This window comes from Vibrio ruber DSM 16370 (assembly GCF_900163965.1).
Lineage (GTDB): Bacteria > Pseudomonadota > Gammaproteobacteria > Enterobacterales > Vibrionaceae > Vibrio > Vibrio ruber.
In genome coordinates this window covers 115,343-156,464 of sequence record NZ_FULE01000050.1, presented here as the reverse complement: position 1 = coordinate 156,464, position 41,122 = coordinate 115,343, and the positions used below count along the sequence as shown (strand labels likewise).

Here is a 41,122-nt window from a genome sequence, read left to right as displayed (position 1 = left end):
AAAGTGGTACGCGAGCTGGGTTTAGAACGTCGTGAGACAGTTCGGTCCCTATCTGCCGTGGGCGTTGGAGAATTGAAAGGGGCTGCTCCTAGTACGAGAGGACCGGAGTGGACGAACCTCTGGTGTTCGGGTTGTGATGCCAATCGCATTGCCCGGTAGCTAAGTTCGGAATCGATAACCGCTGAAAGCATCTAAGCGGGAAGCGAGCCTTGAGATGAGTTCTCCCTGGCGCTTGAAGCGTCCTGAAGGGTTGTTCGAGACTAGAACGTTGATAGGCAGGGTGTGTAAGCGCTGTGAGGCGTTGAGCTAACCTGTACTAATTGCCCGTGAGACTTAACCATACAACACCGAAGGGGTTTTGTGGCTCATTAAGAACAATTTGATTGTGTAGAGAACAAAGAAAACAGCTTTCCGAATTAAAGAATTTGCTTGGCGACCATAGCGTTTTGGACCCACCTGACTCCATGCCGAACTCAGTCGTGAAACGAAACAGCGCCGATGGTAGTGTGGGGTCTCCTCATGTGAGAGTAGGACATCGCCAGGCTTTAATTTACAGTTTGTCTACTGAAGCTTGATGCTTTTGATAGCTGCGATGCTCATGTGCGTTTGCACACTGCGCTTCTCGCTTCAAAGTCCTCATCGCACAGCGACAAACTTCTAAATAAAGCAGTTATTGGTAAGACTTTATTTAGAGCGCTATACCAGTGGAGCGGTAGTTCAGTTGGTTAGAATACCGGCCTGTCACGCCGGGGGTCGCGGGTTCGAGTCCCGTCCGCTCCGCCACTGATTTGAAGACCTCAGCAGCAATGCTGGGGTTTTTTCGTATCTGACGGTGAGATAAATGCCTGTCAGTTTCACCGGCAGCTGAAAGTGGTGCGGTCGGTTCAGTCGGTTCGCCTTTCTTTTTTAAACCCCGCGGCCTGTCACGCTGCCGTGAGGTAATCGCGGGCTCGACTCCCGTCCGCTTATCCGTATAAAGAATGGCCACTGATTTGAAGATCTCAGCAGTAATGCTGGGTTTTTTCGTATCTGGCGGAGAGATTCATTCCTGTCATTTTAGCGGTTGGCGAAAGTGGCGCGGTCGTTCAGTGGGTTAGCCTTTCTTTTTTAAACCAAAACCCGCGGATTGTTATGCAGATGTTTCTTCAGCTTTTGAAAACGCATTGAGATTGGCGGTATTGTTTTATTGTTAAATAATGTTAGTTTATTTGTTGATTTGGCTGGAGAGATAATAATTTATGACAAGAATGTATGGGTATTTTAAATATTTATTTCTGATGTCTTTAGGGCTTGGTGGTTATTGTCACGCCCTTCAAGCTGCGGAAGAGCAAGATAATGTGAGTGATGAGTCTTTAATCGAGCAAAGGGTAGCTGAAGAAAAATCCGTAGAGAATAAAGAGTTTGTCATTATTCCACATAAAGAGAATTACATACTCCCTATCACATATAACCCACATCCGAATAGTGCCCCTTTTTCAGATGTCGATACCTTTAATCATCAGCCTCTGGATAAATATGAGGCTAAATTTCAGATTAGTTTTAAGATGCCTATATCCAGTCACTTGATCGGTGATACGGGAGACCTTTATTTTGCCTATACCAATCAATCTTGGTGGCAAGTCTACAATCGAGGCAGTTCATCACCATTTCGTGAGATTGTTCATGAGCCTGAACTATTTATGCAGTTTGATAATGACTGGAAGATTGGTGATTTGACTAACTCTTTATGGCTATTCGGGATTAACCATCAATCGAATGGGCAATCAGGATCATTATCCAGAAGTTGGAATCGGGTTTATGGCCAGATGGTGTTTGATAATGGCGGCCCTCTAGCTTTGAGCTTGAAAGCGTGGTGGCGAATTCCTGAGCGAGATAAAACATCTCCAATGGACACATCAGGCGACGATAACCCTGATATCCGACATTATATGGGGAACTTTGAGTTTGTTTCTCTGTATGGTGTTGGTCAGCATCGGTTTACCTTACTCCTACGAGATAACTTGGAGAAAAATAACCGCGGGGCATTACGTTTGAGCTGGAGCTATCCAATATTAAAAGAAGCGAATAATTTAAGATTTTATATGCAATATTTTAATGGTTATGGTGAAAGTTTAGTCGATTATAATGTCCATACTCAGAGAATCGGGATTGGTATTGCACTTAATGATTTGTTGTGATGAATCGTACTTATCAATATCTACTTTATGTTTAGATGGTTCACGAGAGTGAACCATCTTTTTATATCGATTAAGCCTGATTCTCTTTGGCTTGAGCGGCTTCTTCTATTTCTTTATCGAGTTCTGCCTTTTTGGCTTTCTCAACCATTGGGGTGATGGTAGAGCCTTGGACTAAAATTGAGAATACAACGACTGCATAGGTCATTACCAGAATGATCTCTTTCACATCAATCAGCTTTTCTGGAATGATAAGTACGCCGGATGGAATGGATAGTGCCATAGCCAGCGCTAATCCACCGCGGAGTCCGCCCCAAGTTAATATTCTGATCGACCATTGATTGTATTGGCGATAGCGTTTGAATCCGATATAGGACACATAAACACTCAAATAGCGTGCTAGCAGTACCAATGGGACGGCAATCGCCATCATGATCCAATCTTCCTCGTGGAATTCGAACAGTAGCATCGACATCCCGATTAAAAGGAAAAGCACACCATTGAGGAATTCGTCGACGAGTTCCCAGAAATGATCCAAATGCTCTTCACTTTCTTTGGAAAAGCCGATGAACCGTGTCCAGTTACCAATCATAATTCCGGAAACAACCATTGCCAGAGGGCCGGAAACATGAATAATTTCAGCAAATGCGTAGCCGGCCGTTGGAATACCTATCGTGAGTAATAACTCCATCGAATGGTCATCCGTTGCGCTAATAAGATAGTGAAATATCATCCCCAAAACGAAACCATAGGCAATCCCGCCAATTGCTTCTTGGATAAACAGTTGAGAAACACTGATGACAGTTGGTGGTTCTGAACCGAAAGCAATTGTAAATATGGTGACGAAAATTACTAAGCCAAAGCCATCATTGAAGAGAGATTCCCCCTCGATTTGAGTCGATATTCTTTTGGGAGCATTCAGTTTTTTCACAATTGCGAGAACAGCGATTGGGTCAGTCGGAGAAATCAGTGCCCCGAATAATAAGCAGTACACGAGATCAAATTGAATCCCGATTAGTTGACAGATGCCATATAGAGAAAAACCGATAAAGAAAGTCGAGAAAAGCGTAGCACCAAGAGCAAGTACCGTGATCTCCCACTTTTGATCTCTTAAGTTAGGTAATTTGATCCCAAGGCCACCGGCAAAAAGAAGAAAGCCTAAAATTCCTTTGAGGAGAAAATTTTCAAAGTTGATACTACTCATGGTTGTGGCTGCAATTTGTGTCAAATGAAACCAATTATTCTGACCGGCAATTAAGATCAGTAAAGAAAGCATCATTGAACCAGCGGTAATTGCTATAGTGGTTTGCATCTTGCTTATTTTACTGTTTAAAAAAGCAATGAGCATTGCAGCAGCAGCAAGAAAGCATAGTGTGTGGTAGACCGACATTTTTTTTATCTTCACATCTTGAAAACGGAGGTTGAAATTTTCCTTTGATGTCGGATAAATAGCAATCACTTTTTCTGGTGGTGAGAGGATCTCCTTTCGTGTTAAATTGATCTATTATATAACCGTATAGACGTCTAGATTTCTAGTGTTTGTGTGGTAGGATGGACAAAAAGCAATGGATAGGGCGATAAAGTGAGTCGTGTAAAGCATCAGATAGCAGAGCAGCTTCAAAAACGTATTTTATTGATTGATGGTGGCATGGGCACCATGATTCAGGGATACAACTTACAAGAAGATGATTATCGCGGAGAACGTTTTGCTGACTGGCACTGCGATGTAAAGGGTAATAATGATCTGCTTGTGTTGACTCAACCCGATTTAATCAAAGAAATTCATTCGAGTTATCTTGAAGCGGGTGCTGATATTCTTGAGACCAATACATTCAATGCAACTGCTATTGCCATGGCTGACTATGATATGCAGTCATACAGCGAAGAGATAAACTTTGCTGCTGCTCAGTTGGCCCGGGAAGTGGCGGATCAGTGGACTGCTAAAACACCGGATCGACCTCGCTATGTTGCCGGTGTACTGGGGCCGACCAATCGAACATGTTCTATTTCTCCCGATGTGAATGATCCGGGCTTTCGTAACGTGACCTTTGATGGCTTGGTTAAAGCTTATTCTGAATCAACACGCGCATTGATTAAAGGCGGTGTTGATCTGATTATGCTAGAGACGATCTTTGATACCTTAAATGCTAAAGCTTGTGCTTTTGCTGTTGATAGCGTGTTTGAAGAATTAAATGTGACATTGCCTGTCATGATTTCAGGAACTATCACCGATGCGTCCGGACGAACCTTATCCGGCCAGACAACGGAGGCATTTTATAACTCACTACGCCATGTTCAGCCCATATCGTTTGGATTAAATTGTGCACTAGGCCCTGATGAATTGCGTCCTTACGTTGAAGAACTATCCCGAATTTCTGAATCTTTTGTCTCTGCTCACCCCAACGCCGGATTACCGAATGCTTTCGGTGAATATGACTTGTCTCCTGAAGAAATGGCGGAGCATATTGGTGAGTGGGCCAGAGCCGGTTTTCTCAATTTAGTCGGTGGATGTTGTGGAACGACGCCTGAGCATATCCGTCAAATCGCTTTAGCCGTTGAAGGTGTGCAGCCCCGTTCCTTACCGAAGATTCCCGTGGCATGTCGGTTATCCGGACTAGAGCCCCTCCTGATTGAGAAAGAAACGCTGTTTGTCAACGTGGGGGAGCGAACCAACGTTACGGGGTCTGCCCGGTTTAAACGTCTCATCAAAGAAGAGTTGTACGATGAAGCTTTAGATGTTGCCAGACAACAAGTCGAGAATGGTGCTCAGATTATCGATATCAACATGGATGAAGGGATGCTCGATGCAGAAGCCTGCATGGTTCGTTTCTTAAATTTGTGTGCATCTGAGCCAGAAATTTCCAAAGTTCCGGTAATGGTGGACTCCTCTAAATGGGAAGTTATCGAAGCCGGATTAAAATGTATTCAGGGCAAAGGAATTGTCAATTCAATCTCTTTGAAAGAAGGCAAAGAGAAATTTGTTCATCAGGCTAAATTGATCCGTCGTTATGGCGCTGCCGTTGTGGTCATGGCATTTGATGAAGTCGGACAAGCCGATACCCGTGAACGGAAAATAGAAATTTGTACCCAAGCTTATCGCATACTGGTCGATGAAGTTGGTTTCCCTCCGGAAGATATTATTTTCGATCCCAATATTTTTGCTGTCGCCACGGGGATAGATGAGCATAACAATTATGCCCTCGATTTTATTAATGCTGTCGGTGATATTAAAAGAGATTTGCCTTATGCGATGGTCTCGGGGGGCGTGTCGAATGTCTCTTTCTCATTCCGCGGTAACAACTATGTGCGGGAAGCGATTCATGCTGTATTCCTTTACCACTGTTTTAAGAATGGGATGGATATGGGGATCGTTAATGCCGGGCAGCTTGAGATCTATGATAATGTTCCTGAAAAGCTGAGGAATGCCGTTGAAGATGTCATTCTCAACCGTCGCGATGATGGCACCGAGCGTTTGCTGGAAATTGCAGATGAGTATCGTGAAAATGCGGTGGGCAAAGCGGATGATACAGCGGCATTGGAATGGCGGACATGGCCGGTGTCTAAGCGTCTTGAACATGCATTAGTCAAAGGAATTACCGAATTCATTACTGAAGATACTGAAGAAGCGAGACAGCAGGCAGCGAAACCATTAGAAGTGATCGAAGGCCCGCTCATGGATGGGATGAATGTGGTCGGTGATTTATTTGGTGAGGGCAAAATGTTTCTTCCCCAGGTGGTTAAATCGGCTCGGGTGATGAAACAGGCGGTTGCCTATCTTGAACCGTACATTAATGCAGAAAAACAGGGTGGAAGGACCAACGGCAAAATTTTACTGGCGACAGTGAAGGGTGACGTACACGATATCGGCAAGAATATTGTCGGGGTTGTGCTGCAATGTAATAACTACGAGATCATTGATCTTGGGGTGATGGTTCCTTGTGAACAGATACTTAAAGTTGCCAAAGAAAAACAGGTCGATATTATCGGTTTATCGGGATTAATTACCCCGTCTTTAGATGAAATGGTTCATGTCGCCAAAGAGATGGAACGTCAGGGATTTGAACTGCCGTTGCTGATTGGCGGTGCAACGACATCGAAGGCGCATACTGCGGTGAAGATTGAGCAAAACTACCATCAGCCGGTGGTTTATGTAAACAATGCATCCCGGGCGGTTGGTGTTTGTTCCTCTCTGCTTTCAGATGACTTGCGGCCGGCATTTGTTGACAAGCTGAATATTGATTATGAACGGACCCGGGAACAACATGCACGGAAAACGCCCCGGACTCGACCAATTACATTAGAAGAAGCGCAAGCAAACCGTGTTGCGATTGATTGGGATAATTACACCCCGCCTGTTCCCCTGCAAAGTGGGGTTCATGTCTTTGATGATTTTGATATTTCTACATTGCGTCGATATATCGACTGGACACCATTTTTTATGACTTGGTCACTGATGGGGAAATACCCAGCGATTTTGGATCATGAAGAGGTAGGTGAAGAAGCGCGTCGTCTGTTTAAAGATGCCAATGAATTTTTAGACCGTGTTGAGAGTGAAGGTCTGATGAAAGCACGAGGGATTTGTGCGTTGTTTCCTGCGGCAAGTGTCGGTGATGATATTGAAGTTTATCGGGATGAATCTCGTCAGGAAGTTATCCATCGATTACACCACTTACGACAGCAAACACAGAAGCCGAAAGGATATAACTATTGTCTGTCTGACTACATTGCCCCAAAAAGTAGTGGTAAAAAAGATTGGATCGGTGCTTTTGCTGTCACTGGTGGTATTGGTGAACGAGAACTTGCCGATGCGTATAAAGCGCAAGGGGATGATTACAATGCCATTATGGTTCAGGCTGTTGCCGACCGACTGGCTGAAGCCTTTGCTGAATATTTGCATGAACGGGTTCGTAAAGAGATCTGGGGATATGCAGCCGATGAGTGTTTAACGAATGATGAACTTATTCGGGAAAAATATCAGGGAATCAGACCGGCACCCGGTTATCCGGCTTGTCCGGAGCATACGGAAAAAGCCACCATCTGGGAAATGCTTCAGGTTGAAGAGAAGATCGGGATGTCTTTGACAACCAGCTATGCCATGTGGCCCGGTGCATCTGTGTCCGGCTGGTATTTCTCTCATCCGGATTCCCGTTATTTTGCTGTCGCGGGTATTCAGGAAGATCAATTGCTGAGCTATGCTGAACGAAAAGGCTGGGGGCGGGAAGAAGCCGAAAAATGGCTGGCTCCGAATATGGATTAATCCGTTTATTGTTTCATCGAGTTGTAATTTTTTGTCTTACTGAGTTGCAATAAAGCCCCGTTTTACGGGGCTTTATTGCAATATAACGTACCCGATGAATCAGGTATCAACAGTAGCCTAGAACGGAATGTCGTCGTCAAAATCCATTGGTGGCTCATTGTATTGTGGTTGCGGTGCAGATTGTTGCTGTGGTTGCTGATGAGCCGCTTGGGACTGAGGCTGTTGCGGTTGTCCCCAACCACTATTTTGTTGTTGAGACTGCATCCCGGACTGAGCTTGGCCACCAGACCCTGCTCCCTGACGTCCACCCAGCATTTGCATCACACCGTTAAACCCTTGAACAACCACTTCAGTTGTATAACGCTCCTGACCGCTTTGATCTTGCCATTTCCGTGTTTGCAGTTGCCCTTCAATATATACCTGAGAACCTTTACGCAGATATTCTCCGGCGACTTCTGCCAATTTTCCGAACAGGGCAACACGATGCCATTCGGTTTTTTCTCTTTGCTCACCCGTCGTTTTATCGCGCCATGTTTCTGATGTCGCAATCGTGATGTTCGCAACTGCACCGCCACTTGGCATGTAACGGACTTCAGGATCACTTCCCAGGTTCCCAACTAATATAACTTTGTTTACTCCACGGCTTGCCATGCTTTGCTCCGTCATCTCATGATGTATCTATTCAGCGCATAGGATACCACGCTTGATAAAGGTCTCAACTACCTTACTTAATTCTGATCGCAATTCATTTAAAAGTCTTGGAAATCACATCACTTTTTTAATGCCACTCGATTTTTTTAAAACTGATAGACTTCATATTTTCAATGGTATAAGACGCTGCACGATAAACAATTGATTGAATTAGAAGAGTTTTTTCTGTTCTGGCATGTTGAATGATATTCCATCAGCACACCGACAAGGCCATGAAAAGATCAAATTACAGCAGAATGCTTTATATCCTTTATCCCGATAATCAAGAACCTCCAACGCTCTATCGTCAAATCGAGGTGGCGCTGGGACAGATACTCCCGAAAATTCAACCTCGGCAATTTATGCTGTCTCATCAAACCGATCGGCACAAAATACTCCTGTTTGATTATCAACATAAGGAGGTATTGCTATCCCGTTTGAACATGTATAACGCACTGGATTTATGCCTCGAAACGGTTGTCATCAATGTTGATAAACGCCCGAGAACAGAAGAACTTCTCCAGTTAGGCAACCTGAAAGGACTCTTCTATCGTAGTGATCCGATTGAACTGATTATTGCTGCACTCCATGAGATCCGAGAGGGGCGTATTTATTTACCACGACATATTTGTGGGCAGCTCCTTCATTACTATCGCCATTTATTTAACAATAAACATATCAGTGCAGCGATATCTCTGACTTCCAGAGAGTTGGAAATTCTGCGTTGTCTGAAAACAGGGGCAACAAATACACAAATCGCAGATAACCTGTTCATCAGTGAGTTCACGGTTAAATCACATCTGTATCAAATTTTTAAGAAAATATCGGTAAAAAACCGAACTCAAGCGACAACATGGGCAAAACAAAATCTAGTCTCATAAATGAGTCAGTAGTATGATTTGACCGGATCTTTTCAATCCCCAATCACCTTGCAGTATAAGTCGTGGTAGAGTGAATAAAGTTGATGGAAACCTGAATACAACAAGGTAAGGATAATATGATTAAAAAATGTCTCTTCCCAGCAGCTGGCTATGGAACTCGTTTTTTACCTGCAACCAAATCAATGCCGAAAGAAATGATGCCGGTCGTCAACAAGCCTTTGATCGAATACGGTGTTGATGAGGCGATTCAGGCAGGTATGAATGGGATGTGTATTGTAACTGGGCGAGGAAAGCACTCGATCATGGATCATTTTGATATGAACTATGAGCTGGAGCACCAGATCAAAGGAACCAACAAAGAAAAATTGCTTGTCGATATTCGTAAAATTATTGAAACCACAAATTTTACTTATATTCGTCAGCGTGAAATGAAAGGGTTGGGTCATGCGATCCTTACCGGCCGTGAACTTGTCGGGGATGAACCGTTCGCCGTTGTCCTTGCTGATGACTTGTGTGTCAGTGACGGGGATGGTGTTCTTGCCCAGATGGTGGCGCTATTTAAACAATTCCGTTGTTCAATCGTCGCGGTACAGGAAGTACCAGAAGATGAGACGCACAAATACGGTGTGATTGCCGGTGAAATGATCAAAGATGATCTGTTCCGGGTGGATGATATGGTCGAAAAACCAGAGGCTGGTACAGCCCCAAGTAATTTGGCTATTATTGGTCGCTATATTCTGACGCCTGACATTTTTGATTTAATTGAACAGACTGAGCCGGGGAAAGGCGGGGAAATTCAAATTACCGATGCCCTGTTAAAACAGGCAAAAGCCGGATGTGTTCTGGCGTATAAATTTAAAGGTCACCGTTTCGATTGCGGTAGTGTTGAGGGCTATATTGAAGCTACGAATTACTGCTTCGAACATCTCTATCAGAAGAACTCTGATAAAGTCGAACTCAATAAACATTCAACGCAAAAAGGTGAACCAGCAGCGCAGAAAGGTGAACAAGCTGTTTCTGCTTGAGTCGATGGTTTGTCGGAATGAGCGGCAGATGTCGCTCATTATTTTATCAGAACACTGTTTTTTTATACAGTAAGACTTTGCTCATATCTGACTCTATGTAATACTAGGTTATTGCCACATGTTACCAGAGCATAGAAGATGGATAGTATTGACGTTCGGGGTGCTCGTACCCACAATTTAAAAAATATCAGTCTGACACTTCCGCGTGACAAACTTATCGTCGTCACAGGGTTATCCGGTTCAGGAAAGTCTTCCCTCGCTTTTGACACGCTGTACGCGGAGGGGCAAAGACGGTATGTTGAGTCTCTGTCGGCTTATGCACGACAGTTTCTGTCTTTGATGGAAAAACCGGATGTTGATCATATTGAAGGTTTGTCTCCAGCCATATCGATTGAACAAAAATCAACCTCACATAACCCGCGTTCGACCGTCGGTACTATCACCGAAATCTACGATTACCTGCGCTTACTTTATGCCCGGGTCGGGGAACCTCGCTGTCCTGAACATCATACTCCGCTGGCTGCACAGACAATTAGTCAGATGGTTGATAAAGTCCTGGAGCTTCCTGAAGGGACAAGAATGATGTTGCTTTCGCCAATTGTTAAAGAGCGGAAGGGTGAACATGTCAAAACGCTGGCAAATCTTGCAGCTCAAGGGTTTATTCGTGCCCGGATTGATGGGGAAATCAGCGATCTTTCTGATCCACCGACATTAGAGCTACATAAAAAACATACTATAGAAGTGATTGTTGATCGCTTTAAAGTCCGGTCAGATTTGCAGCAGCGTTTGGCTGAGTCTTTTGAAACCGCGTTAGAACTGTCTGGTGGTATTGTGCTTGTCACTTCGATGGATGAAGCGGGAGATGAAATCGTATTCTCATCTAATTTTGCCTGTTCACATTGTGGCTATAGTATGCAGGAACTGGAGCCGCGACTGTTTTCGTTTAATAATCCGGCCGGGGCTTGTCACACTTGTGATGGCTTAGGCGTCCAGCAGTATTTTGACCCGTCCCGGGTTGTTCAGGATAAAAGTCTCAGTTTGGCAAATGGCGCGATTCGTGGCTGGGATAAAAAGAACTTCTATTATTTTCAAATGCTGACATCTCTCGCTGAGCATTATGATTTTGATTTGACGACACCTTTCGAAAAACTACCGAAGAAAATCCAAAATGTCATTCTGCAAGGATCAGGGACCCAGTCGATTGAGTTTAAATACGTCAATGATCGCGGTGATACTCGGATAAAATCTCATCCTTTTGAAGGCATTCTGAGTAATCTGGAAAGACGCTATCGCGAAACTGAATCGAATTCAGTTCGGGATGATCTGATTAAATTTATTTCGACCAAACCTTGTGCCAGTTGTCACGGAACCCGGCTTCGGGAAGAAGCTCGTCACGTGTTTGTCAATGAAACCTCTCTTCCTGAAGTCGTTGAGCTGAGTATTGCTGAGGCACTGACTTTCTTTGAGTCGTTACAGCTTACCGGACAGAAAGCACAAATCGCTGAAAAGGTTATGAAAGAGATCAATGATCGGCTTCAGTTTTTGGTGAATGTCGGTCTGAACTATCTCAACCTTTCACGAAGTGCTGAGACACTATCCGGCGGGGAGGCACAAAGAATCCGCTTGGCGAGTCAAATCGGAGCCGGTTTAGTCGGGGTGATGTACGTGCTTGATGAGCCCTCGATTGGATTGCATCAGCGCGATAATGAAAGATTACTGCAAACGCTGACACATCTGCGTGACTTAGGGAATACCGTGATTGTCGTTGAACATGATGAGGATGCCATTCGGATGGCTGACTACATTGTCGACATTGGTCCGGGAGCGGGGGTACATGGCGGACACATTGTTGCTCAGGGCAATGTTGAAGAAGTGATTGCGACACCAGATTCGTTAACCGGCCAATATTTGAGTGGAGCCAAGTCAATTGCTATTCCGACGCAAAGAACCCCCTTTGATGCGAAGAAGGTGGTCGAACTCTCCGGGGCTTGCGGTAATAATCTCAAAGATGTGGCTCTGACTATTCCGGTTGGACTATTGACCTGTGTCACTGGGGTATCGGGGTCAGGTAAATCGACCTTAATCAATGACACGTTTTATAAAATTGCCCATATCGAGCTGAACGGCGCCAGTGCTGAAGAACCGGCGCCTTATAAAAAGATCAAAGGACTTGAACTACTCGATAAAGTCATTGATATCGACCAAAGTCCGATTGGCCGGACACCGCGTTCTAATCCTGCGACATATACCGGTATTTTTACACCGATTCGTGAGTTATTTGCCGGCACACAAGAGTCTCGCTCCCGGGGGTATAAACCGGGTCGGTTCAGTTTTAATGTTCGTGGTGGGCGTTGTGAAGCGTGTCAGGGCGACGGGGTTATTAAAGTGGAAATGCACTTCTTGCCAGATGTTTATGTGCCATGTGATATCTGTAAGGGGAAACGCTATAACCGAGAGACATTGGAAGTTAAATATAAAGGCAAGACCATTGATGAAGTGCTGGAAATGACGGTGGAAGATGCGAGAACTTTCTTTGACCCTGTCCCTGCGATTGCCAGAAAATTACAGACATTGATGGATGTCGGGTTGTCTTACATTCGTTTAGGTCAGGCAGCGACGACACTTTCCGGCGGTGAAGCTCAGCGAGTTAAACTTTCCAGAGAGCTTTCTAAACGAGATACGGGAAAAACCTTGTATATTCTTGATGAGCCAACAACCGGGTTGCATTTTCACGATATTCAGCAACTGCTGACGGTGCTTCACCGCTTGAGGGATCATGGTAATACGGTCGTGGTGATTGAGCATAATCTGGATGTTATTAAAACGGCTGACTGGATTGTAGATCTGGGACCTGAAGGCGGGCAAGGCGGCGGAGAAATCATTGCACAGGGGACACCGGAGGATGTGTCTAAAGTGGCTGGTTCTCATACCGCACGTTTTTTGAAACCTATGTTAGAATAACGGTCATAATATTTTCTGCTGGGAGGCGAGAAACATAGCATTACTATGTTTTACATGGCAACGTCGTCTCCCCACAATTATGAATGAGACTATGGCGACACTGATCGTGCGGGGAACGAGGCTCGAGCCATCTCCGGTAAAACTGCCTTTAAATCGACCTTTTTTATTTGTTCTCGGGATGCTGTACCTCATTTTCCTGCATTTTCCGAGTGACCTAGATATAGGCGTAGGGCTGACACTGCTATTTAATCTTGCGACTTGGTTTTGGGTCAGTATTGCGATTGCTGTCGGTTTATTTCAGGTGATCAGAGCCGGGAAAATCAGGTATTCAAAACTGACGATTGGTCTCTTTGTCTGTTGTTTACTGCTGACGTTGCCCCTGTTTTATGATCATGCCTCTGTCTCGCTTGCTGCATATCGTGTTATCGCTTTATGGGGTGGTTTTGCTCTCTTTGTTGTGTTGCAGCAGTTTCGTTTCAGTAACAAGCATAAACACCGACTGATCTGGTTGATCGTATTGTCGACATTGATTGAAAGCGTTCTGGCCTACTATCAACTGATTATCGATCCGGCTCAAGTGCCGTTGGGCGTGTTTCCGACGAGCAACATATTCGCGACGTATATTGCTACGGGGCTTTTGGCATCCGGATATTTACTGTCTCGATATTTGAAGAAATATCAGACACAATTTAGTTTTGCCAGTTTGCTCTATATCACGCCATTACTCTGCATTCCTCTATTGATATTGCTTCGCTCCGTCACGGGGTGGAGTGTGACCTTGATCGGAATCGTGATGATTTTTCCCTATCTGTACCGATTCGCCAGTCGGAAAAGGCTTTGGGGATGGAGTATTTCAATCATGTTGGGCTTGCTGACCGGCTTTATTCTGATTCAGGCGCTTTATACAACACCATTTAATACTCAGTCGTTCAAAGGTTTATCACCGTTATCTGACAGCCTTGCCCAAACCATTGATATGTTTATCGAAAAACCGTTTACAGGGTACGGCTACGGACATTTTGAAGAAGAGTATGTGCTTTACAGCGCCCGGCAACACCAATTGAACCCAAATTATTCATCCCCTTTGGCCGGATTGTCTCACCCACATAATGAAGTGCTTTATTGGGGGATTGAAGGCGGGCTTTTACCCATTGTTGCGATTACACTGGCTGCTGTATTTGTTCTGGGACGTATCTATGGTGCCAAGACCAAAACCCGTCTTGCAACATTGTCGCTACTGTTTCCGATTGCAATGGCGAGTCAGGTAGATGATGTGTTCAGCCAGTCTACGATTCACTGGATCACATTTATCATGCTGTTGTTTTGGGTGGATCAACGGGTCGCAAAATATAGAAGTCTGCCGCTCCATACGTTGACGACCCGTGTTTTAAAAGGGGCGGGAATAATGATACCAGTTGTGGCGCTCATTTATTGTGGTGCATTTCTGCGCGCGAAAAATATATTTATGCAATACCAACAAGGGAAGGTGATTGCACGACAGGCACCAAAATATATGCCGTTAGTATGGCAAGATCAATTGATGCAAGCACAACTCATTGACCAACTGAAGCATCAGGATATACAACATCAACAGCAGTTGAGCACTTATGTCCCTTGGCTGCTTGAGTTGATCCAGCGGCAGCCAAGACCGGCATACTATCAATTGCTCATGGCGTTATATCAGCATATCGGAGATATGAATCGCGCAGAACAATCAAGGATAGAGGCTGAGTTTTTATTTCCTCAATATCCTTTCGTGCTTCCGGACAAAGAGAACATCGTACTGTCTGATCCTAAGTGATTTTATCTCTTACATTGTGTGAGCGCATCTTCCAGAGCTTTCAGGCAGAGCGCGATATTTTCGGTGCGGGCACTATATCCCATCAGCCCGATACGCCACGCATTACCGGCAAATTGACCTAATCCTGCGCCAATTTCCAGATTATACTGACGCAGTAGATAATTTCGTACCCATTCATCGTCAATACCCTCAGGAATACGCACGGTATTCAATTGTGGTAATCGTTCTTCTTCTTTAACCACAAAAGTCAGCCCCAGCTGTTCCAGCCCTTGTTTCAGTTGCTGATGCATCTGCTGGTGGCGTTGCCATGAGGCGGTCAGAGACTCTTCCTGCAGTAGCACCAATGATTCATGCAGTGCGTATAAAGTATTGACGGGAGCGGTATGGTGATAACTGCGCTTTTGTTGCCCGCTCCAGTAGCCCATGACTAAGGTTTGATCGAGAAACCAGCTTTGAACCGGTGTTTTGCGTGCCTTAATCGTCTCAATTGCTGCCGGAGAAAAGGTCAGGGGAGAGAGGCCGGGAACACAGGAAAGGCATTTCTGGCTGCCTGAGTAAACGGCATCCAACTGCCATTCATCCACGGCTAAAGGCACGCCACCTAATGAAGTGACCGTATCGGCGATGGTTAACAAACCGTATTGCTTTGCCAGATGGCCTAATGCTTTGGCGTCACTGAGCGCACCGGTTGAAGTCTCTGCATGGACAAATGCTAACACTTTGGCATCCGGATGCTCTTGGATTGCCTGTTCGACTTTTTCGACCGAGACACTTTCTCCCCACGCATTATCCACTAATATCGGGTGGGCACCGCACCGAACGACATTTTCCCGCATCCGTTCGCCAAAAACACCGTTGCGACAGACGATAACCTTGTCTCCCGGCTCCAGTAAATTGACGAAACAAGCCTCCATTCCGGCACTTCCGGGAGCAGAAATGGCAATCGTAAATTCATTTTCGGTCTGAAATGCATATTGTAACAGAGACTTTAATTCATCCATCATTTGAATAAATAATGGGTCAAGGTGACCGATTGTCGGTCGGCTTAAAGCCTGTAACACCCGGGGATGAATATCAGACGGGCCAGGGCCCATGAGCGTTCTTTGTGGTGGAAAAAAACTTTGTACAGTCACAAGCTGACTCCTTTCATTGACACTGATTGGCAAGTATTCAGGCTAACGCTTATCCGTCAGGAAAGCTATCCGACACAAGTCTAGTCGGGGATTTTTTTGCAACCTGAGTTTTTGCGTAAAATTTAACCATTTTGCTTCAATTTGTCATTGACATTGATAGGACAAAAACGTTCAATACCTAGGCTGTTAAGCAGAAGAGGAGCACTGCCCAGGCAGGTATTTTGTGGAGCCTCAACTCCAAGACAAAATATTCAGGGGGAGTAGTGCCGAGACGATCCATAGTTGTGGATTTGGATTGTCGGGTGAATGGGCTGAATCCCGTCAACTGTCATCAGTGCTAGCTGGTGAAGAGCTTCTGAGGTCTACTTTCAACGAATTACCTCTATTTTTGCTCTAGAAATACGCTCTTCGAACATTGGACGTTGGTTACCCAACACAACATTTTTTATTTTAGGAAGTCGTGGGAGAAATGCCGTGAGTGCATTCAATGTCGCCAAGTTTGGCGGAACAAGCGTGGCAAACTTCGAAGCAATGAGTCGTTGTGCTGCCGTCATCGAAAGTAATCCGGACACCAAGCTTGTTGTCAGCAGTGCCTGCTCTGGCGTGACAAATCTGCTGGTTGAACTGGCCAACGGTGTACAGGATGCCGAAAGACGTACATCGATCTTAGAACAATTGTCTGACATCCATTTTTCAATCATTGAGTCGTTGCAAGAGCAAGACCCAGTCAAAGAGGCGGTTCAGGCCATCCTTGATACGGTAACCAGTCTCGCGGACGCCGCATCTTTTCAGACCAGCAGTAAACTGACAGATCATCTGGTTGCTTGTGGTGAATTAATCTCGACACACATTTTGACTCAGGTTCTCAAAGAACGGGGTATCGATGCGGTCAGATTTGATATTCGCGATGTGTTACGCACGGATGATTACTATGGCCGCGCTGAACCACAGATCGAAGTCACGGCGATGCAAGCGAAAGACAAACTGGCACCGTTGTGTAAAAAACATCTGGTGGTAACGCAAGGATTTATCGGCTCTGACGAGCAAGGTAATACCACCACTCTGGGGCGCGGCGGAAGTGATTATTCAGCAGCACTGATTGCCGAAGCGGTTCAGGCATCAGGTCTGGAAATCTGGACAGATGTTCCCGGGATTTATACTACTGACCCACGTATTGTGCCTAAAGCCGCGCCGATTCCCGAAATTAGCTTCAATGAAGCCTCAGAAATGGCGAATTTTGGTGCAAAAATCCTGCATCCCTCAACATTGCTTCCTGCGCTGCGGCACGGTATTCCTGTCTTTGTCGGTTCATCGAAAGAGCCGGAGAAAGGCGGTACCTGGATTCGTAAACGTGTAGAAAACTCGCCTTATTTCCGGGCGCTGGCATTGCGAGCCAATCAAACGATGGTGACGATTCGCAGTGCTAAAATGTTCCACGCGTATGGCTTTTTGGCTAAGGTGTTTGAAATTCTGGCCAAGCATAAAATCTCTGTTGATTTGATTACCACATCCGAGATTAGTGTTTCGATCACACTTGATAAGACCGATACTTCCGGTGGTGCGCCTGAGCTGCCTGCAGCTGCCCGGGCTGAGTTGGAAGAACTGGCACATATTGAAGTCGAACGAAATCTGAGTCTGGTCGCTTTGATTGGTAACCATATGGAGACCAAAGGCTATGCCAAAGAGGTTTTCAGTACCCTCGGTGATTATAATATGCGCATGATTTGTTATGGTGCCAGTGATCATAATCTATGTTTTCTTGTTGATGCCGACGATGCAAAAGGTGTGATTCAAAAACTGCATCAGGATCTGTTTGAGCCGCAAGACAACGGATAAAACCATCGAGAAATAAGCAAAAACATTCGAAAAGAGGTTGGCATCGCCAACCTCTTTTTTTTATGACTTTTTTTGTAGAATCCTGAACTTACCTTTGTTTCGTCAATAGTGTCGACACCCAGTGTCGAGAGTGATTGATTTTGTGATGCACTACTTGCGAGAATGATGAATTTTAAAGTAAGTAATTTTTTAAGTTATTGATTTTTATAAAATAAAAATAAAGTCATACAAATGGCATGGTTATTGCCCCTGAGTTGATTATTTAGCTGTCAGGGAATGCTATGAAAAAATTTGTAGTTGCCGATCCTAAGAAGTGTATCGGATGTCAGACATGCATGGCTGCCTGTTCTGATGTTCACCAGAAAGTCGGATTGCAAAGTCACCCGCGTTTGACTGTTGTGAAAAATAACGAGACAACGGTTCCGGTCATGTGCCGTCATTGTGAAGATGCGCCGTGTGCAACGGTCTGCCCGGTTCAGGCGATCACCAAAGAAGCTGACCGGATATTTCTCAATGAATCAATTTGTGTCGGATGCACATTGTGTGCTGTAGCTTGTCCGTTTGGTGCGATTGCTCTCGATGGCAGTCGCCCGATTGCTCATGCCAACAGTTATGACACTTATATACCGTCAACACCACGTTCCAGTAACCCATCTACGTCCGTGCCGCGAACGTTTGGTCATGATCTCTTGGCTTGGGAACCGGGGGTGAAAAGTATTGCGGTGAAATGTGACTTGTGTGAGTTCAGAGAGGAAGGCCCTGCCTGTATGGAAGTCTGTCCGACCGGAGCCATCGTGTTGGTGAGTGACGAAGCAACGGAACGTGCCCGCAAGCTCAAGAGAGAAGTGACTGCCAACGGCTCACTGACTGTGGATATGGAGAAATAACATGATGAGTCCTTTATCGCTGTTGGCTTTATCGGTGGGGTGTTATCTCATCGCCTGCGTTGTGGCCTTGTTTGGCAATTCCCGGCAGGAATCTTTGGCTGTGTCTCTTGCGAGTCTGTGTTCTACGATTGGCGGTGTCACCGGTGTGATCAGTGCAGGGTATGCCCTCGTCAGCCATCAAGTGTGGCAAACGCAGCTTTTCAGCCCTTTCCCTTTTGCGCAATTGCTCGTTCGTTTTGACGGATTAGCAGCATTTATGGTGATGGTGATTTCGCTGATTGTCATTGCTGCCTCTATATACGGTTTCCACTATATGAAGGAATATCAAGGCAAAGGGGGATGGGGGATCAGCCTGTTTCTCAACCTTTTTGTTGCTTCGATGGTTGCGTTAGTTGTGGCAGATAATGCATTTTACTTCATCGTGTTCTTTGAAATGATGTCACTGGCATCCTATTTTCTGGTGTTGGTGGAACAGAGTGAAAAAAGTATTCGTGCCGGGCTACAGTATTTTCTGATTGCCCATGCCGGCTCCGTGCTTATCATGATCGCCTTCTTTATGCTGTACCGCGCGGCCGGCACTCTGAATTTCACCGACTTTTCCCATCTGTCTTTGCCCGCATGGGAGTCATCAGTCATCTTCTTACTGGCGTTCTTTGGTTTTGGGGCGAAAGCCGGCATGATTACGCTACATAGCTGGTTACCGCAAGCTCACCCCGCCGCACCTTCTCACGCATCCGCACTGATGTCCGGTGTGATGGTCAAAATTGGGGTATTTGGCATTATTAAAGTCGGGCTCGTTTTTCTCGGTGGTGCCGAAATTTGGTGGGGATATCTGGTGCTTGCCTTTGGCGCTTTCTCCTCGGTACTGGGGGTGATGTACGCACTGGCAGAACACGATATCAAACGCCTACTCGCCTACCACACTGTGGAGAATATCGGCATTATCTTAATGGGTGTCGGTGTGGCGATGATTGGGACGGCATCCGGTCATCCGATTCTTGCTGCTTTAGGTTTGTTGGGCGGGCTTTATCACCTGCTTAACCACGCTGTATTCAAAGGGTTACTCTTCCTTGGTGCCGGTTCAGTGATCTCGCAAGTTCATACCAAGGATATGGAAAGTATGGGTGGATTAGGTAAGCTGATGCCTTATACCGCGCTCGCCTTTTTGATTGGTACGATGGCGATTTCTGCATTGCCGCCACTCAATGGTTTTGTCAGTGAATGGTTCATTTATCAGTCTCTGTTCCAGATGAGCCAGCAAAATCATATCTTCATGGTGACGGCAGGGCTCGGTGCTGTCGTGATGCTGGCGATAACCGGGGCTTTGGCATGTATGTGTTTTGTGAAAGTCTACGGTATCTGTTTTACCGGTGCTCCGCGAACCCAAATCGGCAGTCAGGCCCGTGAAGTCGGGTGGTCGATGCTTGTCGGCACAGGGTTTCTGGCATTGCTATGCCTTATTCTTGGTATCGGTTCGCCTTGGATTGCGCCTTACATCTCTGATGTTGCCACCAATATTCTGGCAATGCCACCGGTCGATGTGCAGCAGGGCATCGCGCTGCATCCGGTCTCAACTACGCAGGCGATTCTTTCGACGCCGGTGATTACCATCAGTTTAATTGTGCTGTTGATTGTTCCGTTGCTGGTTTTGTCGCTGTTTAAAAAACACCGCCTCGAACGGCGTCATCAAGGCGACCCGTGGGCGTGCGGATATGCTTATGAACAACGCATGACGGTCTCAGCGAGCGGGTTTACGCAACCTCTGCGTTATATGTTCTCACCGATCTATCGGATGCGGATCTTGCTCGACCCATCCGGATGGATGAAACGAAGCTATCAGCAAGCCACGATTTCAGCAGCAGCGATTGAGCCTGTATTTGATCGGTTTTTGGTTCGACCTTGTTGTGATGCGGTGCTGAAGCTCGGGGACTGGGGGAGAAAGCTACAGGGCGGGGATTTCCGCATCTACTGTCTCTACATTGTGATAGCACTGATTGTGTTACTTATTCTTCCGTTTGAATCAGGAGTGAAATGATGCCTGAACTACATATGCCAGAGATGAGCTGGATGGTGCTTGCGTTTGGTCAGGCTTTATTCATGCTGCTTTTGACACCGTTAGCCACCGGATTTTCACGGGTACTCAGAGCCAGAATTCATTCCCGGCGTGGGCCGGGATTGCTTCAGGATTATCGGGACATCGCCAAGTTACTGCGTCGTCAGTCAGTTGCACCGGAGAATGCCGGTGGCATTTTCTGGGCAATGCCGTGGATTCTGATTGTCACCATGTTATTGATTGCAATGGCTTTACCGACGTTGACACAGGTGTCGCCGTTTCCGATTTCAGGGGATGTGATCACCGATATTTATCTACTGGCAATTTTTCGATTCTTTTTTGCCCTAGCTGGCATTGATGCGAACAGCATGTTTGGCGGGATCGGCAGTAGTCGTGAGCTGACGTTGGGTGTTTTGGTCGAGCCGGTGTTAATGCTGGCGATTTTTCTGATGGCTTTAATGGTCGGATCGACCGATTTGGGTTACATCAGTCAGGGCATGTTAACCGCCAGTCTCAATCAGCCGATTCCGGTAATTTTGGCCGGTGTTGCTTGTGCGTTTGCTGTGTTTATCGAAATGGGAAAACTGCCGTTTGATGCTGCTGAAGCTGAGCAAGAGCTGCAAGAGGGGCCGGTTACTGAATACTCCGGTTCGGGGCTCGCGATGGTGAAGCTGGGATTGGGGCTGAAGCAACTGGTCGTTGCTCAGTTATTCTTGGCGATTTTCTTCCCGTGGGGAAAAGCGGCTGAGTTGACGGTAACGGCTTTGGGGATTGCGAGCGCGATTCTGTTGCTCAAGCTCATTGTCGTGTTCTTTTTGGCGGCATTGGTTGAAAACAGCATGGCTCGTGTCCGTTTCCTGAATTCTCACCGGCTGACTTGGTCTGCCTTTGCTTGTGCTGTTTTAGCACTCGCATTTTACATCATTCGATTGTGAGGGATTAAACGATGGAAATCATTGGATTACTCACTATTGGGCTTCCTTTTTTAGGGGCAATATTCATCCTGTTGGCCTCTGAGCAGTCTGCAAAGTGGATTTGTCAGTTTTTTGCCGTGTTGGCAACATTAGGGACGTGGGGATTATCTTATCTCTTTTTCTCCGCCGGTGGCGAATCAGCTTCAGTACCCCTGTTGCATGTCGGGCATGTTCTTATTTTTGGTCTGGTTTTCGATAAAGTCAGTACTCTGATCGCTGTGGCGGTTGTCGGATTAGGCCTGATTGTGGCGATTTATTCTCTGGGGTATATGAGTTCAGGGAACAAAGAACACGCGCAGCATGGTGCAAAACGATATTATGCGTTTCTGCTGATCTTTATCGGAGCCATGGCCGGTCTGGTTTTCTCTTCCACTATTTTGGGACAGTTACTGTTTTTTGAAATTACCGGTGCTTGTTCCTGGTCTCTGATCGGTTATTACCAAACCCCACTGGCGTTTCGTTCAGCACTGAAAGCGTTGCTTGTTACTCATATTGCCTCATTGGGCTTATTTATCGCAGCGGCGACCCTGTTTGTCCAAGCCGGGACGTTTGAACTCACTGCCATTGCAGGTTTAGCCCCTACGGCTAAATTGGTGGTGCTGTTCGGTATTATGTTTGCCGCGTGGGGGAAATCGGCGCAACTACCGATGCATATGTGGCTTCCCGATGCGATGAATGCACCGACACCGATTAGTGCTTACTTACATGCTGCTTCGATGGTGAAAGTAGGCGTTTACATTTTTGCCCGTAGTATTCTGTCTGCCGGAGATATTCCTGAAATCGTCGGGATTGTCGGGATTGTCGCGGCGATGATCACCATGATCTACGGGTTCTTAATGTATCTGCCGCAAAAAGATATGAAGCGCTTGCTGGCTTATTCAACCATCACTCAGCTGGCGTATATTTTTCTGGCGCTCTCGATGGCCGCGATGGGGTCATCTCTGGCGCTGGAAAGTGGCGTTGCTTATATCTTCAACCATGCCTTTGCCAAATGTTTATTCTTCTTCGTTGCTGGCTCATTCAGCTATGCCTGCGGCACCCGAATGTTGCCTCAACTGAAGGGGGTCATTCGCAAATCACCGCTTTTGGCTGTCGGGTTCTGTATCGCGGCAATGGCAATCGCCGGTGTTCCGCCATTGAATGGGTTTTTCAGTAAGTTCCCGTTGTTCGAGGCCGGATTCCATCTGTCTGCAACCCATGCTTGGCTGACGCCACTTCTGGTTCTGGCACTGATTGAGTCCGTCGCGACATTCGGTTGGCTGCTGTACTGGTTTGGGCGAACCATTATCGGTGAACCTTCTGAAGCGGTTGAGCGGATGTCCCCTTTACCCGGTTCAATGAAAATAACCTTAGTTGTATTAATCACAATGTCGGTGCTATCGAGTGTGATTGCTGCAACATGGCTTCAATAGGAGATGCATAATGAATGATCTCATGATGAATAATCTTGCCGGATTGTTAGTCATCACGTCTTATTTTGTGGTGATTGCCCGTCAGGCCAGAACTGCATCTTGGCTGTATGCCTGTCAGTCTTTCGTGTTGGTCCTGCTCTTTGTGGTCATCGCCGACCACTACGACGCGAGTGATTTGTACCTTTGGTCGATGACTGCTTTTATTTCGAAAGTGGTTTTGTTACCGACGATTTTATATATCCAACTGGGAAAAATGCGCGATGCAGCAGCGGAAAAGCCTGTTTTTCACCCTGCGTTGATTGCGGTTTTCGTCGCGGTGATCAGTCTGACCTGTCTCTATATTATTCAACCCGTAGCGTTACCGATGGTTGCAACGCTGAAACCTGTCCTCGCGGTATCGCTGGCGCACTTCTTTATCGGGCTGCTGTGTATCATCACTCAAAGAAACATTCTGAAGCAGTTATTCGGCTATTGCCTGATGGAGAATGGTTCATCTCTGATGTTAGCGCTGGTTGCACATCGCGCACCTCATTTGTTGGAAATCGGGATTACGATTGACGCGATCTTTGCGGTGATTGTGATGGTGATTCTGGCCCGGTTAATTTTTCGCAGACTCAATACGCTGGATGTGAAACAACTGACTGTACTGAAAGGGTAATTGTATGATGTCTATGAATAATCTGTTTCCGTACTTGCTTGGCATTCCCTTAACCGCAGCGATGATTGCCTTGATTTGCATTGCGCTGCGTGACCAGTTCCGCCACTTATCCACGGTGATTCACCTCGTCAGTATCGTGACAACTTGGGGCATCAGTTGGGGGATGGCCATTGAAGTGTTCAGGCATGGCACAATCTTTTCTGCCGGTCATTGGTTGATGCTTGATGGACTATCGGCACTGTTCCTTGCGGTACTCGGGCTGGTGGCCTTGTGTACGGGAATTCACTCGATTGGTTATATCGGGCACGAGCATCAGCACGGTGAATTGTCAGGCAAGCAAGTCTCATTGTTTTACGGACTCTTCAATCTGTTTCTGGCGACGATGCTGATTGCCTTAACCGCCAATAATATCCTGATGATGTGGGTGGCGATTGAAGCGACGACCATCAGTTCGGTGTTTTTAGTCGGGCTGTATTATCAGCGTTCATCACTGGAAGCCGCCTGGAAATACATTATGCTGTGCAGCGTCGGGGTCGCATTTGGCCTGTTTGGGACGGTGATGACCTATGCCAATGCCGTCGCAGTATTCGATGCACCGGAGCAGGCATTGCTATGGACAACACTGCGGGATCATGCGCATTTGCTTGATCCGCGGCTGATGCAAATTGCCTTTATCTTTATCGTGATTGGTTTCGGGACCAAAACCGGTTTATTTCCGATGCATACATGGTTACCGGATGCGCACTCAGAAGCTCCCAGCCCGGTTTCCGGATTACTTTCGGCAGGGCTATTAAACTGTGCGCTGCTGATCATTATGCGTCATTTCACGCTTAGTTCGATTGTACTCGGCAGTGACTTTGCCCGCTCTCTGATGCTCGGATTCGGGCTGCTTTCGGTTGGTGTCGCTGCGCTATTTATTCTGATTCAGAAGGATATTAAGCGGTTATTAGCCTATTCCAGTGTTGAAAACATGGGATTAATCGCATTCGCGATTGGTCTTGGTCCGCTGGGCATTTTTGCTGCGCTGCTTCACATGATGAACCACAGTCTTGGTAAAACACTGATGTTTTGCGGAGCCGGTAATATCATGCTCAAGTATGGCACCCGGGACATGAATATTATTAAAGGTGTGGTTCGGATAGCCCCGTGGACCGGTATTCTGTTTGGTGCCGGTGCGCTGGCGCTGGCCGGTGTGCCGCCATTTAATCTGTTTGTCAGTGAGTTTCTGATTATCTGTTCCGGGCTGTATGCGCAACATCCGGTGTTGATCATTGTTTTACTCCTGCTGTTGACACTGGTACTGGCCGGATTCGCCCGGTTAGTTGCAGGTTGTGTGATGGGCGCGGCTCCTGAGCATGTTGAAAAAGGAGAAGTGAATTACCTGACAGTGTGTCCGCTGGTGGCACTGATTGTACTGATGGTCGTGATGGGGACTCATATTCCGAACACGATTCTTCATGGTGTCGAACAAGCGACACAAATTGTCATTAATCAACCCAATGAATCTCTCCTTGAAACATTAAATCTCCCTTGGCAACAAGGTGTTGAACCCATTTCTTCAAGCAGTGACAGTTTATCGGCTGTATCTCTGACTGAATCGATCAACTAGAGGCCTTATGACATGGATCAATTGAATAGAAACACGCAACAGCAGATCGGGAAGCTCTATGTCGATGGGGTGCGTCAACATTTTCCTGCGGCAATAGAAGATGAAACCTGGCAGGCCGACAATCAGGTGACGTTGACCGTAAAAATGACCTCGTTGGTTGAGGTGATGAAATGGCTCTACTACGACCAAGGAGGATGGTTATCCGTTTCTTTTGGTAATGATGAACGGACATTAAACGGCTGTTTCGGCGTTTATCATGCTTTATCGATGGAAGGCGAAGTGAAAAGTTGGGTGATCGTCAAAGTTTTGGTGAATGCAAACGATCAGGAATTTATTTCGATCACACCTGAGATCCCGGCAGCCGTGTGGGGAGAGCGCGAGATCCGCGATATGTTCGGTCTGCGCCCGATTGGTTTGCCGGACGAGCGTCGTCTGGTGCTGCCCGATGACTGGCCGGAAGATTTGCACCCATTGCGTAAAGATGCGATGGATTATCGTCAACGTCCGCAACCGACAACAGAGACGGAAACTTATCCGTTTATCAATGAACTGGGAAGCGATTCCGATCGGATCGTGCCCGTCGGGCCTTTGCATATCACCAGTGACGAACCCGGCCATTTCCGCTTATTTGTTGATGGTGAAGATATTGTCGATGCCGATTATCGGATGTTTTATGTTCACCGCGGCATGGAAAAGTTAGCTGAAACGCGGATGGGCTATCATGAAGTCGGGTTTCTTGCAGATCGCGTGTGCGGCATCTGTGGATTTACCCATAGCGTCGGTTATAACAATTCTATCGAAACCGCACTGAACATCGAAGTCCCGGAACGCGGCAAGATGATTCGGACCGTGTTACTGGAAGTCGAGCGCTTACACAGTCATTTACTCAATATCGGCCTGTCCAGCCACTTTGTCGGATTTGATTCCGGTTTCATGCAATTTTTCCGCGTGCGTGAGAAAACCATGGAACTTGCGGAGTTACTGACCGGTGCCAGAAAAACCTACGGCATGAACTTGATTGGCGGGGTGCGGCGTGACTTCCTTAAAGAACAGCGAACCAAAGGCATTGCCATGATTCGTGAAGTTCGCCAGTCATTTACCGAGTTGGTCGATGTACTGCTTTCGACGCCGAATATTGACAGCCGGATCTCCGGTGTCGGTGTACTTGCAAAAGACATTGCCCGAGACTTTAGCCCGGTAGGCCCTTTGGTGCGTGGCAGTGGATTTGCCCGCGATGCCCGGGTGGTACATGGTCAGTCGCTGGAATCTTACGGGCAGGTTCCGCTCGGGTTACACCATTTTGACAGTGGCGATGTACAGGCGCGCCTGCTGATTCGAATCCGCGAAGTGTTCGATTCACTCAATATCGCTGAGTTCGGATTAGATCATCTCCCCGAGGGAGCAATCTTGACTGAAGACTTTCAGTATGTCCCACATCGGTTTGCTTTGGGATTTACCGAGGCACCACGCGGTGAAAATATCCACTGGAGTATGACGGGGGATAACCAGAAGCTGTTCCGCTGGCGCTGTCGGGCTGCCACTTATGCCAACTGGCCGACGCTGCGTTATATGCTGCGGGGGAATACGGTTGCCGATGCGCCCCTGATTATCGGTAGTCTTGATCCTTGTTATTCCTGTACGGATCGCGTGACCATCATTGATACCAAGAAAAAACGGTCTCAAACCGTGCCGTACAAAACGATTGAGCAGTACAGCATCAATCGGAAAAACTCACCCCTGAAATCAATGTGAGGTTGTGATGTTAAAACTATTCAAAACAGTTTTAAAAACCGGCGATGCCACGGCCAGGTATCCTTTTGCGCCGTATGAAGTCAGCACGGATTTTCGGGGCAAGCCAGAACTGGACGCAACACAGTGTATTGCTTGTGGTGCCTGCATGAGAGCCTGTCCTGCCAACGCGTTAGTGATGGAGACTGATGAACAGAAGGGCACCCGTCGCTGGGAGCTTTCTCTGGCGCGTTGTATCTACTGCGGACGTTGTGAAGAAGTGTGTCCGACGCATGCATTGGTCTTGTCACAACAGTTCGAACTGGCTGTGACCAACAAAGCAGATTTGTATGAACAGGCTGAGTTTGAGTTGGTCAATTGCCGGGAATGTGATCGTCCTTTCATCGCTAAAAAATTATTCCATTATGTTATGGAAATACTTCAGCACGCGGGGTTGAGTGGTGAGTCGTTAGACATGCGTCGTCACCAGCTGGAAAGCTGTCCGGAATGTCGTCGGCAGGCCAATATGCTGGATGGGCAAAATTTGGCATGTAACCGCTACGTGACTGCCGAGCAGATACCGGTCAACACTATCGATACTACAGGTATCTCTGCCATTCATCCTGATTCCGGTATGTCAGAGAATGTTCATTCTGCGAGCCATATGCCCACTATCAATGGCACTGATATCAATGCCACCGATATCAATCGTGAGGAGGTCCAGTGAAAGGTATTCAGCAATTATCGGGTGTTCATCATACACAGACTCAGCCTGTTGAAGTCCCCCCTGAACATCAGGCATTAAAGCAAAGCCTGTTGAAACAGATCAAACGGTCAGCCTATGTTTATCGGGTGGACTGTGGGGGATGTAATGGTTGTGAAATTGAAATTTTTGCAGCCACAACCCCCGTTTATGATACCGAGCGATTCGGGATCAAAGTGGTTGCCAGCCCGCGTCATGCCGATATCCTACTCTTTACCGGTGCGGTCACACGAGCGATGCGAGCCCCTGCTTTACGGGCTTATGAAGCGGCTCCTGATCCGAAAATTGTGGTGTCGTATGGCGCATGTGGCTGTGACGGCGGCATTTTTCATGATCTCTATTGTGTCTGGGGCGGCACAGACAAAATCGTTCCGGTGGATGTTTATATTCCCGGTTGCCCCCCGACCCCGGCGGCCACACTGTATGGATTCGCGGTGGCCTTAGGGTTACTTGAACAAAAAATGCATGCCAAAAACCATGATGCCGAGGCTGAGCCTGCCAGTTTGAGTCATACCGGTATTCCGCAAGATATCCGGGTCATGCTCGAACGGGAAGCCCGCCTGTTAGCCGGTTATCGTCAGGGCAACCGCATTGCGGATGAGCTGATGTCTGTGCTGGAAGGGTGCCATGCCGACAATGTGGATGCACAGATCCAAGCCTATATTCATCAGCATAACGATCCGCGTCTGACGGAAATTGTTGAAACGCTGATGCGTTCGGTGATGAAGCAGCTGGTGGGCGATGAACTCAAAGGAGGTGCCTGTCATGGCTGTGGCTGAAGCGCAAAGCGAAAAGTATTCGAGACACTTAAAAGAACGGGTGCGCTTTTATCGGTTAACGCGCAAGTTTGTTGATGAAAAAGAGGTGCCTCAAGAAGCACAACAGATCATGTATTACAGTCTGGCGATTGGGCACCACCTTGGTATTGTCGATTGTCTCCAGTCCGATATGGATTGCCACGGTGAAGAGTATTTAGCGTGGATTGAAGGATTACCGAAAGACAGTGAAGCGTACCGGAAAATGAGTGGCTTTCTCAAATTCGGAGAGATTACGATTTTCCCTGAGCACATTCATATGTTGGCGACGGCATTTCAGCAAATCAACCCCGCGACCCAGTCTGAGACATCACAGCGTTTGACCGCAGGGTTGATCGAGATTCTCAATGCCATTCATCAAGAGCCGATGATGTATTTGATGGTACGAGGAACGGTGCAATGAGTAGACAAATATTATTGACGGTCGGTAACTCTATGATGGGTGATGACGGTGCCGGCCCCTTGCTGGCTAAGCGGTGTCGGGAACAACCGATAGACAGTTGGGAAGTATTAGAAGGCGGCACCATGCCGGAAGATACCCTACATCGGATTCGTCACATCAAGCCGGAGCGTGTTCTGGTTGTTGATGCCGCTGATTTTGGTGAAAAGGCTGGGGAAATTCGCGTTATTGATCCCGATACCATTGCTGAGATGTTTATGGTTTCTACCCATAGTCTGCCGTTGAATTTTCTGATCGATGAGCTGAAAACGTTTGTGCCTCATGTCAGTTTTATCGGGATTCAGCCCGCAATTGTCGCCTTTGCTGCACCGATGACCCAGATGGTTATCGATGCTGTTGAGACGGTTTATCAATCGTTACCTGAATGGCGTGACGATAATGTTTTTAGCCATTGCTAACGCGTGACGACAAAAGTGTCGAACTTCGACACTTTTGTCGTTGAACAATCGGGTCAAGGGCTTAGGCGTTCTTCCCGATTGGATTTGTTTTTTAATTTGTCACTTATTTTTTCTTATAAATCATTGGATTAAATGATTTCAAATAGTAACTCCCGGATTGGCACGTCTTGTGCCTGTAATGATTAACCACCCCCCAGAGTCTGAAGGTACTCTGTTGTATTGACACAAAAAGGATACAGCATGAATCGATTTGTTTTTGCTGACGCCAATAAGTGTATTGGTTGTCGAACCTGTGAGATTGCCTGTGCGGTCGCTCATCAGGATGAGTCATCGGGTACTTTGAACGGGAACGAGGACTTTGCGCCACGTTTACAACTGGTAAAAAATGCAGAAGTTTCCGTTCCTGTGATGTGTCGTCAGTGTGACGACGCTCCGTGTGCACAAGTTTGCCCGAATCATGCCATCGTTCATGAAGATGGTTACGTGAAGGTGATTCAATCCCGTTGTATTGGCTGTAAGACCTGTGTGATTGCCTGTCCGTATGGTGCGATGAGTGTCATGACCCGAATGAGAAATACGGTGTCTGAACATGCCGCGCTTTTCCAAAAACAAGTGCCTCAATCCCAAGCGCTGAAATGTGATTTATGTTCACACCGAGAAGCAGGGCCTGCTTGTGTTCAGGTTTGTCCGACAGAGGCGATTCGTTTGATTGCACCTGAGTCACTGCAACAAACCAGTCAACAAAAACGAGAAGCGGCAGCAAGTCAGGCTTCCGTGATTTCGGTTTGAAGCAGCATGAAAATGGAATATCGGGGATAGTGAGAAAATTATGATCGAAAAAAAATTAGTCGTGTGCCCCTATTGTGGTACGGGATGTAAGTTAAATCTTTTAGTTGAAAACAATAAAGTGGTTGGTGCAGAGCCTGCCAATGGTCGAACCAATGAAGGCCAGTTGTGCTTAAAAGGATACTATGGGTGGGATTTTTTAAATGATACCCAACTGCTGACGCCACGTTTGAAACAGCCGATGATTCGTCGCACGAAAGGTGACAAACTTGAAGCGGTTTCTTGGGATGAAGCGTTAGATTTCGCGGTCGAAAAACTGTCGGCAATCAAGCAGAAATATGGTCCCGACGCGATTATGACTACCGGTTCAGCCAGAGGGCCGGGCAATGAATCCAATTATGTGATGCAAAAATTTGCCCGGGCGGTGATTGGCACCAATAACGTTGACCACTGTGCACGTGTTTGTCACGCCCCTTCAGTTGCAGGTTTGGAATCGGTGGTCGGCAATGGTGCGATGAGTAATGCCATTCCTGAAATCGAAGAAGCAAAATGCTTGCTGATTTTCGGTTATAACGTTGCCGACTCTCATCCGGTGATTGCCAAACGTATTTTAAAAGCGCGTGAAAACGGTGCCAAAGTCATTGTTTGTGACCCGCGTAAGATTGAATCGGTCCGGGTTGCAGATCAATGGCTCTCCTTGAAAAACGGCGCCAATATGGCGGTCGTCAACGCGTTGGCTTATACACTGATTGATGAAAATCTCTATGATAAATCATATGTACAAAATTACACCGAAGGGTTTGATGAGTTCCGCAAGATTGTCATGGATTATGCGCCTGAAAAAGTCGAACATCTGACGGGACTGAAAGCGGCTGAAGTTCGCCAAGCTGCTCGGACTTATGCCAAGTCTTCCGGTTCGATGATTTTATGGGGCATGGGTGTTACCCAGTTTGGTCAGGCGGTTGATGTGGTTCGTGGTTTGGCCGGCCTGGCATTAATGACAGGTAACTTTGGTCGTCGTGGGGTCGGTTGTGGTCCGGTTCGGGGACAGAATAATGTGCAGGGCACCTGTGATTTAGGCATGTTGCCGCATCAGTTCCCAGGGTATCAGTCTGTGACTGACGATAAAATCCGTGAGAAATTTGAGCAGGCTTGGGGCGTTAAACTATCGGCAAAACCCGGTTATCGCATGACTGAAATCGGTCATAAAGTGGCAGAAGGTGCTTGTAAAGCGTTCTACATTTTTGGTGAAGATCCAGCGCAGACCGAAGCAGACCTGAATGCGATGCGGGAGACGATGCGTCAGTTAGAGCTGGTAATCGTGCAAGATATCTTCATGACCAAAACTGCTGAAATGGCTGATATTATTTTCCCGTCTACCAGTTGGGGAGAACATGAAGGGGTGTATACCAGTGCGGATCGGGGATTCCAGCGTTTCTACAAAGCGGTGACTCCGCCTGAAGGCGTCAAACCTGACTGGGAGATTTTCAGTCTGTTAGCCACGCGAATGGGTTATCCGATGCATTATGAAAATACCCAAGAAATCTGGGATGAAATGCGTGCACTGACACCGCTGTTTGCCGGTGTTACTTACGAAAAAATGGCAGGGCTTAAATCCGTGATGTGGCCGTGCCCGACCGAAGATCACCCCGGTACTTCATTCTTGTTTGAAGGCAATAAGTTTGCGACGCCATCAGGAAAAGGCAAGTTTATCGGTGCACCTTGGCGTCCGCCGTTGGAACAAACAGACGCAGAATTTCCTTTGGTGCTCTCCACCGTACGGGAAGTCGGTCACTATTCATGCCGCTCCATGACCGGGAACTGCAAAGCCCTGTCTACATTGGCCGATGAGCCGGGATATGTCCAAATGAACCCCGCTGATGCGAAGCAGCTGGGAATTGCGGATCAGCAGTTAGTCTGGGTTTCTTCCCGGCGAGGCAAAGTTATTACACGCGCCAATGTATCAGAACGGGTCAATGTTGGTGCGGTTTATATGACTTATCAGTGGTGGGTTGGTGCATGTAATGAGTTAACGATTGAGCATGTCGATCCGATTTCGAGTACACCTGAGTTCAAGTATTGTGCTGTCAAGGTCGAAGCGATTGAGGATCAGGCGTGGGCAGAGAACCATGTTCAGTCTGAGTATAGTCAAATAAAAGCGCGACTTAAATCACATGTTGCATATGCGTGATTAGATCAATATCGGCTCTTTACGTCTGTGTACAATGTTCTGTAAAGAGCCTTTGATTGAGTCGTGACTGATTATGAATAGAATTGCTCAAGAGTTGATGAAATTTTCACAAGCCATGCTGTCGATCCACGATATGTATGACTTGTTGAAATTTCTAAATGACGATGAATGTTCATTTCTTCAGGTCGAACGGATGAACATTATCCTTCACCGGGAAGTTTCTGACGAATTGATTCTTTACTATGTTGACAGCAATCAGCAAGTTCAGCATGAGACATTTCATCCGCAAGAGAGCGGTTTATATCATCAGTCTTATGATGATGGTATTTACGAACTCGATGGTGACGGCTTCGCTTATTACTATCCCCATTTTGCCGGTCATCCGGCTTACCGGGGCATTGATCATTATTGCAAAATGCCGCTGAACACGGTCAGTCAGCAGCTGGGTGTGATTGAATTCATCAACCCCAAGCTCAGTAACATGGAGGATGGTGAAAAGCAATTTCGCATGGTTAGTAGCATTCTGGTGTCTTTCATTGCCCATGTTGTCGAGCATGAATTAGCATCGAATATGGCGCAGCAGCTTAGCCATGAACGAGATAACTATCATATTTTAGTGGATGTCACGAATGCCGTGATCAGCCAAAACAGTAAAGAAACGCTACTGAATTCTTTGTTGCGTTGTCTGAATCAACATTTTGCGATGCATCATCTGGCACTGATAGAACCCTATCAGGGACATTATATCCAGTACACCAGTGATTTGATTCAGGGAGAAATCCGTCATCAGTGCCACTTTTTCAGTGATGACAGTGCGTTTCAGAATACAGTAGATCCTTATTCTCCGGTGTTGATTCAGGGGGATAATTTGCGGCCATTGTTCTTTCAGAAGAATGCCATCGAATTTGCCGAAGATATTGAACAACTGATCGTGATTCCTATGGTGTTTCGTACCAATCGCGTCGGATATATCGCTTACATGCTCAACAAAAAGCATCAGGAAGTGGCACTTGATCTTGACTTACTTCAGCAAATAGCGGCACGGGTTGCAATGGCGATGCATAGTCTGAGTGTGCATGAAACCCATACCAAAGTGCTGCCCAAAAGCGAATATATTTCGATTGCATCAAAGGATGAGAAACAGCGTATTTTTGATGACATCATCAGCCAGAGTGAGGCGATGAATCGTGTGCTCGATCAGGTTGCGATGGTGGCAGACTGTGATAGTACCGTTTTGATTCTGGGCGAGACCGGTACCGGTAAAGAGTTGGTCGCCCGGGCGATTCATAAAATGAGCCGGCGTAGTCAAAAGCGAATGATAAAAATGAACTGCGCCGCGGTACCGGAAGGCTTATTTGAGAGTGAACTTTTCGGCCATGAGCGCGGCGCATTTACCGGTGCTGTTCATCAGCGGGTCGGGCGTTTTGAGCAGGCGCATCAAGGCACACTGTTTTTAGATGAAATCGGTGATATGCCGCTGGAGTTACAACCGAAACTGTTGCGGGTATTGCAGGAAAATGAAATTGAGCGGGTCGGGAAAAACCAGTTGATTCAGGTCGATGTGCGGATTGTGGTGGCAACTAATGCTGATTTGCTCTCCATGGTTCAGGAAAAAACGTTTCGTAATGATCTGTATTACCGGTTAAATATTTTTCCGATAGAGATCCCACCGCTTCGTCAGCGGCCTGAAGATATTCCTCTATTGGTGAAACATTTTACCCGCGTGATCGCCAAACAGATGGGCAAAAATATTACCGCGATTACCAATGAAACGATGAGAGCGCTGACCGCGTTTGCCTGGCCCGGGAATGTCAGACAATTACGCAATTTTATTGAACGCTCAGTGATTCTGACCCGTGGCGATGTACTGAACGCACCACTGGATGAGCTCGTCAAATTGGGGCTGGAAATTCCGAAAGCTGAATCGCAGCAGCAAAGCAATGTATCGGACGTTCATCACGATAAAAAAGATACGATTGAAATAAATCGTGATACGGTGATTCAGGCGCTAAAAGAAAGTAATGGGATTGTGGCCGGTGCACGTGGTGCCGCTGCAAAACTCGGGTTAAAAAGGACAACATTACTGTCACGAATGCAACGGATGGGGATTAGCAGCAAGGACTATTTGCCTGAGACTGAATCTACCTCGTCATGAATCAGGATTGACCTATGAATGAATCTTTCACGGTACAGAATATAGATTCTGTCAGTCATAAAAAAATTGTTCGTTATCGGCAGGATAATCAGTGTCATTTGGTTGACGATACACTGATTCAAGAAGTGCCTGTTGCTTTGGAATATAACGGGGTTGCTTACACCGTTATGATGTGTACCCCCAGAGATCTGGATATGTTTGCCGTTGGTTTTTCGCTGACGGAAGGCATTATTGATCATGATCGTGATATTCATGATATCAGCATTCAGATGAGCCCTGATGGGATTACGCTCTCGATTGAGATTGCCAATCGCTGTATCCATCGTCTGCAGGAAAAACGGCGTACGATGGCAGGCATGACGGGGTGCGGCCTCTGTGGTACGGATCAGCTGACCCATGTTTGCCGGGTACAGACACCACTGGAAAATCATACAACGTTTCATGTGCAGAAATTAGATAGTGCTTTAAACCAGTTGAAACAGAGTCAACAACTCAATCAATTGACCGGTGCCTGCCATGCAGCTGCCTATCTGAATATACATGGTGAGCCGGAAGCATTATTTGAAGATGTCGGACGGCATATCGCACTCGACAAATTGATCGGTTGGGTCACCAAACATCATAAACAGAAAGGGGTGGTATTAGTCACGAGCCGGGCCAGTTTTGAAATGGTGCAGAAAGCCGCCGCCGGAGGCATTGAAATTTTATGTGCCATCTCTGCCGCGACCGATATGGCGGTTGATTTGGCGGAACGTCTCAATGTGACGCTGTGCGGCTACTGCCGCCCGGGACAAGCCAATATTTATACACACGCAGAAAGGATTCTCGGGTTGAATCAATAGTTGGGAATGTATTTAGTTTAAGATAAAGAGATAAGAGAATGAAAATAAAGAATTTAATCCCCGGGTTACTGGTATTGTTTTCTCCACTGGCGTTGGCGCATCCCGGCCACGGTGGTGATCATGGTTTTGAAAGTGGCATCTTGCATCCGCTGACTGGTGTCGATCATCTTAGTGTGATGATTAGTGTCGGCATATTGGCGGCTTTATTTGGGGGAAGAAGCCGCTGGCAGATGCCACTTTCTTTCATTGCGTTGATGATTGTCGGAGGCATTTTAGGCGTATCCGGTTTAGTTATTCCGGGCGTCGAACTTTATATTGCGTTGAGTGTTGTCGTCATGGGGCTGTTACTGTGGCGTAGTGTACAAATTTCTCATCAGTGGGTGACGGTTTTAGTCATGGCATTTGCGGTATTTCATGGCATGGCACACGGTGCGGAGATGCCATTTAATAGTCATGCTCTGGCTTATTTCAGCGGTTTTGTCTTGTCTACTTTTCTGCTCCATCTGAGTGGGATCGCTATCGGGAGTGCCGTGTTACGTTTTTCTGCCAGTGGTCGTTTGGTCAAAGCGCTAGGTGCCGTTGTCGCAATGCTGGGTGGGTCTTTTCTCCTCTCTTAATCAGTGCGCTTTAAGCTTGCTGGTGCCCTTCGTGCTCAAGAGTTCTCAAGGCTGGTTTTGCCATGAATGAACGATATTTTATTTGTGTTTCCGGTGTTGTTCAGGGGGTTGGTTTCCGCCCCTTTGTTTATCAACTCGCTGTTCAGCATCATTTAACCGGATGGGTGATGAATAGCTCTGAAGGCGTCAAAATTGATGTTCAGGGACACAAAGAGGCGCTCGATTTGTTTGTCCGGGCGCTGAGAGAACGCTCGCCCCGGCTTGCCCGGGTTGATGATGTGATTTGTGCTCGACAGCGTTTGGGGCGAATACAAGGCTTTACCATTCACCCGAGTCAACGTGATAAACAGGTTGCGGTCAGTGTTTCTCCGGATCAATCAATTTGTCCCGAGTGTTTATCTGAAATGTATGATCAACACTCCCCTTATTATCACTATCCGTTTATCAACTGTACGCATTGTGGCCCCAGATATTCGATTATTGAGCAACTGCCTTATGACCGGGGCAACACAACAATGAAAGGGTTTGATTTCTGCCCGTCTTGTTTGCAGGCTTATCAAGCGCCGAGCAACCGGCGTTATCATGCCCAGCCGACCAGTTGCCACCATTGCGGGCCGAAGGTTGCTTTGCGTCATGCCCGGGGAACGCTGACCACACAACATGATCAAGTGTTTGAGCAAGCGGCTGAGATACTTAGCCAAGGCGGGGTGATCGCGGTAAAAGGGCTTGGCGGATTTCATCTGGTTTGTGATGCAACATCGTCAGTGAGTGTTAGCAAATTGCGCCAAATGAAATACCGTCAGCGTAAACCTTTTGCGGTGATGGTCGATGGTGTCGCAACCGCGGCGCAATATGTTACCGGAGAGCCCGCCGAATGGCAGGCACTAAAGGCCAGTGCAGCACCGATCGTGCTGATGAACCGGCGGCCTCATCCTGAGCTTGTCCCTGAAGTGGCGTGTGACCGTCCTTACTTGGGCGTAATGCTCCCTTATACCCCGTTACACCATCTGTTGTTTGAACAATATCGTCGCTACCGAAGCGAGCCTGTTCTCGTGATGACCAGTGGGAATCTGTCCGGGATGCCATTAGTAACAGACGGCGATGAAATGCTGCGCTTGTTTGGGGAGGCTTTGGACGCTGTGCTGGATCATGACCGGCCGATTGCCAACCCCTGTGACGATAGCATTGTGCATTACGCTGGTAATACCATACGGGTGCTGAGAATGGCGCGAGGTTACGCACCATTCAGTCATCACAGTGATTATCAGGGCGCCCCGATTGTCGCGATGGGCGCGCAGCAAAAATCGACCATTGCTATGGCGTTATCCGGACAGTCGATGTTGTCTCCTTATATCGGTGATCTGGATGATCTCGACACCCAACAGCGCTATGAAAAGACTATTTCATTGTTTCAACATTTATACCAGTGTGAACCGTCACATTGGGTGTGTGACTATCATCCGGGATATTTTTCGACCCAGTCAGCTCACACGCGATCAGGCGGCATTTTACCGGTGCAGCATCATCACGCCCACATTCTGGCCGTAATGGCGGAATATCAAATCACCGACCCCGTATTAGGGTTTGCATTTGACGGTACCGGCATGGGGGATGATGACACGGTTTGGGGCGGTGAAGTGTTACTGGCTGATACTCAAGGTTATCAGCGTTGTGGCAGTTTAAGACCTTTTCGTTTGATTGGCGGCGAGCGGGCGATTCGTGAACCTGCCCGAATTTTGCTGGCAATGCTGCTGGAATGTTATTCGTTGCAAGAGATTCGCTCGCTGGCACACCCGGCCTTTCAGGGATGGGATGATCATGATTTTTCTAATCTGCATCAGCTGTGGTTGTCCGGTCAACACTCTCCGCTGTGTTCTTCTGTCGGGCGTTTATTTGATGCGTGGGCTTGTTTAGGCGCATTGCTTGATCGTCCTGATTTTGACGGCGAAAGTGGCTTACTGGTGGAATCCGCAGCCATGACTGCCGGGCAAGCAGAGATCCCTTGGGAAATGAACTGGGCAGACGGGACGTCGCTACTGGATTGGAAACCATTATTAATTCGGTGTATTGAATCCCAAATTTGGCTGAGCCAAGCAGCGGTTTCTGACGCATGTCTGGGGTTGATAGCAGCATTAGCCGGGGCGATTCAACAGATGGCCGGTCGTTATCCGTCCCTGCCGGTTATTGTCAGTGGCGGCGTCTTTCAAAATCGATTGTTGATGGATGTCTTGTGGCAGAAACAGGACGAAGCCCAGCCGATATATAGCGGTACGATGATCCCGGTGAATGACAGCGGTATTGCGATGGGGCAGCTTTGGTATGGCATTCACCAACGCTGATTGAGCAGAATTATCCGATGGTGAAGCCTTGTGGCCGAATCTTCGGACAACAGAGAGTAACGAGTGATGTGTTTATGTATTCCCGCAAGTGTTGTCAGTGTCGAACATGAGCAGATGACCGCGGTCGTCGATACGTTAGGTGTCGAGCGAGAAGTTAGTACTCACTTGATATCAGAACCAATTCAGGTCGGTGACCACTTACTGATTCATGTGGGATTTGCGATCAGTAAAATTGATCAGCAAGAAGCCAAGGAGAGCCTGCAAACCTATCGCGACCTGATCAGTCAGGTCGGTTCTGATGAGATGTGGATTGGGTGAAGCGATGAATGACGAAATAAGCGCAACAGATTCGGTCCGGAGTTTGTATCAGGGTTTTCGCGAACCGGCGGTCATTCGTGGTTTGGCTGAACAGATTCGCCAGAAAGCGTGTCACTTGACCGAGCCTCTGTACATGATGGAAGTGTGCGGCGGACACACGCACACCATTATGAAATACGGAATTCAGCAGTTACTTCCGGAGAATTTACATTTTGTCCACGGGCCGGGATGCCCGGTCTGTATCATGCCGAAAGAGCGTATTGATCATGCGATTATACTGGCGCAGACCGAAGGCGTCATTTTGGTCACTTTGGGCGATATGATTCGGGTACCGGGCTCTCGTTTGTCGCTGGCTGAATGCCGGGCTAACGGCGGGTCAGTCGTGCCAATCTATGATCCGATGGATGTACTTGAAATTGCCCGCCAAAATCCGCAGCAAAAGGTGGTCTATTTTGCGATCGGTTTTGAAACCACGACTCCGATGACGGCGGTTTTAGTCCAACAGGCGCGACGTCTACAGTTGAACAATCTTTTTTTTCATATCAATCATGTGCTGGTGCCACCGGCAATGGATGCGGTGATGGCGGACTCAATGACCCGGGTGAATGCATTTCTCGGCCCATCCCATGTCAGCGTGATCACCGGGGCGAAGATTTATCAGCCGATAGTCCGGCATTATCAAATTCCGGTGGTTGTTTCCGGCTTTGAGCCGGTGGATGTATTGGAGTCGGTACATATGCTGGTCGAACTTGCGCTTGATGGTCAGCCTGCTTTGCAGACGCAATATACACGGGCTGTCTCACTTGAGGGGAATACGGTTGCGCAGGCATGTATCGCGGATATTTTTGAAGTCCGGGCAGCATTTAACTGGCGTGGGCTGGGAAATATACCGAACTCCGCCCTGAAGCTCCGGGCACAATATGCAGATCTGGACGCAGAAGTGCTGTTTGAATCGCTGTTACCGCAGGAGCCAGTACCGGATCACAAAGCGTGCCGTTGTGGGGATATTTTACGTGGACTCGCCAGCCCGACGGATTGCAAAGTGTTTGGCAAAGCGTGTCAACCAAGTCGGCCGATGGGCAGTTGTATGGTGAGTTCTGAAGGGGCTTGCAATGCTTATTATCGCTACGCCGGTTTTCATATTGAACCACAGGAGTCTCGCAGATGAAAAAACAGCAAACCGTTCAATTGAGCCATGGCGGTGGTGGCGTCGAGATGAATCACCTCATTCAGCATCTGTTTTGGCAGCGACTGGGGAACGATATTCTCAATCAGGCTGAAGATGCCGCGACCCTGAATATCCCGTCACCATTAGCCATGACAACCGACAGTTTTACCGTCTCTCCCCATTTTTTTGCCGGAGGGAATATCGGTACGCTTGCGGTGGCCGGTACCTGTAATGATTTGGCGATGGTTGCTGCCAAACCGACTTATCTGAGCTGTAGCTTTATTATTGAAGAAGGCACGCTCATCAGCGAATTAGAAACGATTGTCGATGCGATGGCAGCAGAGCTTGCTGTCGGTCAGACCCAGATCGTCTGTGGTGATACCAAAGTTGTGCCCAGAGGTGCGGCAGATAAAGTGTTCATCAATACCACCGGTATTGGTGCGATACAAAAAGCAGATGTCTCGGCGCAGCGGATTATGGCCGGGGACGTGATTTTGGTTTCCCGGGATATCGGTTGCCACGGTGCCTGTATTCTGGCAGCCAGAGAATCATTACGGCTTGCCCATCCGATCATCAGTGACTGCGCTGTACTGTGGCCGGTGGTTGAGGCGTTGTTAGCTGCTTCAATTGATATCCATGCAATGCGCGATGCAACGCGCGGCGGTTTGGCTGCGGTGCTGAATGAGTGGTGCCAGAGTTGTGGTTTACAACTGGCAATTCAGGAAACGCAAATCCCGGTTGATGATGCCGTGCGGGGTATCTGTGAATTATGTGGGTTTGAGCCCTATGATTTAGCTAATGAAGGGACGTTTGTCATTGCGGTTCCAGCAACGCAGGCACAGCATACACTTGAGATTTTGCATCAGTTTAACGCACATGCAGCAGTGATCGGTGAAGCCGTTTCCTTATCACCGGCAAAACCAGTGCTGCACAGCGCTTGGGGAAGCCGGCGTTATCTCGATTTCCCAGCCGGTGAACTGTTACCGCGCATTTGCTAGGAGTCAATTATGCATGAATTATCGCTAAGCCTGAAAACCATTGATCTGGTCGTAGAACATGCACGGCAGCGGCAGGTTAATCGTATCACTGCGGTTACCTTGGGGATTGGGGTGCTTTCTTGCATTGAACCGGATGCGTTATTGACGGGATTGCAGTTTGCCAGCCGCGAGACGTTAGCGGAAGGGGCGCAAT

General features: G+C 47.3%; 31 protein-coding genes, 1 tRNA gene, 2 rRNA genes and 1 riboswitch (1 of these 35 only partly in view). Of the genes, 31 read left to right on the top strand and 3 right to left on the bottom strand.

Annotated elements, in window-relative coordinates; all coding sequences use genetic code 11:
* The 4 genes from VR7878_RS18020 to VR7878_RS18005 all read left to right on the top strand — a co-directional run.
* Positions 1-341 (top strand): 23S ribosomal RNA (locus VR7878_RS18020); the annotation flags it as partial.
* Between the two features lie 87 nt (positions 342-428).
* Positions 429-544, top strand: a 5S ribosomal RNA gene (rrf, locus tag VR7878_RS18015).
* A 162-nt stretch (positions 545-706) separates the two neighbouring features.
* Positions 707-783, top strand: a tRNA-Asp gene (locus VR7878_RS18010).
* A 455-nt stretch (positions 784-1,238) separates the two neighbouring features.
* Complete coding sequence (locus VR7878_RS18005) at positions 1,239-2,177, top strand: phospholipase A (protein ID WP_205409486.1); 939 nt, start codon at positions 1,239-1,241, stop codon at positions 2,175-2,177.
* 70 nt (positions 2,178-2,247) lie between these two features.
* Here the strand turns inward: VR7878_RS18005 and VR7878_RS18000 are convergent, their stop codons facing one another.
* A complete protein-coding gene (locus VR7878_RS18000; protein ID WP_077337409.1) occupies positions 2,248-3,564 on the bottom strand; it encodes a cation:proton antiporter in 1,317 nt (438 codons plus the stop codon).
* Positions 3,565-3,756: 192 nt separating this feature from the next.
* On the opposite strand from VR7878_RS18000, the gene metH reads away from it, so the two are divergent.
* On the top strand, positions 3,757-7,431 hold the full coding sequence (gene metH, locus VR7878_RS17995) for a methionine synthase (protein ID WP_077337394.1): 3,675 nt from the start codon (positions 3,757-3,759) through the stop codon (positions 7,429-7,431).
* A 117-nt stretch (positions 7,432-7,548) separates the two neighbouring features.
* Here the strand turns inward: metH and VR7878_RS17990 are convergent, their stop codons facing one another.
* The gene (locus VR7878_RS17990; protein WP_077337393.1) at positions 7,549-8,082 is read right to left on the bottom strand and encodes a single-stranded DNA-binding protein; all 534 of its coding nucleotides are present in this window, start codon (positions 8,080-8,082) and stop codon (positions 7,549-7,551) included.
* A 272-nt stretch (positions 8,083-8,354) separates the two neighbouring features.
* Between VR7878_RS17990 and VR7878_RS17985 the strand changes: the two genes are divergently transcribed.
* The 4 genes from VR7878_RS17985 (at position 8,355) to VR7878_RS17970 (ending at position 14,789) form a co-directional block, all read left to right on the top strand.
* Positions 8,355-9,002 (top strand): response regulator transcription factor, encoded by a 648-nt coding sequence (locus VR7878_RS17985; protein ID WP_077337392.1) that lies wholly within the window; start codon positions 8,355-8,357, stop codon positions 9,000-9,002.
* A 116-nt stretch (positions 9,003-9,118) separates the two neighbouring features.
* On the top strand, positions 9,119-10,027 hold the full coding sequence (gene galU / locus VR7878_RS17980) for a UTP--glucose-1-phosphate uridylyltransferase GalU (protein WP_077337391.1): 909 nt from the start codon (positions 9,119-9,121) through the stop codon (positions 10,025-10,027).
* A 138-nt stretch (positions 10,028-10,165) separates the two neighbouring features.
* Positions 10,166-12,988, top strand: a complete 2,823-nt coding sequence (gene uvrA / locus VR7878_RS17975) for an excinuclease ABC subunit UvrA (protein WP_077337390.1) — start codon at positions 10,166-10,168, stop codon at positions 12,986-12,988.
* A gap of 91 nt (positions 12,989-13,079) precedes the next feature.
* Complete coding sequence (locus VR7878_RS17970; protein WP_159440500.1) at positions 13,080-14,789, top strand: PglL family O-oligosaccharyltransferase; 1,710 nt, start codon at positions 13,080-13,082, stop codon at positions 14,787-14,789.
* A 2-nt stretch (positions 14,790-14,791) separates the two neighbouring features.
* On the opposite strand, the gene VR7878_RS17965 is transcribed toward VR7878_RS17970, so the two are convergent.
* Positions 14,792-15,922, bottom strand: coding sequence for a pyridoxal-phosphate-dependent aminotransferase family protein (locus VR7878_RS17965; RefSeq protein ID WP_077337388.1), 1,131 nt, complete (start codon positions 15,920-15,922; stop codon positions 14,792-14,794).
* A gap of 186 nt (positions 15,923-16,108) precedes the next feature.
* Positions 16,109-16,285: riboswitch (Lysine riboswitch) on the top strand.
* Between the two features lie 111 nt (positions 16,286-16,396).
* Between VR7878_RS17965 and lysC the strand changes: the two genes are divergently transcribed.
* The 22 genes from lysC to hypA form a co-directional block, all read left to right on the top strand.
* A complete protein-coding gene (gene lysC, locus VR7878_RS17960; protein ID WP_077337387.1) occupies positions 16,397-17,758 on the top strand; it encodes a lysine-sensitive aspartokinase 3 in 1,362 nt (453 codons plus the stop codon).
* 281 nt (positions 17,759-18,039) lie between these two features.
* Positions 18,040-18,645: a 4Fe-4S dicluster domain-containing protein gene (locus tag VR7878_RS17955; RefSeq protein WP_077337386.1), complete on the top strand. Its 606-nt coding sequence runs from the start codon at positions 18,040-18,042 to the stop codon at positions 18,643-18,645.
* Between the two features lies 1 nt (position 18,646).
* On the top strand, positions 18,647-20,680 hold the full coding sequence (gene hyfB, locus VR7878_RS17950) for a hydrogenase 4 subunit B (RefSeq protein ID WP_077337385.1): 2,034 nt from the start codon (positions 18,647-18,649) through the stop codon (positions 20,678-20,680).
* Positions 20,677-21,633, top strand: a complete 957-nt coding sequence (locus VR7878_RS17945) for a respiratory chain complex I subunit 1 family protein (protein WP_370737102.1) — start codon at positions 20,677-20,679, stop codon at positions 21,631-21,633. The genes hyfB and VR7878_RS17945 overlap by 4 nt, the downstream gene beginning before the upstream one ends.
* A gap of 11 nt (positions 21,634-21,644) precedes the next feature.
* Entirely contained in the window at positions 21,645-23,084 is a 1,440-nt protein-coding gene (locus tag VR7878_RS17940; protein ID WP_077337383.1) for a hydrogenase 4 subunit D, read from the top strand.
* 10 nt (positions 23,085-23,094) lie between these two features.
* Complete coding sequence (gene hyfE, locus VR7878_RS17935; protein WP_077337382.1) at positions 23,095-23,742, top strand: hydrogenase 4 membrane subunit; 648 nt, start codon at positions 23,095-23,097, stop codon at positions 23,740-23,742.
* 4 nt (positions 23,743-23,746) lie between these two features.
* Positions 23,747-25,351: a hydrogenase 4 subunit F gene (locus VR7878_RS17930; protein WP_235862909.1), complete on the top strand. Its 1,605-nt coding sequence runs from the start codon at positions 23,747-23,749 to the stop codon at positions 25,349-25,351.
* A gap of 12 nt (positions 25,352-25,363) precedes the next feature.
* Positions 25,364-27,103, top strand: coding sequence for a hydrogenase large subunit (locus VR7878_RS17925; protein ID WP_077337381.1), 1,740 nt, complete (start codon positions 25,364-25,366; stop codon positions 27,101-27,103).
* A gap of 7 nt (positions 27,104-27,110) precedes the next feature.
* Positions 27,111-27,806, top strand: a complete 696-nt coding sequence (locus VR7878_RS17920; RefSeq protein ID WP_077337380.1) for a formate hydrogenlyase complex iron-sulfur subunit — start codon at positions 27,111-27,113, stop codon at positions 27,804-27,806.
* The gene (locus VR7878_RS17915; protein ID WP_077337379.1) at positions 27,803-28,621 is read left to right on the top strand and encodes an NADH-quinone oxidoreductase subunit B family protein; all 819 of its coding nucleotides are present in this window, start codon (positions 27,803-27,805) and stop codon (positions 28,619-28,621) included. Before VR7878_RS17920 ends, VR7878_RS17915 begins: the two co-directional genes overlap by 4 nt.
* A complete protein-coding gene (locus VR7878_RS17910; RefSeq protein WP_077337378.1) occupies positions 28,608-29,060 on the top strand; it encodes a formate hydrogenlyase maturation HycH family protein in 453 nt (150 codons plus the stop codon). Before VR7878_RS17915 ends, VR7878_RS17910 begins: the two co-directional genes overlap by 14 nt.
* Positions 29,057-29,515 (top strand): hydrogenase maturation peptidase HycI, encoded by a 459-nt coding sequence (gene hycI, locus VR7878_RS17905; RefSeq protein WP_077337377.1) that lies wholly within the window; start codon positions 29,057-29,059, stop codon positions 29,513-29,515. Before VR7878_RS17910 ends, hycI begins: the two co-directional genes overlap by 4 nt.
* Positions 29,516-29,755: 240 nt before the next feature.
* Positions 29,756-30,304, top strand: coding sequence for a 4Fe-4S dicluster domain-containing protein (locus VR7878_RS17900; RefSeq protein ID WP_077337376.1), 549 nt, complete (start codon positions 29,756-29,758; stop codon positions 30,302-30,304).
* A gap of 43 nt (positions 30,305-30,347) precedes the next feature.
* On the top strand, positions 30,348-32,492 hold the full coding sequence (gene fdhF / locus VR7878_RS17895) for a formate dehydrogenase subunit alpha (RefSeq protein ID WP_077337407.1): 2,145 nt from the start codon (positions 30,348-30,350) through the stop codon (positions 32,490-32,492).
* 73 nt (positions 32,493-32,565) lie between these two features.
* Positions 32,566-34,647, top strand: a complete 2,082-nt coding sequence (locus VR7878_RS17890) for a sigma 54-interacting transcriptional regulator (RefSeq protein ID WP_077337375.1) — start codon at positions 32,566-32,568, stop codon at positions 34,645-34,647.
* Between the two features lie 14 nt (positions 34,648-34,661).
* Positions 34,662-35,489 carry a formate dehydrogenase accessory sulfurtransferase FdhD gene (fdhD, locus tag VR7878_RS17885; protein WP_077337374.1) on the top strand — a complete coding sequence of 276 codons (828 nt, stop codon included), beginning with the start codon at positions 34,662-34,664 and terminating at the stop codon, positions 35,487-35,489.
* 38 nt (positions 35,490-35,527) lie between these two features.
* Positions 35,528-36,106, top strand: a complete 579-nt coding sequence (locus VR7878_RS17880; protein WP_077337373.1) for a HupE/UreJ family protein — start codon at positions 35,528-35,530, stop codon at positions 36,104-36,106.
* 62 nt (positions 36,107-36,168) lie between these two features.
* Positions 36,169-38,445 (top strand): carbamoyltransferase HypF, encoded by a 2,277-nt coding sequence (gene hypF / locus VR7878_RS17875; protein ID WP_077337372.1) that lies wholly within the window; start codon positions 36,169-36,171, stop codon positions 38,443-38,445.
* A gap of 66 nt (positions 38,446-38,511) precedes the next feature.
* Positions 38,512-38,763: a HypC/HybG/HupF family hydrogenase formation chaperone gene (locus VR7878_RS17870; protein ID WP_077337371.1), complete on the top strand. Its 252-nt coding sequence runs from the start codon at positions 38,512-38,514 to the stop codon at positions 38,761-38,763.
* A gap of 4 nt (positions 38,764-38,767) precedes the next feature.
* Positions 38,768-39,931, top strand: coding sequence for a hydrogenase formation protein HypD (gene hypD / locus VR7878_RS17865; protein ID WP_077337406.1), 1,164 nt, complete (start codon positions 38,768-38,770; stop codon positions 39,929-39,931).
* On the top strand, positions 39,928-40,929 hold the full coding sequence (hypE, locus tag VR7878_RS17860; RefSeq protein ID WP_077337370.1) for a hydrogenase expression/formation protein HypE: 1,002 nt from the start codon (positions 39,928-39,930) through the stop codon (positions 40,927-40,929). The genes hypD and hypE overlap by 4 nt, the downstream gene beginning before the upstream one ends.
* A 9-nt stretch (positions 40,930-40,938) precedes the next feature.
* Positions 40,939-41,122 carry the 5' portion of a hydrogenase maturation nickel metallochaperone HypA gene (gene hypA, locus VR7878_RS17855; protein WP_077337369.1) on the top strand. 167 nt of this gene lie beyond the right edge of the window, so the window shows 184 of its 351 coding nt (coding positions 1-184); the start codon lies at positions 40,939-40,941; its stop codon lies beyond the right edge, outside the window.

What these genes read in the sequence shown, in the direction of transcription:
- VR7878_RS17930 (WP_235862909.1), top strand. Translation starts at nt 23,747, where the DNA reads ATGATGTCTATGAATAATCTGTTTCCGTACTTGCTTGGCATTCCCTTA.
- VR7878_RS17890 (WP_077337375.1), top strand. Translation starts at nt 32,566, where the DNA reads ATGAATAGAATTGCTCAAGAGTTGATGAAATTTTCACAAGCCATGCTG.
- hycI (WP_077337377.1), top strand. Translation starts at nt 29,057, where the DNA reads ATGAGTAGACAAATATTATTGACGGTCGGTAACTCTATGATGGGTGAT.
- VR7878_RS17880 (WP_077337373.1), top strand. Translation starts at nt 35,528, where the DNA reads ATGAAAATAAAGAATTTAATCCCCGGGTTACTGGTATTGTTTTCTCCA.
- VR7878_RS17990 (WP_077337393.1), bottom strand. Translation starts at nt 8,082, where the DNA reads ATGGCAAGCCGTGGAGTAAACAAAGTTATATTAGTTGGGAACCTGGGA.
- hypF (WP_077337372.1), top strand. Translation starts at nt 36,169, where the DNA reads ATGAATGAACGATATTTTATTTGTGTTTCCGGTGTTGTTCAGGGGGTT.
- VR7878_RS18005 (WP_205409486.1), top strand. Translation starts at nt 1,239, where the DNA reads ATGACAAGAATGTATGGGTATTTTAAATATTTATTTCTGATGTCTTTA.
- fdhD (WP_077337374.1), top strand. Translation starts at nt 34,662, where the DNA reads ATGAATGAATCTTTCACGGTACAGAATATAGATTCTGTCAGTCATAAA.
- hyfE (WP_077337382.1), top strand. Translation starts at nt 23,095, where the DNA reads ATGAATGATCTCATGATGAATAATCTTGCCGGATTGTTAGTCATCACG.
- VR7878_RS17925 (WP_077337381.1), top strand. Translation starts at nt 25,364, where the DNA reads ATGGATCAATTGAATAGAAACACGCAACAGCAGATCGGGAAGCTCTAT.
- VR7878_RS17985 (WP_077337392.1), top strand. Translation starts at nt 8,355, where the DNA reads ATGAAAAGATCAAATTACAGCAGAATGCTTTATATCCTTTATCCCGAT.
- VR7878_RS17955 (WP_077337386.1), top strand. Translation starts at nt 18,040, where the DNA reads ATGAAAAAATTTGTAGTTGCCGATCCTAAGAAGTGTATCGGATGTCAG.
- VR7878_RS17870 (WP_077337371.1), top strand. Translation starts at nt 38,512, where the DNA reads ATGTGTTTATGTATTCCCGCAAGTGTTGTCAGTGTCGAACATGAGCAG.
- VR7878_RS17900 (WP_077337376.1), top strand. Translation starts at nt 29,756, where the DNA reads ATGAATCGATTTGTTTTTGCTGACGCCAATAAGTGTATTGGTTGTCGA.
- VR7878_RS17920 (WP_077337380.1), top strand. Translation starts at nt 27,111, where the DNA reads ATGTTAAAACTATTCAAAACAGTTTTAAAAACCGGCGATGCCACGGCC.
- VR7878_RS17945 (WP_370737102.1), top strand. Translation starts at nt 20,677, where the DNA reads ATGATGCCTGAACTACATATGCCAGAGATGAGCTGGATGGTGCTTGCG.
- hypD (WP_077337406.1), top strand. Translation starts at nt 38,768, where the DNA reads ATGAATGACGAAATAAGCGCAACAGATTCGGTCCGGAGTTTGTATCAG.
- hypE (WP_077337370.1), top strand. Translation starts at nt 39,928, where the DNA reads ATGAAAAAACAGCAAACCGTTCAATTGAGCCATGGCGGTGGTGGCGTC.
- VR7878_RS17910 (WP_077337378.1), top strand. Translation starts at nt 28,608, where the DNA reads ATGGCTGTGGCTGAAGCGCAAAGCGAAAAGTATTCGAGACACTTAAAA.
- uvrA (WP_077337390.1), top strand. Translation starts at nt 10,166, where the DNA reads ATGGATAGTATTGACGTTCGGGGTGCTCGTACCCACAATTTAAAAAAT.
- galU (WP_077337391.1), top strand. Translation starts at nt 9,119, where the DNA reads ATGATTAAAAAATGTCTCTTCCCAGCAGCTGGCTATGGAACTCGTTTT.
- VR7878_RS18000 (WP_077337409.1), bottom strand. Translation starts at nt 3,564, where the DNA reads ATGTCGGTCTACCACACACTATGCTTTCTTGCTGCTGCTGCAATGCTC.
- hyfB (WP_077337385.1), top strand. Translation starts at nt 18,647, where the DNA reads ATGATGAGTCCTTTATCGCTGTTGGCTTTATCGGTGGGGTGTTATCTC.
- VR7878_RS17940 (WP_077337383.1), top strand. Translation starts at nt 21,645, where the DNA reads ATGGAAATCATTGGATTACTCACTATTGGGCTTCCTTTTTTAGGGGCA.
- VR7878_RS17970 (WP_159440500.1), top strand. Translation starts at nt 13,080, where the DNA reads ATGGCGACACTGATCGTGCGGGGAACGAGGCTCGAGCCATCTCCGGTA.